The 50,134-nt window shown below is 61.6% G+C and carries 46 protein-coding genes and 1 pseudogene; 20 read left to right on the top strand and 27 right to left on the bottom strand.

Annotated features, from left to right (window positions below; translation table 11 throughout):
• Positions 1-194 precede the first annotated feature (194 nt).
• The 3 genes from QLG12_RS05705 to QLG12_RS05695 form a co-directional block, all read right to left on the bottom strand.
• The gene (locus QLG12_RS05705) at positions 195-2,159 is read right to left on the bottom strand and encodes a methyl-accepting chemotaxis protein (protein WP_282474101.1); all 1,965 of its coding nucleotides are present in this window, start codon (positions 2,157-2,159) and stop codon (positions 195-197) included.
• Between the two features lie 108 nt (positions 2,160-2,267).
• On the bottom strand, positions 2,268-3,668 hold the full coding sequence (locus QLG12_RS05700; RefSeq protein ID WP_197869199.1) for a PLP-dependent aminotransferase family protein: 1,401 nt from the start codon (positions 3,666-3,668) through the stop codon (positions 2,268-2,270).
• 195 nt (positions 3,669-3,863) lie between these two features.
• A complete protein-coding gene (locus tag QLG12_RS05695; protein ID WP_282474100.1) occupies positions 3,864-4,625 on the bottom strand; it encodes an SDR family oxidoreductase in 762 nt (253 codons plus the stop codon).
• Between the two features lie 228 nt (positions 4,626-4,853).
• Between QLG12_RS05695 and QLG12_RS05690 the strand changes: the two genes are divergently transcribed.
• Positions 4,854-5,858, top strand: a complete 1,005-nt coding sequence (locus QLG12_RS05690; protein ID WP_282474099.1) for an NADP-dependent oxidoreductase — start codon at positions 4,854-4,856, stop codon at positions 5,856-5,858.
• Between the two features lie 52 nt (positions 5,859-5,910).
• Here the strand turns inward: QLG12_RS05690 and pyrF are convergent, their stop codons facing one another.
• Positions 5,911-6,609, bottom strand: coding sequence for an orotidine-5'-phosphate decarboxylase (pyrF, locus tag QLG12_RS05685; RefSeq protein WP_007960372.1), 699 nt, complete (start codon positions 6,607-6,609; stop codon positions 5,911-5,913).
• Between the two features lie 295 nt (positions 6,610-6,904).
• Here pyrF and QLG12_RS05680 point away from each other — a divergent pair, with 295 nt between their 5' ends.
• The 3 genes from QLG12_RS05680 to QLG12_RS05670 all read left to right on the top strand — a co-directional run bounded on the left by QLG12_RS05680 (position 6,905) and on the right by QLG12_RS05670 (position 9,440).
• Positions 6,905-7,654, top strand: a complete 750-nt coding sequence (locus QLG12_RS05680) for a response regulator (protein WP_197869202.1) — start codon at positions 6,905-6,907, stop codon at positions 7,652-7,654.
• Positions 7,654-8,703: an ATP-binding protein gene (locus QLG12_RS05675; RefSeq protein WP_197869203.1), complete on the top strand. Its 1,050-nt coding sequence runs from the start codon at positions 7,654-7,656 to the stop codon at positions 8,701-8,703. The genes QLG12_RS05680 and QLG12_RS05675 overlap by 1 nt, the downstream gene beginning before the upstream one ends.
• A gap of 110 nt (positions 8,704-8,813) precedes the next feature.
• Entirely contained in the window at positions 8,814-9,440 is a 627-nt protein-coding gene (locus QLG12_RS05670) for an EF-hand domain-containing protein (RefSeq protein ID WP_197869204.1), read from the top strand.
• A gap of 598 nt (positions 9,441-10,038) precedes the next feature.
• Here QLG12_RS05670 and QLG12_RS05665 read toward each other — a convergent pair.
• The 9 genes from QLG12_RS05665 to QLG12_RS05625 form a co-directional block, all read right to left on the bottom strand.
• Positions 10,039-11,091 carry an AI-2E family transporter gene (locus QLG12_RS05665; protein WP_197869205.1) on the bottom strand — a complete coding sequence of 351 codons (1,053 nt, stop codon included), beginning with the start codon at positions 11,089-11,091 and terminating at the stop codon, positions 10,039-10,041.
• A 70-nt stretch (positions 11,092-11,161) separates the two neighbouring features.
• Positions 11,162-11,968 carry a DUF4892 domain-containing protein gene (locus tag QLG12_RS05660; RefSeq protein WP_064383534.1) on the bottom strand — a complete coding sequence of 269 codons (807 nt, stop codon included), beginning with the start codon at positions 11,966-11,968 and terminating at the stop codon, positions 11,162-11,164.
• 127 nt (positions 11,969-12,095) lie between these two features.
• Positions 12,096-12,950 carry an alpha/beta hydrolase gene (locus tag QLG12_RS05655; RefSeq protein WP_282474098.1) on the bottom strand — a complete coding sequence of 285 codons (855 nt, stop codon included), beginning with the start codon at positions 12,948-12,950 and terminating at the stop codon, positions 12,096-12,098.
• Positions 12,947-13,753 carry an alpha/beta hydrolase gene (locus tag QLG12_RS05650; protein ID WP_282474097.1) on the bottom strand — a complete coding sequence of 269 codons (807 nt, stop codon included), beginning with the start codon at positions 13,751-13,753 and terminating at the stop codon, positions 12,947-12,949. Before QLG12_RS05650 ends, QLG12_RS05655 begins: the two co-directional genes overlap by 4 nt.
• 118 nt (positions 13,754-13,871) lie before the next feature.
• Positions 13,872-14,315 (bottom strand): hotdog fold thioesterase, encoded by a 444-nt coding sequence (locus QLG12_RS05645; protein ID WP_007957810.1) that lies wholly within the window; start codon positions 14,313-14,315, stop codon positions 13,872-13,874.
• A gap of 31 nt (positions 14,316-14,346) precedes the next feature.
• On the bottom strand, positions 14,347-16,002 hold the full coding sequence (locus tag QLG12_RS05640) for an AMP-binding protein (RefSeq protein ID WP_282474096.1): 1,656 nt from the start codon (positions 16,000-16,002) through the stop codon (positions 14,347-14,349).
• 81 nt (positions 16,003-16,083) lie between these two features.
• Positions 16,084-16,536 carry a phosphohistidine phosphatase SixA gene (sixA, locus tag QLG12_RS05635; RefSeq protein WP_085655763.1) on the bottom strand — a complete coding sequence of 151 codons (453 nt, stop codon included), beginning with the start codon at positions 16,534-16,536 and terminating at the stop codon, positions 16,084-16,086.
• Complete coding sequence (locus tag QLG12_RS05630) at positions 16,533-16,880, bottom strand: DUF4389 domain-containing protein (RefSeq protein WP_011335474.1); 348 nt, start codon at positions 16,878-16,880, stop codon at positions 16,533-16,535. The genes sixA and QLG12_RS05630 overlap by 4 nt, the downstream gene beginning before the upstream one ends.
• An 18-nt stretch (positions 16,881-16,898) precedes the next feature.
• On the bottom strand, positions 16,899-17,924 hold the full coding sequence (locus QLG12_RS05625) for an NAD(P)H-dependent glycerol-3-phosphate dehydrogenase (protein ID WP_197869211.1): 1,026 nt from the start codon (positions 17,922-17,924) through the stop codon (positions 16,899-16,901).
• Between the two features lie 196 nt (positions 17,925-18,120).
• Here QLG12_RS05625 and QLG12_RS05620 point away from each other — a divergent pair, with 196 nt between their 5' ends.
• The 6 genes from QLG12_RS05620 to QLG12_RS05595 all read left to right on the top strand — a co-directional run bounded on the left by QLG12_RS05620 (position 18,121) and on the right by QLG12_RS05595 (position 25,640).
• Positions 18,121-20,244, top strand: coding sequence for a TonB-dependent receptor (locus tag QLG12_RS05620; protein ID WP_282474095.1), 2,124 nt, complete (start codon positions 18,121-18,123; stop codon positions 20,242-20,244).
• Positions 20,245-21,177, top strand: a complete 933-nt coding sequence (locus tag QLG12_RS05615) for an ABC transporter substrate-binding protein (protein ID WP_282474094.1) — start codon at positions 20,245-20,247, stop codon at positions 21,175-21,177.
• Positions 21,174-23,075 carry an ATP-binding protein gene (locus QLG12_RS05610; RefSeq protein WP_282474093.1) on the top strand — a complete coding sequence of 634 codons (1,902 nt, stop codon included), beginning with the start codon at positions 21,174-21,176 and terminating at the stop codon, positions 23,073-23,075. The genes QLG12_RS05615 and QLG12_RS05610 overlap by 4 nt, the downstream gene beginning before the upstream one ends.
• A 247-nt stretch (positions 23,076-23,322) precedes the next feature.
• Positions 23,323-23,838, top strand: a complete 516-nt coding sequence (gene fabA / locus QLG12_RS05605) for a 3-hydroxyacyl-[acyl-carrier-protein] dehydratase FabA (protein ID WP_003227150.1) — start codon at positions 23,323-23,325, stop codon at positions 23,836-23,838.
• Positions 23,839-23,849: 11 nt separating this feature from the next.
• Positions 23,850-25,070, top strand: a complete 1,221-nt coding sequence (gene fabB, locus QLG12_RS05600) for a beta-ketoacyl-ACP synthase I (protein WP_007957797.1) — start codon at positions 23,850-23,852, stop codon at positions 25,068-25,070.
• Positions 25,071-25,451: 381 nt separating this feature from the next.
• Positions 25,452-25,640 carry a hypothetical protein gene (locus tag QLG12_RS05595; protein WP_039772867.1) on the top strand — a complete coding sequence of 63 codons (189 nt, stop codon included), beginning with the start codon at positions 25,452-25,454 and terminating at the stop codon, positions 25,638-25,640.
• 97 nt (positions 25,641-25,737) lie between these two features.
• Here QLG12_RS05595 and QLG12_RS05590 read toward each other — a convergent pair whose 3' ends face one another.
• The 7 genes from QLG12_RS05590 to QLG12_RS05560 all read right to left on the bottom strand — a co-directional run bounded on the left by QLG12_RS05590 (position 25,738) and on the right by QLG12_RS05560 (position 34,165).
• Entirely contained in the window at positions 25,738-26,280 is a 543-nt protein-coding gene (locus QLG12_RS05590) for a DUF2058 domain-containing protein (RefSeq protein ID WP_011335479.1), read from the bottom strand.
• Between the two features lie 26 nt (positions 26,281-26,306).
• On the bottom strand, positions 26,307-27,140 hold the full coding sequence (gene mazG / locus QLG12_RS05585; RefSeq protein ID WP_197869231.1) for a nucleoside triphosphate pyrophosphohydrolase: 834 nt from the start codon (positions 27,138-27,140) through the stop codon (positions 26,307-26,309).
• 130 nt (positions 27,141-27,270) lie between these two features.
• Positions 27,271-29,514, bottom strand: a complete 2,244-nt coding sequence (relA, locus tag QLG12_RS05580; RefSeq protein WP_085745095.1) for a GTP diphosphokinase — start codon at positions 29,512-29,514, stop codon at positions 27,271-27,273.
• A gap of 88 nt (positions 29,515-29,602) precedes the next feature.
• Entirely contained in the window at positions 29,603-30,988 is a 1,386-nt protein-coding gene (rlmD, locus tag QLG12_RS05575; RefSeq protein ID WP_282474092.1) for a 23S rRNA (uracil(1939)-C(5))-methyltransferase RlmD, read from the bottom strand.
• The gene (gene cysM / locus QLG12_RS05570; RefSeq protein ID WP_197869232.1) at positions 30,988-31,890 is read right to left on the bottom strand and encodes a cysteine synthase CysM; all 903 of its coding nucleotides are present in this window, start codon (positions 31,888-31,890) and stop codon (positions 30,988-30,990) included. The genes rlmD and cysM overlap by 1 nt, the downstream gene beginning before the upstream one ends.
• A 141-nt stretch (positions 31,891-32,031) precedes the next feature.
• A complete protein-coding gene (locus tag QLG12_RS05565) occupies positions 32,032-33,456 on the bottom strand; it encodes a sensor histidine kinase (RefSeq protein WP_282474091.1) in 1,425 nt (474 codons plus the stop codon).
• Positions 33,443-34,165: a response regulator transcription factor gene (locus QLG12_RS05560; protein WP_197869217.1), complete on the bottom strand. Its 723-nt coding sequence runs from the start codon at positions 34,163-34,165 to the stop codon at positions 33,443-33,445. Before QLG12_RS05560 ends, QLG12_RS05565 begins: the two co-directional genes overlap by 14 nt.
• Before the next feature lie 216 nt (positions 34,166-34,381).
• Between QLG12_RS05560 and QLG12_RS05555 the strand changes: the two genes are divergently transcribed.
• Both QLG12_RS05555 and QLG12_RS05550 read left to right on the top strand, forming a co-directional pair.
• Entirely contained in the window at positions 34,382-37,135 is a 2,754-nt protein-coding gene (locus QLG12_RS05555; RefSeq protein WP_064383560.1) for a response regulator, read from the top strand.
• Positions 37,136-37,218: 83 nt separating this feature from the next.
• Positions 37,219-38,208: a 2-hydroxyacid dehydrogenase gene (locus QLG12_RS05550; protein WP_236194810.1), complete on the top strand. Its 990-nt coding sequence runs from the start codon at positions 37,219-37,221 to the stop codon at positions 38,206-38,208.
• 10 nt (positions 38,209-38,218) lie between these two features.
• Here QLG12_RS05550 and QLG12_RS05545 read toward each other — a convergent pair whose 3' ends face one another.
• Positions 38,219-38,659 (bottom strand): hypothetical protein, encoded by a 441-nt coding sequence (locus tag QLG12_RS05545; protein WP_197869220.1) that lies wholly within the window; start codon positions 38,657-38,659, stop codon positions 38,219-38,221.
• Positions 38,660-38,792: 133 nt separating this feature from the next.
• Between QLG12_RS05545 and QLG12_RS05540 the strand changes: the two genes are divergently transcribed.
• Both QLG12_RS05540 and QLG12_RS05535 read left to right on the top strand, forming a co-directional pair.
• Positions 38,793-39,227: a hypothetical protein gene (locus tag QLG12_RS05540; RefSeq protein WP_197869221.1), complete on the top strand. Its 435-nt coding sequence runs from the start codon at positions 38,793-38,795 to the stop codon at positions 39,225-39,227.
• Positions 39,227-39,631 carry an META domain-containing protein gene (locus QLG12_RS05535; protein WP_007957769.1) on the top strand — a complete coding sequence of 135 codons (405 nt, stop codon included), beginning with the start codon at positions 39,227-39,229 and terminating at the stop codon, positions 39,629-39,631. The genes QLG12_RS05540 and QLG12_RS05535 overlap by 1 nt, the downstream gene beginning before the upstream one ends.
• Positions 39,632-39,902: 271 nt before the next feature.
• Here the strand turns inward: QLG12_RS05535 and QLG12_RS05530 are convergent, their stop codons facing one another.
• A complete protein-coding gene (locus QLG12_RS05530; protein ID WP_197869222.1) occupies positions 39,903-40,370 on the bottom strand; it encodes a TlpA disulfide reductase family protein in 468 nt (155 codons plus the stop codon).
• 114 nt (positions 40,371-40,484) lie between these two features.
• On the opposite strand from QLG12_RS05530, the gene arsC reads away from it, so the two are divergent.
• The 3 genes from arsC to QLG12_RS05515 are packed head-to-tail and all read left to right on the top strand — an operon-like array spanning position 40,485 to position 41,858.
• The gene (gene arsC, locus QLG12_RS05525) at positions 40,485-40,838 is read left to right on the top strand and encodes an arsenate reductase (glutaredoxin) (RefSeq protein ID WP_197869223.1); all 354 of its coding nucleotides are present in this window, start codon (positions 40,485-40,487) and stop codon (positions 40,836-40,838) included.
• Complete coding sequence (gene wrbA, locus QLG12_RS05520; protein ID WP_011335490.1) at positions 40,835-41,431, top strand: NAD(P)H:quinone oxidoreductase; 597 nt, start codon at positions 40,835-40,837, stop codon at positions 41,429-41,431. The genes arsC and wrbA overlap by 4 nt, the downstream gene beginning before the upstream one ends.
• Position 41,432: 1 nt before the next feature.
• Entirely contained in the window at positions 41,433-41,858 is a 426-nt protein-coding gene (locus QLG12_RS05515; RefSeq protein WP_011335491.1) for a DUF2069 domain-containing protein, read from the top strand.
• Between the two features lie 79 nt (positions 41,859-41,937).
• Here the strand turns inward: QLG12_RS05515 and QLG12_RS05510 are convergent, their stop codons facing one another.
• Positions 41,938-42,612: a DNA-3-methyladenine glycosylase I gene (locus tag QLG12_RS05510; RefSeq protein ID WP_197869224.1), complete on the bottom strand. Its 675-nt coding sequence runs from the start codon at positions 42,610-42,612 to the stop codon at positions 41,938-41,940.
• Between the two features lie 68 nt (positions 42,613-42,680).
• A complete protein-coding gene (ttcA, locus tag QLG12_RS05505; RefSeq protein WP_011335493.1) occupies positions 42,681-43,505 on the bottom strand; it encodes a tRNA 2-thiocytidine(32) synthetase TtcA in 825 nt (274 codons plus the stop codon).
• Positions 43,506-43,794: 289 nt separating this feature from the next.
• Here ttcA and QLG12_RS05500 point away from each other — a divergent pair, with 289 nt between their 5' ends.
• Both QLG12_RS05500 and QLG12_RS05495 read left to right on the top strand, forming a co-directional pair.
• Positions 43,795-44,397 (top strand): Yip1 family protein, encoded by a 603-nt coding sequence (locus QLG12_RS05500; RefSeq protein ID WP_007957761.1) that lies wholly within the window; start codon positions 43,795-43,797, stop codon positions 44,395-44,397.
• A gap of 158 nt (positions 44,398-44,555) precedes the next feature.
• A complete protein-coding gene (locus QLG12_RS05495; protein WP_007957760.1) occupies positions 44,556-45,050 on the top strand; it encodes a SprT family zinc-dependent metalloprotease in 495 nt (164 codons plus the stop codon).
• A gap of 134 nt (positions 45,051-45,184) precedes the next feature.
• Here QLG12_RS05495 and QLG12_RS05490 read toward each other — a convergent pair whose 3' ends face one another.
• Together QLG12_RS05490 and QLG12_RS05485 are read right to left on the bottom strand one after the other, a co-directional pair.
• A complete protein-coding gene (locus QLG12_RS05490; protein ID WP_197869225.1) occupies positions 45,185-46,366 on the bottom strand; it encodes a CaiB/BaiF CoA-transferase family protein in 1,182 nt (393 codons plus the stop codon).
• 145 nt (positions 46,367-46,511) lie between these two features.
• Entirely contained in the window at positions 46,512-47,846 is a 1,335-nt protein-coding gene (locus tag QLG12_RS05485) for a dicarboxylate/amino acid:cation symporter (RefSeq protein WP_007957758.1), read from the bottom strand.
• 353 nt (positions 47,847-48,199) lie between these two features.
• On the opposite strand from QLG12_RS05485, the gene QLG12_RS05480 reads away from it, so the two are divergent.
• Positions 48,200-49,195, top strand: a complete 996-nt coding sequence (locus tag QLG12_RS05480; RefSeq protein ID WP_197869226.1) for an AraC family transcriptional regulator — start codon at positions 48,200-48,202, stop codon at positions 49,193-49,195.
• 196 nt (positions 49,196-49,391) lie between these two features.
• Here QLG12_RS05480 and QLG12_RS05475 read toward each other — a convergent pair.
• A pseudogene (locus tag QLG12_RS05475) lies at positions 49,392-50,134 on the bottom strand (hypothetical protein); the annotation flags it as partial.

The raw sequence follows: 50,134 nt of genomic DNA, 5'->3' as shown, positions 1-50,134 counted from the left end.
CCCCGGATGAATCCCGGAACGAAGGAACACCGAGCCAAAGCGAGGTGCCGAACGCAGGGGCCAAGCCTTTTGGTTCCTTTTTGGCGTTTGAAAAAGGGACTCGCCGTAAGGGCGAAACCGCCAGCGGCAGCACCCGCAGAAACGGATATGAACGCAATAAAACGGGAACCTGGTCGGCCCAAAGGCCGCCAAGGTCAAAGCCGAAAGTGCCCCACCATCCCCCGCAACTCACTCCCCAACTGCGCCAGCTCAACACTCGAAGCCGCATTCCCGCGCATGGCAATCGAAGACTGATCCGCACTCGCCCGAATACTCGTCACACTGCGATTGATCTCCTCGGCCACCGAACTCTGCTCCTCGGCCGCCGCCGCAATCTGCTGGTTCATCTGCTGAATCAACGAAACCGCCGCCGCAATGCTCCCCAACGCACTTTCGGTCTGCAACGCATCGCTCACCGCCAGCTTCACCAGTTCGCCACTGCTCTGAATCTGCTGCACCGACGAATGCGCCGACGAGCGCAAGGCGCTGACCAGCCGCTCGATTTCCTCGGTCGACTGCTGCGTGCGCCGTGCCAGCGCCCGCACTTCATCGGCGACCACCGCAAAGCCCCTGCCCTGCTCGCCCGCTCGCGCCGCTTCGATCGCGGCGTTGAGCGCCAGCAGATTGGTCTGCTCGGCAACACTCTTGATCACTTCCAGCACCGTGCCGATGTTCTGGATTTCCGCGCTCAGGCTTTCAATGCTCGAACTGGCCGAGGTCGCCGAGTCCGCCAGTTGCTCGATCCGCGCCATGCTCTGACGCACCACCTGCTGACCGCTTTCGACCTTGCCGTCAGCGGTCTGCGCTGCGAGCGCCGCTTCTTCGGCGTTGCGCGCCACATCATGAACGGTGGCGGTCATCTGGTTCATCGCCGTCGCCACCTGTTCGGTTTCCTCTTTCTGGCTGCTGACCTCAAGGTTGGTCTGCTCTGTCACCGCCGACAGCGATTGCGCCGAACTGGCCAACTGCTCGATCCCCGCCTGCAACCCGCTGACAATCGTGCTCAGGCCCGCTCCCATCTGCTGCATGGCCAGCATCAGTTGGCCGATTTCGTCGCGACGGGAGACCTCGATCGTTGCGCTCAGATCACCGGCCGCAATTTGTTGCGCCACTTGAATCACGCTGCGCAACGGTGCGACGATCAACCGGGTGATCACCCACGCCGCAATCAGCCCGACCAGCAACGCCAGCGCCGATGAGCCAATGATCAGCACCGAATTCTTTTTCAGTTCGCCCTGCATCGCGGCGTCTTGCGCGACATAGGCCTGTTGGACCCGCGCCACGACTTCGTCGGCCCGTTGGTGCAGCTGTTGATAGACGGTCTTTTCCTGGGCCAGCAATCCGGTGTACTCGGCCAGCTTGTCGCTGAAACCGGCAATGTGCCCGGACACTTCATTGAGCACCGTCAGGTAACCCTCATCCTTGACCGTGGATTTAAGCTGCTCGGCCTGGGTCTGAGCCTGGGCAGCCTGCTCGATATTGCCCTGACCGGCACTCTCGTCACCCTTGCGGCTCTGATCCAGGCGTACTCGCGCTTCGTTCATCGCCTGCAACATCAAACGTGAGACCTGACTGACCTGACCGGCCTGTTCGATGAATTGCGCCCCGTCCTTGCCCTCGCTGTCTTTCAGGGTGTATGCGCCGTCATCGGCAAGTCCTGCCTGCAACACATCGAGATTGTTGGCAACGCTGGACACCGACCAACTGGCCATTTCCAGCGCCAGGTCCTTGGCCTGGGACAACGAGACGAATTCATCGAACGCCTTGCGATAAGCACCCAATGATTGTTGGACGTCATTCATGACCGACTCATTGCCCGGCGACAAAATCTTGAGTTGGTCGGCCATGGCGATCAGACCGTCGACGCCTTCGTGCAAGGCATCGACGGTTTTCGGGTTGCCGTGCAGGGCGTAGTCCTGCTCCAGCAGGCGCACCTTGAGCAAGCCACTGTTGAGCGATGACATCTGCTTGAGGCCATCGAAGCGCTGACTGATGGTTTGCAGGGACCAGACGCCAATGGCGGCCACCAGCGCCGTCAGCAGCAACACCAGCACAAACCCGATACCCAGTTTTTTTGCCATACCGAGGTTGGCAAAACGTCCTTGCATGGCCGAAATCATTGCGCGTAGTCCCCTGCCATAGTCTGTTGTCGAAGATTCGCAATGGCCTTGAACCAGCACAAGTCTCTGGCGTCGGAATAATGGCAAAAAGCTACGCTCGCGTCGTTTTCAGAACGTTCGAGGTCGATCCATGGCTGTATCGCGGAAAAACTGCCGTGCCCGTGGATCACAGGCGTAAGCCACGTTGATCCGCTGCCAGTCGCAGGCTTCGCCACTGGGGCTGAACGACGTTGCGCAAGACAACCGCACACCGCATCGCAGAGCATGCCTGCGCAAGCGCGCCTCATCGGCCACTGGCGAACGTGCCCAGATGAACAGACCGCCGGTGGGCTTGCCGAACACCTCCCAGTCAGCATCTTCCAGCGCCTGAAGGGCAGCCGCACGATCGGTGGAAAGCCGCTGACGCTGACGCTGTACCAGTTTTCGATAGGCACCACTGGCCAGCAATCCGGCCAGAACCGCCTCGCAGAACCTCGAGGTGCCCATGCAACTGATCATCTTGACCCGCGCCATACGCTCGATCAGCTCGCCATCGGCCACCACGAAACCCACCCGCAGCGAGCTGCTCAGGGTCTTGGAAAAGCTGCCGACGTAAATCACCCGCCTCTCGTCATCCAGCGCTGCCAGTCGAGTACCGCTACCGTTGTGCAAGTCGGCGTAGACATCATCTTCGATCAGCCTAAGAGCGTAGATCCTGCTCAACTCCAGGATTCGTCGGGCGACCGCCGGCAACAGGCAACTGCCCGTGGGATTGTGGTGGTGACTGTTGATGAACAGCGCCGACGGCCGAAACTGCTGCAGCAATGTCTCGAGCGCTTCGACATCCGGCCCGCCCGCCGTGCGACGAACCTCCAGCATGCGCACGCCGTGCAGGCGCAGGAGATCGAACAGGGGCGCATAACCGGGGGTCTCGACCACGACGCAATCACCGGCCTTGAACAACGTACGCACGATCAGGTCCAGTCCGTGGCTGGCGCCAGCGGTGGTCATCACCTGTTCTTCGGCGGCATTGATATTAAGCAACCCCAGGCGTTTGACGATCTGTTCGCGCAACGCCGGCAGGCCCAGGGGCGTGCTGTAGTTGAACAGACTGGCCATGTCGGCGCGCGTCACCTCGCGGATCGCATAGCCAAGATCATCAGGCTCGCGCCAACTCTCGGGCAGGACGCCACTGCCCAGCGTCAAACCGCCGCGCCATCGGGTGGCTGGATCGCCCCCACTGCACTGCCCCTCACTGGCGGAGCCATCGATCGCCTTGCAACACTCCGGCAACGAAGCCGCCACAATGAAACCCGAGCCCTGGCGCGAGGCCAGAACGCCCTGCGTCACCAGCCGTTCGCAGGCCTCCATGACGCACGACTGGCTGAGCAGATTGCACCGGGCTATGTGTCGCACGGAGGGCAGGCGCGTCGTCGGCGGCACCTGCCCTTGCATGATCCAGTCGATCAACCCGTCAACAATCTGCTGTACGACCGGCACCATTGCCTGTCGGTCAATTCTCAATTCCATGAGCACGCAAACTCCTGTCCGTTTTTGCTGGCGGCAGTAAATCACAGCCACGTCCTTGAGACTGTGCGACAAAACCGCCAAAAACCTCCTTTCTCAATATTTGAAACACATTGTTTAGCGAATTCACGGAGCCGCCCCCGAGACGAAAAAAGCCCGCCGGCGGGCGGGCTCGTTCATGCATCAGCCAATGGCCTCTCAGAAGGCGGTCACGCCACCATCCACCGCCAGCGAATGGCCGGTGGTAAATGCCGCGCCATCACTGCACAGGTACAGCACGGCGCTGGCAATTTCCTCGACCGTGCCGATACGGCCGACCGGGTGCATCGCGTTGGCGAATTCGCCTTTCTTCGGATCCGCTTCATAGGCGCGACGGAACATGTCGGTGTCGATCACCGCCGGGCATACGGCATTGACGCGGATTTTCTTCTTGGCGTATTCGATGGCGGCGGACTTGGTCAGGCCGATCACCGCATGCTTGGAAGCCGCGTAGATGCTCATCTTCGGCGCAGCGCCCAATCCAGCCACCGACGCGGTGTTGACGATCGCCCCGCCGCCCTGCGCCAGCAGCAACGGCAGCTGGTACTTCATGCACAGCCAGACGCCCTTGACGTTGACGCCCATGATCGCGTCGAACTCGTCCATCGAGCCTTCGGCCAGTTTGCCCTTCTCGATTTCGATCCCGGCATTGTTGAAGGCATAGTCGAGACGGCCGTAGGTCTTGATTACCTCGTCCATCAGATTTTTCACTTCGCTTTCGACGGTCACGTTGCAGCGCACGAAGGTCGCTTCGCCACCGGCTGTACGAATCAGCGCCACGGTGCCCTCGCCCCCGGCCGCATCCAGATCGGCCACCACCACTTTCAGACCTTCGGCGGCGAATGCCTGGGCCGTCGCGCGGCCGATGCCGTTGGCCGCGCCGGTGACGACGGCTACCTGACCGGAAAACGTCATGCTCATTGTTAAGTCCTCGAATGCGGGGGGATTGATGAAGGCAGCATAGCCACAGGGGCCTGAGTGACGTCAGCACTATCAAAAGGCCGGTTAGGCTTGCATGAATCGCAGTGATGAAACCCATGGATCGACTATCACCGTACTGGATCGGCCTGCATTCGCCCCGTGAGCCAACCTTGCGGCATCGCTCATGAAGGTCTATCAACAAGGCTTCATTCAACTCGAGTGCCTGTCATGACCAACCAGACCAATCGCCAGTTCCTGCTCGCCAAACGCCCGGTGGGCGCCGCCACCCGCGAGACCTTCACCTATCAGGAAGTACCGGTCGGCGAGCCGGCGGCGGGGCAGATTCTGGTCAAGAACGAATACCTGTCCCTCGACCCGGCCATGCGCGGCTGGATGAACGAAGGCAAGTCCTACATTCCGCCGGTGGGTCTGGGCGAAGTCATGCGTGCGTTGGGCGTAGGCAAGGTCATCGCGTCAAACAATCCGGGGTTTGCCGTCGGCGACTACGTCAACGGTGCCCTGGGCGTGCAGGATTATTTCCTTGGCGAGCCAAGAGGTTTCTACAAGGTCGATCCGAAACTGGCACCGCTGCCGGTCTATCTGTCCGCATTGGGCATGACCGGCATGACCGCCTACTTCGCCCTGCTCGATGTCGGCGCACCGAAGCCCGGAGACACCGTGGTGTTGTCCGGTGCAGCGGGCGCGGTGGGCAGCATTGCCGGGCAGATTGCCAAGATCAAGGGTTGCCGGGTAGTCGGGATCGCCGGCGGCGCGGACAAGTGCAAGTTCCTGGTCGATGAACTGGGCTTCGACGGCGCCATCGACTACAAGAGCGAAGACGTGTTGGCCGGCCTTAAACGCGAATGCCCGAAAGGTGTGGACGTGTATTTCGACAACGTCGGCGGCGATATCCTCGACGCCGTGCTCAGCCGTATCAACCTGAAAGCACGCGTGGTGATCTGCGGCGCGATCAGCCAGTACAACAACAAGGAAGCGGTCAAAGGCCCGGCCAACTACCTGTCGCTGCTGGTCAACCGCGCGCGGATGGAAGGCTTCGTGGTGATGGATTACGCCGCGCAGTACGCCAGCGCCGCCCAGGAAATGGCCGGCTGGATGGCCAAGGGTCAGCTCAAGAGCAAGGAAGACATCGTCGAAGGCCTGGAAACCTTCCCGGAAACCCTGGGCAAACTGTTCAGCGGCGAGAACTTCGGCAAACTGGTGTTGAAAGTCTGAAAGCAAAGAAGGGAGCCATCGGGCTCCCTTCTTTGATGCTTCAGCTGATCGCTCAGGCCAGTTCGGCAACCACCGAGGCCAGGGCCTTGGCAGGGTCCGCCGCCTGGCTGATCGGACGGCCGATCACCAGATAGTCGGAACCGGCATCCAGCGCCTGACGCGGAGTCAGGATGCGACGCTGGTCGTCCTGCGCACTGCCCGCCGGACGAATTCCCGGGGTCACCAGTTGCAGCGACGGATGCGCGGTTTTCAGCGCAGTGGCTTCCAGCGCCGAGCACACCAGACCGTCCATCCCGGCCTTCTCGGCCAGTGCCGCCAGACGCAGCACCTGTTCCTGTGGCTCGATGTCCAGACCGATACCCGCCAGATCCTCACGCTCCATGCTGGTCAGCACGGTCACGCCGATCAGCAACGGTTGCGGGCCGCTGCGTTTGTCCAGCTCTTCACGGCAGGCCGCCATCATGCGCAGGCCGCCGGAGCAGTGAACGTTGACCATCCACACGCCCATCTCGGCCGCGGCCTTGACCGCCATCGCCGTGGTGTTGGGAATGTCATGGAATTTCAGGTCGAGGAATACTTCAAAACCCTTGTCACGCAGGGTGCCGACGATTTCCGCGGCGCAACTGGTGAACAGTTCCTTGCCCACTTTGACCCGGCACAGCTTCGGGTCCAACTGGTCGGCCAGCTTCAGTGCGGCGTCACGGGTGGGGAAATCCAGGGCGACGATGATAGGAGTCTGGCAGGCGGACATGGATGGGCTCTCAGGCAAGTCGAAATCGGCGCGCATTGTAGCGGAACCGGCGGCGGCGCGGCACCCGATGATCGGTAAATCGTTGCGCCAACCGTGATCAGCATAGCCTTGCAGGGTATTGTGTCGAACCCGATACACAACCGACACGCCGGCAACATGCGCCCGCGCTAGCCTCGCCAGCCGCAACAAGTCCTTACAGCAGCCCTTCCCGCCTCACGGCCGGACGCCTATGCTGAAACCACAACCTCGCAGCCTATCTTTGTGGTTGGCGGCCTACTGGCAGATGAACAGCCTCATGCACAACTCCCAAGTCTCCGTGAACGACGAGCAGAAAGATGACAAGCGCTGGAGCATCCGCGCGCTGATCGTCGACGATGACGTGCCGATCCGCGAACTGATGATCGACTACCTGGCCCGCTTCAACATTCACGCCAGCGGCGTCACCGACGGCGCGGCGATGCGCCAGGCGATGCAGGCCGAGCATTTCGACGTGGTGGTGCTCGACCTGATGCTGCCCGGCGAAGACGGCTTGTCGCTGTGCCGCTGGCTGCGCGCAGAGTCCGACATCCCGATCCTGATGCTCACCGCCCGCTGCGAACCCACCGACCGGATCATCGGCCTGGAACTGGGCGCCGATGACTACATGGCCAAACCGTTCGAGCCTCGGGAGCTGGTGGCGCGGATCCAGACAATTCTGCGTCGGGTGCGCGACGACCGCAGCGAACAGCGTGCGAATATTCGCTTCGACAACTGGCGCCTGAACAGCGTCCTGCGCCAGCTCATCGCTGACGATGGCTTGGTGGTGCCGCTGTCCAACGCCGAATTCCGCCTGCTCTGGGTGTTCATCGAGCGCCCGCGCCGGGTGCTCAGCCGCGAACAGTTGCTGGACGCCGCCCGTGGCCGCTCGATCGAAGCCTTCGACCGCAGCATCGACCTGCTGGTCTCGCGCCTGCGGCAAAAACTCGGCGACGACCCGAAAGCCCCACAGCTGATCAAGACCGTTCGCGGTGAAGGCTACCTGTTCGACGCGCGAGACATCGGCTGATGCGGGCGCGCTTCGACACGCTGTTCGGCCGCCTGTTTGGCGTGCTGTTGGTGGCGATCGTCCTGGCGCACTTGCTGGCTTTCGCCTGGTTCCACCATTACGGCCCGCCGCCCCCACCTCCGCCGCCGGAGTTTTCGCAAAACCTCGACGGCAAACAGCCGCCGCAGGATCCGCGCTACCCGCCCCGTCCGCCGCGACCGTGGTTCGGCGGGCCGATCGTGCCGCTGACCTTCCAGTTCATCTCGCTGATCATCGCCGCCTGGTACGGCGCCAAGCTGTTGACCCGGCCGATCCAGCGCCTGAGCGACGCCGCCGAGCGCCTGAGCGAAGACCTCGACAGCCCGCCACTGGACGAAACCGGCCCCCGGGAAGCACGGCAGGCTGCGTACACCTTCAACCTGATGCAGCAGCGCATCCGCGAACAGGTACAGCAACGGGCGCGGATGCTCGGCGCTGTCTCCCACGACCTGCGCACCCCGCTGTCACGGCTGAAACTGCGCCTGGAAAACATCAACGACGACAAGCTGCAGGGCCAGATGCGCCAGGATCTGGACGACATGATCGGTATGCTTGACGCCACACTCACCTACCTGCACGAACAACGCACCAGCGAAGCCTTGCAGTTGATGGACGTGCAAGCGCTGGTCGAATCGCTGTGCGAAAACGCCCAGGATCAAGGCGCCGACGTTCAGGTCAGCGGCCATTGCGCACCCTTGCAGGTGCAGCCGATGGCACTGCGCTCCTGCATCAACAACTTGATGGACAACGCCCTGCGCTATGCCGGCCAAGCGCACATCGAACTGCAAGACCAGCGCGAACAACTGCTGATCCGCGTCATCGACCACGGCCCGGGCATCGCGGCGGACAAGCGCGAAGCCGTGTTCGAACCGTTCTTCCGCCTTGAAGGCTCACGCAACCGCAACTCCGGCGGCGTCGGCCTGGGCATGACCATCGCCCGGGAAGCCGCGCAACGCCTGGGCGGACAACTGACCCTGGCAGAAACACCCGGCGGCGGCCTGACCGCCGTGATTCAACTGCCTCGCCACTGAGCCTGACTGTGTACCGGCCGGTACAAACCTCACATACCCACGACACCTTGCGACTGGAGGCTGCATAAGCCGGTACACCCACCGGTTTTCCAGTCCAAGGAGTGAGCCCGATGATCGGTAGCGTCAGCAACTACACGAGCTATACCAGCACCAGCAGCACCTCCACCCAAAACGCCCGCAGCCAGCAACTGCAAAAGGAACTGTTCGCCAAGCTCGACAGCAACGGCGACGGCGCGGTGGATCAGGACGAACTGGGCAGCGCCCTGACCAGCGCCGGCAGCACCGCCGACAGCAGCAAAATCTTCTCGGTCCTGGACAAAAACGAAGACGGCGTCGTCAGCCAGGACGAACTCGCCGCCAGCCTCACCCCACCGCCTCCGCCCCCTCAAGCCACCAGCGACGAACTGTTCAGCCAGCTCGATGCCGACGGCGACGGCAGCGTCACCGCCAGCGAGTTGAGCAGTGCGTTGCAAGCCAGCGACAGCACCTCATCGAACAACACCGACAACGCCGCCGCCCTGCTCAAAGTGCTGGACAGCGACAGCAGTGGAGGCGTCAGCAGCGATGAACTGAAAGCTGCACTGCATGCAGGTCGTGAGCGCCCGGATGACGAACGGACCGCCAGCAATACTCAAACCACTACCGAGGCGCTGAACCGGATGATTGCCAATCTGAGCAAGCAGTACTCGCTCGAAAGCACCGCGTCGGTGGGCAAGTATTTGAATGTGGCGACTTGAGATTGGGTGAGGATTTGAGGGACGACTGAGGTTGGCTGGGTGAGTGGTTTGCTTTGACTTGGCGGTGTGTCATCAAAGCGCCCCTCACCCTAGCACTCTCCCAAAGGGAGAGGGAACTGAAGGAGGTGTTTGGATGAGGTACGCCGACGTGAGATACCGAGGTGAACTCAGGTTTAAAGCACATACAACCCCACTCCTGCTTTGGCTTTGGCTTTGGCTTTGGCTTTGGCTTCCCACCACTCAAGACGATGAGCGTTAGCTCGAGTAAAGCTTTTGACGTGCCGGCCCCTTCGGAAGGCTGAGTGGAGGGATTTATCCGGGGGTGGGCGCGTAGCGCCGTTTGGCGGAGCCAAACACATCGAGAGGAGGTGCAGCGAAGCAAACCGGAGGCGATGCCCCCGGATGAATCCCGGAGCGAAGGAACGCGGAGCCTCAGCGAGGCGCCGAACGCCGGGGCCAAGCCTTTTGCTTACTTTTCGGCGTTTGGAAAAGTGAGCCGCTGTAAGAGCGGAACCGCCAGCCGCAACACCCGAAGAAACGGATATTCACCCAAAACAACCCAGAGCCTGGTCGGCCCGAAGGCCGCCAATACCCAGCGTTAACGCCGATCCTCAACCCGAGCCTGACTCTTGCTCCAATCCGTCAACAAACTATAAGCAACAGCCAAAAGCGTAGGCCCGATAAACAACCCGATAAACCCAAACGCAATCAACCCGCCAAACACCCCGAGCAACACAATCACCAACGGCAGATTCCCGCCCCGGCTGATCAGATACGGCTTGAGCACGTTATCCACGCCACTGATGATGAACGTCCCCCAGATCCCGAGAAACACCGCCATCCCGTACTCGCCCTTCCAGGCCAGCCACGCCGTGGCCGGAATCCACACCAGCGGCGGCCCCATCGGAATCAGACTGAGCAGGAACGTCACGATCCCCAGCACCAGCGCCCCCGGCACCCCGGCAATCAGGAAACCGATCAGCGCCAGCACCGCCTGCGCCGCCGCCGTACCAATCACCCCGTTGACCACCCGCTGCACCGTACCGGCCACCAGATCGATGTAGTACCCGGCCCGGTCACCGATCAGGCGTTCCAGCAGACTGTGCACGAACGCCGCCAGTCGCGGCCCGTCACGGTAGAAAAAGAACACGAAGACAATGCTCAGGGTCAGCTCGAGAATCCCGCTGCCGATCTGCGCACTGCGCGCCAGCAACCAGTTGCCGACCTGCCCCAGATAAGGTTTGACCGTCACCATCAGCGCCGCGCCCTGCTGATCGATGCTGTTCCAGATCCCGACAAGACGCTCACCCACCAACGGCACGCCGCCCAGCCAACTCGGCGCCTCAGGCAATCCGTCGACCTGCACATCCTTGATAAACGCCGTGGCATCACGCACGTGATCGGCCAGATTGAACCCCAGCCACACCAGCGGCCCCGCCACCAGCAACATCCAGCCCATGGTCAGGACCAGCGCCGCGAGGGATTCCCGGCCATTGAGCCAGCGGGTCAGCAAGCGCATCAGCGGCCAACTGGCAAACGCCAGCACCGCGCCCCAGAACAGCGCCGACCAGAACGGCGCCATCACCCAGAAACTGGCACCAAACAGCACCAGCAACAGGATCTGCACCAGCAGACGATCATTATTGGGCATGTGAAATCTCGAAAAAAATCAGTCAGGCAAAGAGTAGGCGAACACGCCGAGCGTGTCCGCCAAAGACACCTTATCGCAACAGATCGATGCGCAGACCTTCGCCGTCGACACTGCCGGTTTCCATTCGCGCGGCGCGCACGCCCTGCCCGATCAGCGCCTGCCGCCAGGCCTCGGCCTTGGGCCCGGACACCGTCACCCGCAACGTGGTGTCGAGGTTCAAGCCACGGGACAGCAAGCGCAACCATGTGTCATCCGGATCGCCGGCCAGTTTTGGAAAATCCAGTTCGCCGGTGCTTTTCAGTTCCCGCAGCAGCGTGGCCGAGGTCGGCAGCAGTTCACCGAGCGGTGCCAGTGCTTCAAACTGTTCAACGTGCAGATAAGCTTTGCGATTGCCGCGGGTGATGCTGTACAGCGCCACCAGCGTGTTGTCGCGCGGGGCCGCGAGCCTCAGCAGCAGATAGGCCTGCTGCTCGTCGGCACCGTACAGCTTGGCGTTGCCGAACACCTCGTTGGCCCACAGGCTGCTCTCGCCGCAATCCCGGGCCTGGCACCAGAACAACAGCTGGGCGTCCTGCTTTTGCAGGGCTTCGCGAGCGAGGGTGAAAGCTTCGGTGGCGGAATGTTCCGGCGGCAATTCATAGGTCACCGAGGTGGTTTGCCCCCGGGCGCTGACCTGGCCGTCGAAACGCAACTGGCCGCTGATCTTGCGGATCGAGCCGAGCGGGTAGATCCGCTCCAGCTCCACGGCGGGGCGATAGTCGACGATCTGTGCATCGGCCACACGCGGCACGATCGGCAGGTCCTGACTGCCCGGCAGGTCGGCAGCGAATAGAAAGGGACTGAAACAGCACAGCGCCAGCAGACTGATAGATCGCATGGACAGGCTCATCGCAGGGGCATGGCCTGGGTGCCTTGAGGGCAGTTCGAAGTCGCAGCGGTGTAGAAATCCATCTTGGTTGTCTCCCATTTCAACCTGCCCAGCCTCGACAGTTGCCGGGAGCAAGTCAAGGAATGGCGAAGAACCGATTGAAACAGTCTGCGACAAGGTCGGCCCCGGCCTCATCGTTCAGGTGCAGATGGTGCCCGCCCGGCAGCTGTTCCCGGTCAAAGGGTAGACGCTCCAGCAGCTCCGGATGTTTGGCCAGCATGCCGTCGGCGGCGACCACCAAATGTGCGGGACAGGCAATGCGCTGGACGAAAGCCATGGCCTGCTCCTGGGTCAGGCGCAGCGGCGATGGCAGGGTCAGGCGGTTGTCGGTGCGCCAGGTGTAGCCGCCGGGCACCGGCATCAGACCGCGCTGGGCCAGCAGTTCGGCGGCTTCGCGACTGACCGCCACCAGCCCTTTCATCCGCGCCTCGATGGCCCGGTCGAGGGTGCTGTACATCGGTTTGCGCTTTTCCCGAAGGTCGAGTTGCGCCTGCAGGGCCATGCCCATGCGCTCGGCGGCGTTCTCGCCTTTGTCGGTAGGAGGAATTACACCGTCGATCAACGCCAGATGGGTGATGCGTTCGGGCAACGACCCGGCCAGCACCAGCGATACGATCGCGCCCATGGAGTGCCCGAGCAGGCCGAAACGTTTCCAGCCCAGCTGTTCGGCGACCTGCAGCACGTCATGGGCGTAATCCCACAGTGCGTAACCGGCGCCGTTCGGCCGGTGCCCGGAATGCCCGTGACCGGCCATGTCCAGCGCCACGATGCGCAAACCTTTAAGCTTCGGCGCCAGGCGCGCAAAGCTGTTGGCGTTGTCCAGCCAGCCGTGCAGGGCGATCACCGGCAACCCGTCTTCCGGGCCGAACAGGTGCGCCGCCAGTTCGATATGCGGCAGGCTCAGGCGCACTTCTTCGACGGCCGGGTTCATGCGCAGTCCTTGTCTTGTCGGTGTTCCCAGCGATTGAACAGGTTTTTCAGTAATTGCGCGGTGTCCTGCGGACGCTCAAGCGGAAACATATGGCCGCCAGGCACAGTCAGCGACTCGCCTTGAGGCAGACGGCCGACGAACCGGGTGTGATGGTTCATCACCACGCGGCTCTTGTGCCCGCGCACCACCGCCAGCGGTACTTTCAATTGCCGGGTATGCGCAGGACTGGTGTGCGGCACGCCGCGATAGATGCTGATCTCGGTTGCAGGATCGAAGCGCAGGCGCAGTTTGTCGCCGACCTTGTGCAGACCGTGCTGCAGGTAGGCATCGAAACATTCCGGATCAAAGCTGCGGAACAACGTCTTGCCGGCAAAATAACCACGGGCGCTGTCCAGGTCGGCAAATTCTTCGCGCCGCCCGAGCGTGCGGCCAGCCGGGGTCAGTTTGTCGATGAAACCAAAGCGCTTGGCGGCGCGGATCACCCATTGATCGGTGCGGGTCAGCACCGGCGAATCGAGCATCACCACGCCCCGATACAGTTCAGGGCAACGCAATGCGGCGTGCAAATGCAGCATGCCGCCGAAGGAATGGCCAACACCCCACACGGGTTCATCTTGTTGTTGCAGGTGATGGATGAGTTCGTCGACCAGGTGGTACCAGTTGTCACCCGCCGGGAAACGCGGGTCATGGGCGTGTTGTTCCAGATGCGCGACCCGGTACTCGGGCGCCAGCGCCGCGAACAGTTTGCCGTAGGTACCCGAAGGGAAACCGTTGGCGTGGGCGAAGAAGATCGGTTGCGGCATACCGGCAAATCCATGAGCGGAAAACAGGCGTTGATTGTCCGTAAGACCGCGTCCCACAGCAATGACCGTAACTGCCAGGAATGATGACAGTCCGGTCAGGGCTATGACGCTCGCGCCATCAACGTGCCGGCGGTTGTTCTCCCAGCGGCACCACCGCCATGGTCAGGCGCGATACACAACTGGCCTTGCCTTCATCGCTGGTCAGGCGAATGTCCCAGACGTGGGTGGTACGGCCGATGTGGATCGGTTTGGCCACCGCCGTGACCCGCCCGCTGCGCAGGCCGCGCAAGTGGTTGGCGTTGATTTCCAGGCCCACGCAATAGAACTTGCTGGCGTCGATGCACAGGTAGCTGGCCATCGAGCCGACGGTTTCCGCCAGCACCACCGAGGCGCCGCCGTGCAGCAGGCCGTAAGGCTGATGGGTGCGATGGTCGATGACCATGCTGGCCGTCAGCGATTCCTCGTCGAAGGACTCGAAGCGAATGTCCAGCACTTCGCCGATGGTGTTTTTCTGGATTGCGTTCAGCTGCTCGATGTTCGGAGTGGTGCGCCACAAGGTCATCGCAGGCTTCCTTTGTTGTTTTGATCGACGCTCAATCCTGCCACAGCACCGCCTCGCTGCGCTCGCTCCATTCTTCGAAACGTGCCCCGTAGGTGTCCTCGATGATGTTGCGTTTGATTTTCAGGGTCGGCGTGAGGAACCCGTTCTCCACCGCCCAGCTGTCCTTGACCACCACCAGCCGGCGCAAACGCTCGTGTTTGTCGAGCACGGCGTTGACCTCCTCCAGCAGTTTTTCCAGGCTCGAATGCAGCGGCGCGCGGGGCTCTTCCCGGCCCACGGCGGAAAGAACGCACAACCCCAGCGGCGCACTCAGGCCATCGCCGACCACGCAGACCTGTTCGATCCGCGAATGCACCGCCAGCCGGTTTTCGATCGGCGCCGGGGCGACGTATTTGCCCTTGCTGGTCTTGAAGATTTCCTTGAGCCGCCCGGTCAGGCGCAAACGTCCTTGAGCGTCCTGCTCGCCCTTGTCGCCGGTGCGCAGGAAACCGTCTTCGGTGAGGGTCTCGGCGGTTTTCTGCGGCTCCTTGAAATAGCCGAGCATGTTCGCCTGGCTGCGCACCTGCACTTCACCGGACTCATCGATGCGCACTTCCACGTCAGGACACGGCCGGCCGATCCAGCCTTCCTTGTATTGCCCCGGCAGACAGATGTGCGAATACCCGCAGCTTTCGGTCATGCCGTAGACCTCCAGCACGTCGAGCCCGAGTTTCTGATACCAGCGCAACAGGGTCAGCGGCACCGGCGCCGCGCCAGACAGCGCTACGCGCAAAGCATCCAGCCCCAACCCCGCCAACACCTTGTGACCGACCCGCTTGCCGATAAAGGGCAGACCGAGCAGGAAATCCAGACGTTTCGCCGGGATCTTGCTGTAGACACCCATCTGGAACTTGGTCCAGATCCGCGGCACCCCGAACATCGCCGTCGGCCGCGCTCGCTTGAGATCGGCGAGGAAGGTGTCGAGGCTCTCGGCGAAAAACACTGTCTGCCCGGTGTAGATCGACGCCAGTTCGACGAACATCCGCTCGGCCACATGGCACAGCGGCAAATACGACAGCAGCCGGTCGTTCTCATTGAGGCCGAACAGCTGCGTACCGCGCGTCGTCGCAAACCCGAGGTTGGCGAAATTGTGCATGACGCCCTTGGGCTGGCCGGTGGTGCCGGAGGTGTAAATGATGGTCGCCAGTTGCTCGGCGGCGGGACGTGGGTCGTCCTGGATCGGTGAGCTGCGCTGCAGGTCGTCCCAATTGAAATCGAACGTACCCGGCGGATGCAGCGGCAGGCTGACGGTGGTCAGGCCCGCCGGCACGCCTGGCGACATACCCGGCCAGTCATCGAGCTTGCCGATGAACGCCAGCACGCTTTCCGAGTGGGTCAGCACCTGATTCACGGATTCGGCGGTGAGGTTCGGATAGAGCGGCACCGAAACGTGCCCGGCCATCCAGATCGCCAGATCAGCGATGATCCAGTGTGCGCAGTTTTTCGAGATCAGGGCGATGTGGCTGCCTGGCGGCAATTCCCGGGATAGCAGCCAGTGCGCCGCGCAGCGAGCCTGATGGCCGACGTCGGCCCAGGTCAGTGTCTCGACCTGCCCGCCGCCGATCGGCTGCACCAGAAAACGCTGACGCGGGTGCCGGGCCTCGCGTTCGTAAAACACGTCCAGCGGCAAACGGAAGGCGGAAGACATTCGACTCGCTCCTGTTTTTTGGTCTGGAGCAAGCGTAGTCAACCAAGCAAGTGCTTGGTTGACTATTTCATACAAAAAATTTCAGGGATGTTTAAGGCTGTTGAGCGTCATCGAGCCGATCAGCAACTCGCTGTGTTCGAGCTCGGCCAGCCCGGCGGTGCTGACCTTTTCCGGCGGATAGCCCGCACCGTGTTGCAGGTAGCTGAGCAGATTGCCCACCAGCGGATTGTGGCTGACCAGCAGCACGTTGCTCACCGACACCAGTTGCTCGGCCACGCGGTCCGGGTCAACTTCCGGGGTCAGCCACTCGACCGTGCGGATCTCCGGCTCGAAACCCAAGGCCTCGCGCACCAGTTGTGCCGTCTGCTGGGCCCGCAGGTACGGGCTGGCGTAGATGGCGGTCAGCGGCTGGCCGATCAAACGGGCCGCGCTGCTCAACACTTCCTGGCGACCGTGGGCGGTCAGCTCCCGCTCGGAATCTGGCCGCGAGCCGTAGGGCTCGGCCTCACCGTGACGCAATACCCAGAGTTTCATAGCTTGGGTTCCTCATCCCGAACCGGATGCGGTGCCGGCGCGACGACGTGTGGCGCCTCACCTTCCGGCGTACGCGGCGCAGGCCAGTCGGCGAACGGCCACGGTTTCTGGTCGCTGTGGAAGCTGCCGAAACGGCCGATCTGCGCCAGAAACTGGCTCAGGCTGTCGCCGAAATTCATCAGGCTGGCGCTCGGCGCGCCATAGATCAAACGATAGATCAACTGCACCAGCACCACCGCGCCGAGGATGAACTGCGCTACCTGCCAGACCAGGATGTAAACAATCATCCACAACACCCGCAGGAGGATGGATTCATATTTGGCTTCGGTTTTCGGATCGTTCATGGCCTGCTCCCTGCTGAATCAGTTGAAACCACTGGTGGAAATAAAGTCGACATCGGTTTTCGGTTCGGCACGCATCAGCAGACCGATCACCTGCTCAAGCGTGCGCCCTTCGAACAGGATTGCATGCAGTCCGGCGACCAGCGGCATGTAGACGCCAACCTCTTGGGCCTTGGCCTTGAGCACTTTCAGGGTGTTCACCCCTTCGGCCACCTCACCCAGGCGCGACACCGCTTCGTCGAGGCTCAAGCCCTGACCGAGGGCAAAACCGACCTGGTAGTTGCGGCTTTTCGGCGACGAGCAAGTGACGATCAGGTCGCCGACACCGGCCAGACCGAGGAAGGTCATCGGGTTGGCGCCCTGATTCACCGCAAACCGGGTCATCTCGGCCAGGGCGCGAGTGATCAGCATGCTCTTGGTGTTCTCGCCCATCTCCAGCGCCACCGCCATGCCGGCGATGATCGCGTAGACGTTTTTCAGTGCGCCGCCCAGCTCGACGCCGAAACGGTCGGCGCTGGCGTAGACGCGGAAAGTGCGGCCATGCAATGCGGCCTGCACGGCTTTGCAGAGTTCTTCATCTTCGCTGGCGACCACGGTGGCGGTCAGCGCGTGTTCGGCGATCTCCCGCGCAAGGTTCGGCCCGGACAGCACGCCGATGCGCGCCTGCGGGGCGATTTCTTCGAGAATCTGGCTCATCAGTTTGAAGGTCTGCGCTTCGATGCCTTTGGTCAGGCTGACCAGCATCTTGCCGCTCAGGCGTTCGGCATGTGCCGCCAGCACCGTGCGCAGTGCGCTGGACGGCAACGCCACAAAACACAAATCGCAGGCGTCGAGGGTTTCCTGCAGGTCGGTGACCGCGGTCACGCCCGGCAGAATCTTGATGCCTTTGAGGTAACGCGGGTTTTCGCGATTGACCCGGATGGCCTCGGCCTGCTCGGGGTCACGCATCCACTGCCGGACTTGATGGCCGTTCTCGGCCAACAGATTGGCCACGGCGGTACCGAAACTTCCGCCTCCCAGGACCGCAATCGGGCGCTGTTCAGTCATATGTAATCCGTTAATCCATACCAGTGGCGATGCCGGCATTATACGGAGCGTCCCCTTCTCGGACAGCCCCGGCGTCAATTACCCGCACTTGTAGGAAGAAGACCAATAAAACCGAGGAAAATGCCTGCAACGTGACTGGAAAAGTCGTCGACCTCGGTTAACATGCGCGCCAATTCTTTGCTTTCAAGGCTGCGTCGTGTTTTCTGGCCCCCCTTCCCCGCGTTCGTCCTTGCTGCTGGCGCTGCTGTTCAGCCCGGTGCTGCTGGCGGACGACCTGTTTGTCGACAGTGAGGCCTTGCCGCAAATCCTGACCGCCACGCGGTTGAAACAGTCGCCGGCGGAAGTCCCCGGCAGCATGACCGTGCTCGACAACGAACTGATCAGCGCCAGTGGCGCCCGGGACATCAGTGAACTGCTGCGACTGGTGCCGGGGATGATGGTCGGCAACATCAGCGGCAATCAGGCCGTGGTGAATTATCACGGAACCAACGCCACTGAAGCCCGGCGCATGCAAGTGCTGATCGACGGCCGCTCGGTGTACCGCGCCGGTCTGGCCACGGTGGACTGGAGCGACATTCCGGTGGCCATGGAAGACATCGAGCGCATCGAAGTCTTTCGCGGCCCGAACACCGTCAGCTACGGCGCCAACGCGCTGATGGCGGTGGTCAACATCATCACCCGCAACCCGGCGGACAGCCACGGCACACGGCTGAAGCTGACGCGCGGCCAACGCGGCATCAACGACTTCTACGCCAGCCAGAGTACCGGCTGGAATGGCGGCGATCTGCGTCTGTCACTGTCCGGCCAGGAAGACGACGGCTTCGACAGCGATCGCACTGGCGCCGATTACCGCGACAACCGCCGCTTGAACCGCTTCAGTCTCGCGGTCAGCCAGACCCTGAGCGACAACCAGAGCCTGGACTGGCAGGTCAACGCCAAGGACGGGACCAATCAGCGGCCTTACACCTACCGCCCGGTGTTCTCCGGAATTACCGCTGCCGGGAACAATTCCGACGTGGTTGCCAAGGACTACGCCGGTTCGGTGCGCTGGAACCTGGACCTCAATCCCGATCACAGCCTTTACGTGCAAGGCTCGGCGCAACACTGGGATCGCCAGCAGACCTGGCGCGCCTGTGACGCCGAAGTGTCGTTTAGCCCGCAGCTGACGGAGCTGTGGCAGCTCAACCCGAACTACACCGAACGCCTGGCGCGCAACATGACGCTGTTCACCGGCCCCGGCGCACCCGCCGGTACACCGCAGGAAATGACCCTGGCCAATCAGGTGCTGGACCAGTGGCGCAACGGTGCGCGCCAGACCCTGTGCGGCGACATCGACCAGAGTGCCCGGGAATCGCGCTACGACCTGGAGTTGCAGGACACCCTCAGCCTGTCCGATAGCCTGCGTCTGGTCAGCGGCCTGAACTATCGTTACGACCGGGCCGATTCCGAGACCTATTTCAACGGCACGCTGGACGACACCACCTGGCGCGCCTTCGGCCAGCTCGAATGGCGCGCCAGCGAACACTGGCTGCTACAGGGCGGCGCCATGTTCGAAGACACGCAATTGATCGGCAGCTCACTGACGCCCCGGTTTGCGGTCAACTACCTGTTCAACCCGCGCCACAGCCTGCGCGCGGTGTACTCGGAAGCCATCCGTTCGCCGGACATGTTCGAGAACAACGTCAACTGGAGTTATCAGGTGACCAACCTGCGGCCCGCCGCCTATGGCCAGTCTTCGGCCCGCTACTTCGTCAAGACCCGGGGCCCCGGCGATCTCGACCAGGAGCACATGCGCTCGCGGGAACTGGGCTACAACGGCTTCTTCCCGGAGTGGGGCCTGGCGCTGGACGTGAAGCTGTTCTACGACGAAATCACCGGGATGATCAGCGAGCCGCTGCGCAACAATCAGTACATCGCCAGCAACGCCAACAATTCGCGCTTTCGCGGCACCGAGACGCAACTGGACTGGCGCCTGAGTGCGGCCGACCGCTTGCGCCTGACCTACGCGTTCGTCGACGCCGAGGCAAGCAATCCGCTGGATCAGCAATTCACCGCACGCAACAGCGGCTCGGCGGGTTGGCTGCGCGATTGGGGCCACGGCTGGAACAGTGCCCTTTTCTATTACGGTGACAACGCGCTCAACGGTTACCGCTTCGAGCGGGTCGATACGCGGATTGCCAAACACATCGCCCTGGGCAAGGCCCAACTGCAACTGGCCGGGGTGCTGCAGCAACGCCTCGATCATGAGCCGACCACCTTTGTCGACAACAATTACGACGAACGCCGCGTGGTGTATTTCAGCGCCGAGCTGGAGTTCTAGATGCGTTACGCCATGTCACGGAAGATGCCAACGCTCGGCCAATGGCTGGCCGGGCTGTGTCTGTTCCTGACAGCATGGCTGCATGGTGTGGCGGTGCAGGCGGCCGACATTCTGCTGACCGGCGCCGAAGAAAGCCCCGGCGTGCAGTCCTTCGTCCAGGCCCTGAGCGAACTGCGCCCCACCGACCGCGTGCATTTCCAGCCGCTGGCCAGCCTGCCGGCGCCGGGCAAGTTGCCGTCGAGCCTGCGCCTGATCCTGCTCGATCTGCCGAGTCTCGACTGGCGCATGCAGGAAAGCCAGGGGCCCGCGACTCTGGTCCTGCGTATCAGCCGTTTGCAGGCCCGGCAACGCTTCGGCGAAGCACACCCCCCCCACTTGAGTCTGCTGTGGGCCGATCCACCGCTGAGTCGTCAGTTGCAATTGATCCGGCGGATTCTGCCCCAGGCCGCACGCGTCGGCGTGCTGTTCGACCAGCACAGTGAGTTTCTGCTAAAGGAGCTGCAATCGGCCGCCCAGCCGCTGAGTCTGCAAATCGTCCCGCAACGCTGGGACAACACCCACGACAGCCGCCCCTTGCAGACCGTGCTGAAAAACAGCGACGTCTTGCTGGGCCTCGACGATCCCGATCTTTACAACCCGAAAACCGCAAAAAACCTGTTGCTCAGCAGTTACTCTCGGCAACTGGCGCTGGTTGGGCCGAATATCGCGTTCGTCCGTGCCGGTAGCCTGGCCAGTACTTACAGCGATCAGAACGACTGGCTGGCCGTGCTCGACGAATTGCTCGACCGGCCCCCGGCCACCTGGCCGCGCACGCTCTACCCCGGGCGTTTTAAAGTCTCAAGTAATGCGCAGGTGGCTCGTTCCTTAGGGATAGAACCGATCAATGAGGCGTCTGTCGCCGCAGAACTGGCCGAAGGAGAGCGCCGCCCATGATTTTCCGCCGTTGGGACATCAACACCCGCACCCAGTTGATCAGCCTGGGCCCTGCGCTGTTGCTGACCTTGCTGCTGATCAGCTTTTTCACCTTCGTGCGCATTCAGGATTTGCGTCAGGAGCTGAACCACACCGGCCAACTGATCGCCAACCAACTCGCACCAGCCACCGAGTACGGGGTGATTTCCGGCAACAACGAAGTACTGGAAAGCCTGCTCAAGGCCACATTGGCCACGCCGAACGTGCGGTTCCTGGAAGTGCAGGACAGCGCCAACCGGATTCTGGCGTACGTTGAACAACCGGCGGATGCGCACAACCGCCCGCATCAGGTCGAGGTGTTCCAGGCGCCGGTACGGCTGCAACGCATCGCCTTGCACAACGATTTCTTTCAGGACGGCAAGAGCAGCCCCGGCGTGGCCAGCGAGGACTATCTGGGACGGGTGATCGTCGGTCTGTCGAATGACGCGTTCAGTCAGCGCCAACAGGAAATTTTGCTCAAGGCCGGGATTCTCGCGTTGTTCGCCCTGCTCTTCACCTTTGTTCTGGCGCGGCGACTGGCCGGGAGTCTGTCGCAGCCGATCCGAGACATCGGCAATGCGGTCAAGGCGATTCAGGACGGCGATTACAAGACCCCACTGCCAATTGTCGACGACACCGAACTGGGCGCCCTGTCCCAGCACATCAACAACCTGGCCCAGGCGCTGGAGCAGGCCAGCCGCGAGCAGCATCAGGCGATGGCGCAACTGATCCAGACCCGCGAAGAGGCGGAGAAAGCCAACAACGCGAAATCGGATTTCCTGGCGATGATGAGCCATGAGCTGCGCACCCCGATGAACGGCGTGCTGGGCATGCTGCAGTTGCTGGAAACCACCGACATGACCGAAGAGCAGGTCGAGTATGCGGCGCTGGCTTCCGAGTCCACCGAGCATTTGCTCAAGGTGATCAACGACATTCTGGATTTCTCGCGCATCGAGCGTTCGGAACTGGAGCTGGAGCACATTCCGTTCAACCTCGCCGACCTGATCGGCGCCTGCGCCCATTCCTTCCAGCACAGCGCGGCGCAACGCGGGCTGGCCCTGCAACTGCGGATCCCCGATGACATGCACGACTTGCAGGTACAGGGCGATCCGACGCGGATCCGGCAGATTCTGGTCAACCTGGTGGGCAATGCCTTGAAGTTCACCGAGCAGGGGCGCGTCAGCATCGAGGCGCAATGGCAATCGCTGGATCACGAATTGCTGTGGTTCACCTGCGCGGTGCGTGACAGCGGCATCGGCATTTCGTCAGAGAGCCTGGAACTGATGTTCAACGCGTTCCAGCAGGCTGACAGCTCGATTTCCCGTCGATATGGCGGCACCGGTCTGGGCCTGCCGATTGCCCGCACGCTCGCCGAACGGATGGGCGGCACCTTGCGCGCCCAGAGTGAAGAAGGTCGCGGCTCGGTGTTCACCCTGGAAATACCACTGGCCCTATATAAGCAGGCGCTGCCCGCGCTTGCCGCACCGCGCACATTGAACGGTGCAAGTCACGGCGAAGGCCGAAATGTGCTGCTGGTCGAGGACAACCCGGTCAACCAGACGGTGATCGAAGCGATGTTGCGCAGCCTGGGCTTTACCGTCAGCGTCGCCGCCGATGGCGTGCAGGCGGTGCGCAGTGCCGGGGACAGCCGTTTCGAAGCGATCCTGATGGATTGCCGCTTGCCGCTGATCGACGGTTACGAAGCGACCCGGCAGATCCGGCAGCTGCCCGGCTGCGGCCAGGTGCCGATCATCGCCCTGACCGCCAATGCTTTACAGGGCGACCGGGAAAACTGCCTCGCGGCGGGCATGAACGATTACCTGGCCAAGCCATTCAAACGCAATGATCTGCAGCAGATTCTGCAGCGATGGGTGCAGTAACGGGGCCCTTTCGAGCATCTGCGACTGGCGTGAAAAGCGAAAGTGCGGCAGTCTTAGGCACCCGAACGAGCCTCAAAAGGGGCTTGATTAAAAATTTCAGTGCACAAGTGTACATTCATGTCCTTGGTGCTGTGACTTTCACCACAACGCAATAGTCTATGAGTAGGCTGCCGGTTCGAGGCATGAACGCGTCGATCGGCCGGGAAGATTTGCCCCACCTGCCGCATGGGATTATTGAGGAGCTCGCATGACCAAACAAAACGCCTTTACTCGGGAAGACCTGCTGCGCTGCAGTCGCGGTGAGCTGTTCGGCCCAGGTAACGCGCAACTGCCCGCCCCGAACATGCTGATGGTGGATCGCATCACCCTGATCAGCGAAGAAGGCGGCAAGTACGGCAAAGGTGAATTGGTCGCCGAGCTGGATATCAACCCTGACCTGTGGTTCTTCGCGTGCCACTTCGAAGGCGATCCGGTGATGCCGGGCTGCCTGGGTCTGGACGCCATGTGGCAATTGGTCGGCTTCTTCCTGGGCTGGCAAGGCCTGCCGGGCCGTGGCCGTGCGCTGGGTTCGGGCGAAGTGAAATTCTTCGGCCAGGTCCTGCCGACCGCCAAGAAAGTCACCTACAACATTCATATCAAGCGCGTCCTCAAGGGCAAGCTGAACCTGGCCATCGCCGACGGTTCGGTGACTGTCGACGGTCGCGAAATCTACACCGCCGAAGGCCTTCGCGTCGGCGTGTTCACCTCCACTGACAACTTCTAAGGGTTATTCGCATGCGCCGCGTCGTTATCACTGGTCTGGGCATCGTTTCGTGCCTGGGCAATGACAAAGAGACCGTCTCCGCTAACCTGCGTGCAAGCCGCCCTGGCATCCGGTTCAACCCGGAATACGCCGAAATGGGTCTGCGTAGCCAGGTTTCCGGCTCCATCGACCTCAACCTTGAAGAGCTGATCGATCGCAAGATCTATCGCTTCGTCGGCCACGCAGCGGCTTACGCCTACCTGGCCATGAAAGACGCCATCGCCGACTCCGGTCTGACCGAAGAGCAAGTGTCCAACCCGCGTACCGGCCTGATCGCAGGTTCCGGCGGCGCGTCGACCCTGAACCAGATGGAAGCGCTGGACATCCTGCGCGAGAAAGGCGTCAAGCGCGTCGGCCCATACCGTGTAACGCGGACCATGAGCAGCACCGTTTCGGCCTGCCTGGCCACGCCGTTCAAGATCAAGGGCCTGAACTACTCCATCGCTTCTGCCTGCGCCACCAGTGCTCACTGCATCGGTACCGCCATGGAACAGATCCAGATGGGCAAGCAGGACATCGTGTTCGCCGGCGGCGGTGAAGAGGAGCACTGGAGCCAGTCGTTCCTGTTCGACGCCATGGGCGCTCTGTCCAGCAAGCGTAACGATACCCCTGAACAAGCCTCCCGCGCCTACGACGCGGACCGTGACGGTTTCGTCATCGCTGGCGGTGGCGGCATGGTGGTGGTCGAGGAGCTGGAACACGCTCTGGCCCGTGGCGCGAAAATCTACGCGGAAATCGTTGGCTACGGCGCAACGTCCGACGGCTACGACATGGTGGCCCCGAGCGGCGAAGGCGCGATCCGCTGCATGCAGCAGGCGCTGTCCACCGTCGATACCCCGATCGACTACCTGAACACCCACGGCACTTCGACTCCGGTCGGCGACGTCGCGGAAATGAAAGGTGTGCGTGAAGTGTTCGGCGACAAGGCCCCGGCCATCAGCTCCACCAAGAGCCTGTCGGGTCACTCCCTGGGCGCCGCCGGCGTTCACGAAGCGATCTACTGCATGCTGATGATGGAAGGCAACTTCATCGCCGGTTCGGCCAACATCGACGAACTGGACCCTGAAGTGGCCGATCTGCCGGTACTGACCAAGACCCGCGAGAACGCCACCATCAACACCGTGATGAGCAACAGCTTCGGCTTCGGTGGCACCAACGCCACCCTCGTGCTGAAGCGTTGGGAAGGCAAGTAATTCCCTCCCGCTGAGCCACACATGAAAACGCCCCGACTGGTTCGGGGCGTTTTTTTTTCGCCTTGAGAAAGGCGCTTATCCCTGTGGGAGCTGGCTCGCCAGCGATGACGTCGGCACTGCAAACAGCCATGCCAACTGACACTCCGCAATCGCTGGCAAGCCAGCTCCCACAGGGGTCTTGGGGCGTCTGAAGATGAAACGTTTGTCATGCAACTTACCGCCCTGCGACTGAATGTCGCGGTTTCTGCGGGCTCCAGCGCTGTTGCAGATTTCGCAAGAATACATTGCACGAATCGGACGTTTACTTAGCAGGCTAACAAAATCTATAACAGAGTCCTGCACACGCCTTGCTGCAGATAACTTGAGATTTGGAGCTAGCAGATGACTGTAAAAGTAACTGAACGCGACGATTCACACATGTCCCATGAAGGCGTAGCCGCCGGCGTACGGATCTGGGATGTGCATCAACAAGACTTGCTGGTCGGCATGTTCCACAACGAGATCGACGCCCACAACTACAAGGCCGAACTGGAACTGCAGGAACAGCAGCGGGATCGGAAATCCGCCTGAAGCAAAACCACAGCATTGATAACGACAAACCCCGCCATGAGCGGGGTTTGTCGTTGTTGGGTGCTTCAGGGCCGCTTCGCAGCCCGGCAAGACCCGATTACCACATCAGATCATCAGGGATCACATAGGCCGCGTACGGATCGTCCTCGGCATTAACCTCTTCGACCTTCTCGTTGAGCTGCACGATGCGCTGTGGATCGCGCTCCTGGATCTTCAGGGCCGCCTCACGAGGAATCACTTCGTAGCCGCCGGCATGGTGCACGATCGCCAGCGAGCCGCTGCTGAGCTTGTTGCGCATCAGCGTGTTGACGGAGATGCGCTTGACCTTCTTGTCGTCGACGAAGTTGTAGTAGTCCTCGGTGGTCAGCTTTGGCAGACGCGAGACTTCGATCAACTGCTTGACCTGCGCAGCGCGGGCCTTGGCCTCGGCCTTCTCCTGCTGCTGACGGTTCAGCTCCTGGTCGCGCTTGACCTTCTCGGCCATGGCTTCCTGGGCAGCACGCTGCTGGGAGTCGTCCAGTTCGATCTGGCCTTTGTGGGCCAGGCGCTGTTGTTTCTGTTTGTCTTTGCTGACCTGTTTGGCCTGCTTTTGGTTGACCAGTCCTGCCTTGAGCAACTGGTCGCGAAGGGAAAGGCTCATTGATGCTTACTCACTTGGGCAACGGCTCAGCCACAGCTGGGCGAATTCTTTTCCTGACGTTTGGCTTCGCCCCACAGGGCGTCCAACTCTTCGAGGGTGCAATCTTCCATGGGTCGGTGGGTATCGCGCAATGCCTGTTCGATAAAACGGAAACGTCGTTCGAACTTGGCGTTGGCGCCACGCAACGCGGTTTCCGGATCGACCTTCAGGTGCCGGGCCAGATTGACCACCGAAAACAACAGATCGCCGATCTCGTCAGCCACCGCTTGCGGGTCATTTTCGGACATGGCTTCGAGCACTTCATCGAGTTCTTCACGCACTTTGTCCAGCACCGGCAAGGCATCCGGCCAGTCAAAACCGACCTGCCCTGCGCGCTTCTGCAACTTGGCCGAGCGGGACAGTGCCGGCAACGCAGCCGGCACATCGTCGAGCAGTGACAGCTGCTGCGGCTCGGCGGATTGCTCGGCGCGTTCTTCGGCCTTGATCTCCTCCCAGCGCTGCTTGACCTGCTCCTCGTTCAGACGCGGCACGTCCAGCGGCGCATACAGATCGCCAGTGGGGAACACGTGCGGATGGCGACGGATCAGCTTGCGAGTGATGCTGTCGACCACCCCGGCAAATTCGAACCGCCCCTCCTCCCGCGCCAGCTGGCTGTAATACACCACCTGAAACAGCAGATCGCCCAACTCGCCCTGCAAATGGTCGAAGTCGCCGCGCTCGATGGCGTCGGCGACTTCGTAGGCCTCTTCAAGGGTGTGCGGGACGATGGTCGCGTAAGTCTGCTTGATGTCCCACGGGCAACCGTACTGCGGGTCGCGCAGACGGTTCATCAGGTGCAGCAGGTCTTCAAGGCTGTACATCATTTATCTGTCTCACCACAAAACCTTGTGGGAGCTGGCTTGCCAGCGATGCAGGCACCTCGGAGTTCAGGAGAATCGAGGTGATGCAATCGCTGGCAAGCCAGCTCCCACAGTTGATCGGGGTTGCTCTTCAAGGCGTACGGTTACGCCGCGTTTCGATGATGTTCGGCAACTGGGAAATCCGCCCCAGCAACCGCCCCAACGCGTCCAGACCCGGAATCTCGATGGTCAGGGACATCAGCGCGGTGTTGTCCTCCTTGTTAGAGCGGGTGTTGACCGCCAGCACGTTGATCCGCTCGTTGAGCAGCACCTGCGAAACGTCACGCAGCAGACCGGAACGGTCGTAGGCACGAATGACGATGTCCACCGGATAGGTGAGCACCGGCACCGGGCCCCAGCTGACCTGGATGATCCGCTCCGGCTCGCGCCCGGCCAGTTGCAGCACCGAGGCGCAGTCCTGACGGTGAATGCTCACGCCACGGCCCTGGGTGATGTAACCGACGATCGCATCGCCCGGCAACGGCTGGCAGCAGCCGGCCATCTGGGTCATCAGATTGCCGACGCCCTGGATCTGAATGTCGCCGCGCTTGCCCGGTTTGTAGCCGGTGGCCTTGCGCGGGATCAGTTCCAGCTGTTCGTTGCCGCGTTCCGGCTCGACCAGCTGTTGCGCCAGGTTGACCAGCTGCGCCAGACGCAGGTCGCCGGCCCCGAGAGCGGCGAACATGTCTTCGGCGGTTTTCATGTTGGCCTTGTCGGCCAGCTTGTCGAAATCCACCGCCGGTAGGCCGAGGCGACTGAGTTCGCGTTCGAGCAGGGTCTTGCCCGCCGCGACGTTCTGATCGCGCGCCTGCAACTTGAACCAGTGCACGATCTTCGCCCGCGCCCGGGACGTGGTGACGTAGCCCAGGTTAGGGTTCAGCCAGTCACGGCTCGGCGTGCCGTGCTTGCTGGTGATGATCTCGACCTGCTCGCCGGTCTGCAGGCTGTAGTTGAGCGGAACGATGCGCCCGTTGATCTTCGCGCCACGGCAGTTATGACCGATTTCGGTGTGCACGCGGTAGGCGAAATCCAGCGGCGTCGCGCCCTTCGGCAAGTCGATGGCGTGACCGTCCGGGGTGAAGATGTAGACCCGGTCCGGCTCGATATCGACCCGCAGCTGTTCGGCCAGACCACCGATGTCGCCCAGCTCTTCGTGCCACTCGAGGACCTGACGCAGCCAGGAGATTTTCTCTTCGTAGTGGTTCGAGCCGGACTTGACGTCGGTGCCCTTGTAGCGCCAGTGCGCGCAGACGCCGAGCTCGGCCTCTTCGTGCATCGAATGGGTCCGGATCTGGACTTCCAGCACCTTGCCTTCCGGGCCGATCACCGCTGTGTGCAGCGAGCGGTAGCCGTTCTCTTTCGGGTTGGCGATGTAGTCGTCGAACTCTTTCGGGATATGCCGCCACAGGGTGTGGACGATGCCGAGCGCGGTGTAGCAGTCGCGCATTTCCGGCACCAGCACGCGCACCGCACGCACGTCATAGATCTGGCTGAATTCCAGACCCTTGCGCTGCATTTTGCGCCAGATCGAATAGATGTGTTTGGCCCGACCGCTGATGTCGGCTTCGACGCCGGTGGCCTGCAGTTCGTCCTTGAGCTGGGTCATCACATCGGCGATGAAACGCTCACGATCGAGCCGCCGCTCATGCAGCAGCTTGGCGATCTGTTTGTATTGATCGGGTTCCAGGTAACGGAAGGACAAGTCCTCCAGTTCCCATTTGATATGGCCGATGCCGAGTCGATGCGCGAGCGGCGCATAGATGTCGAACACTTCCCGGGCGACCCGGTTACGCTTTTCGTCGTCGGCGGTTTTCACCGCGCGGATCGCGCAGGTGCGTTCGGCGAGCTTGATCAGCGCGACACGCACGTCGTCGACCATCGCCACCAGCATCTTGCGCAGGTTTTCCACCTGGCCCTGGGTGCCGAGCACCATCGACTGGCGGGGGCTGAGGCTGGCACTGATTGCCGCCATGCGCAGCACGCCGTCGATCAGCTTGGCGACCACCGGGCCGAAGCGCTGGCTGACCGCCGCGAGTTCGATCTGGCCTTCGCGTACGCCGCGATACAGAACCGCGGCAACCAGCGAGTCCTGATCGAGCTTGAGGTCGGCGAGAATCTCGGCGATCTCGAGGCCGGTGCTGAAACTGCCACTGCCTTCGGACCAGAGATTCTTCGCCGCATTGGACTGTTGCTCGGCCTGGCGAGCGTACTCGCAGGCCTCTTTCAAGGCTTCGCGATCCAGTGCCAGATCGACACTGACCGCATGATCGAGCCAAGCCTCGAGATTGATACTGCCGTCAGTGTTGATCGGCTGGTGTGCTCTCACCTGTACCATCTTGCTTTACCTTCCCTACGACGCAGATTCAATGCGTCAAATCACTGACCGTCAATGCCCGTTCGCGCTCGCGGGGCCAAGGCGAGCGCTACGGACGACCAGTCGGATCAGACGAGCCATCCTGGCTCGCTTCAAATAACGCCATGGCCTCGACATGTGCCGTCTGAGGAAACATATCGAGAATCCCGGCACGTTTTAACCGGTAGCCCTGCTTGATCAATTCGACCGTATCGCGCGCCAGAGTTGCAGGGTTGCACGACACGTACACCAACCGTTTGGCGCCCAAGGCCGCCAGCTTGCGCACCACCTCGAAAGCACCGTCGCGCGGTGGGTCCAAGAGTACCGCAGAAAAGCCGTTTCCGATCCACTCGGCATCGGTCAAAGGCTGGGATAAATCGGCCTGAAAAAACTTTGTGTTATGCAAATTGTTGCTGGCAGCATTGGCCGCCGCGCGATCGACCATGGTCTGCACGCCTTCGACCGCCACCACTTCACGCGCAGCTTTTGCCAGCGGCAAGGCAAAGTTGCCGAGACCGCAGAACAGGTCGAGCACGCGCTCATCCGCTGTCGGTTTCAACCACTCCAGCGCCTGGGCGACCATGGCCTCGTTGACCCCGGCGTTGACCTGGATGAAATCCCCCGGCCGATAAGCCAGTTGCAGATCCCATTGCTCCAGGCGGTAACCGAGCGACTGTGCATCCTCTACCGGCTGCGGCTCGCCTTCGCCATGCAGCCAGAGCTGCGCTTCATGGAACGCGCAGAAATCCTTGAGGATCGTCAGGTCGGCCTCGGACAGCGGCGCCATGTGACGCAGCAGAACGGCGAGCGACGAGCCACTGAACAATTCGACATGCCCCAGCGCCTGAGGCTTGCTCAAGCGACGCAGCATCTCCGGCAAGCGGGTCATGATCGGCTGCAAGGGCTGTACCAGCACCGGGCATTCGCTGATCGCGACGATGTCCTGGCTGCCGGCGGCACGGAAACCGACTTCAAGCTTTTTGGCCTTACTGTCCCAGCGCACGGCGATCCGGGCGCGGCGACGATAGCCGAATTCGGGACCGGTCAACGGCGCGGCCCACTCCTCGGGCTCGGCACCGGCGACTCGCGACAACTGCTCGGCGAGCATGCGCTGTTTCAGGGCAAGCTGTTCGTTGTGGGGCAAATGCTGGACGCTGCAACCGCCGCAACGGCCGGCATGCTGGCACGGTGCGGGGCGACGCAATTCACTGGCGCTGAACACACGCTCGGTGCGCGCCTCGACCACTTTGCCGTGGGCGCCGAGCACCCGCGCTTCGACCTCCTCACCCGCCAGAGCGCCGAGGACGAACCAGGTCTTGCCTTCAAAAAACGCGATGCCGCGACCGTCATTGGCAAGGCGCTCGATGCTCAGGCGCTGCTTTTTGCCGGTCGGGATTTGCGGGGCCTTGCTGCCGCCGGTGGGCTGGAAGCGCAGGCCTCTCTCGTGCTTGGCCATCAGTTGGGCGCGTCGAAAATGCCGGTCGACAAGTAACGGTCGCCACGGTCGCAGATAATCGCAACGATCACCGCGTTTTCAACTTCTCTGGACAGGCGCAGCATCGCTGCCACCGCACCGCCCGAGGACACGCCGCAGAAGATGCCTTCTTCGCGGGCCAGACGCCGGGTAACGTTTTCGGCCTCGCTTTGCGCCATGTCGACGATGCGGTCGACGCGGTCGGCCTGATAGATCTTCGGCAGGTATTCCTGCGGCCAGCGGCGGATGCCGGGAATGGCCGAGCCTTCCATCGGTTGCAGACCGACGATCTGCACCTTGTCGTTCTGCTCCTTGAGGTAACGCGACACGCCCATGATGGTGCCGGTGGTACCCATGGAGCTGACGAAATGGGTGATGGAGCCCTGGGTCTGACGCCAGATTTCCGGGCCGGTGGTGGTGTAGTGCGCTTCAGGATTGTCGCCGTTGGCGAACTGATCCAGCACCTTGCCACGGCCTTCGGCTTCCATCCGCTGGGCGAGATCGCGAGCGCCTTCCATGCCCTCTTCCTGGCTGACCAGAATCAGCTCTGCGCCGTAAGCGGTCATCGCCGCTTTACGCTCGGCGCTGGAGTTGTCCGGCATGATCAGGATCATCTTGTAACCCTTGATCGCGGCGGCCATCGCCAGGGCGATCCCGGTGTTGCCCGAGGTCGCTTCGATCAGCGTATCGCCTTCGTGGATCTGCCCGCGCAACTCGGCACGGGTGATCATCGACAGCGCCGGACGATCCTTGACCGAACCCGCCGGGTTGTTCCCTTCGAGCTTGAGCAAAAGGGTGTTGCTGGTGACACCGGGTAGGCGCTGCAAACGCACCAGCGGCGTGTTGCCGACGCAATCGGCGATGGTTGGGTACTGCAAGGTCATGGCGTTTTTCGCAATCCGGACAGCGGGGGCGCCTATCATACCGGCAAACCTGCGCAGGCCATATCACGCAAAGTGTGGTGCTTATGGTTTCTTGGAATAAGCAGTAAAAGTCGCGCCAGTGGTGAGACTCTCCTGTGCCGCTCACACAATCCGCGGGCGGCTCATGTCCACTGTGGGAGCTGGCTTGCCAGCGAAGACGTCGGGAGCGACAGCACTGTCATCCGCCACCAAGCGCAGATTCAAGCGCAATCCCGACGGGCCATTCTCGGCCCACAATGTTCCGCCCTGGCGTTGCACCGCGTTCCTCGCGATGCTCAGTCCCAAACCAAATCCACCGTCCCCCGGCCGCGAACCATCGAGTCGGGTGAACGGCGAAAAGATCCGCTCAAGATCCGCCTCGGCCACGCCGCCGCCCTCGTCCTCCAGCCACAGGTGCCAGTAATCGCCATCCCGCCGACCGTCGAGCCGCACAATGCCGCCCGGTGGCGAATGACGAATGGCGTTGCGCAGAATGTTTTCCAGGGCCTGGGCCAGGGTGTTGAGATTGCCGCGCACCCAGCAGGACGCTTCAATGCCGCACTGCAACTGCTCGGCCGGCCAGCAGCTTTCGTAGCAGGCGTTTTCCGTGAGCATTTCCCACAGCGCCTGAATCTGGATCGCTTCGTCCGGCAACGGTGCGCGTTCAGTATCGAGCCAGGCCAGTTGCAGGGTGTCCTCCACCAGTCGCTGCATCACGTCGACTTCGCGACCGATGCGTTCGCGCAACGGTTGCAGCTGCTGCTCGCTTTCGCTGGCAACTCGCAGCCGGCTCAGGGGTGTGCGCAGTTCGTGGGACAGGTCGCGCAGCAGTTGCTGTTGCAGGGCCACGGTGGATTGCAGGCGTTCGGACATCGAGTCGAAGGCGCGGGCCAGTTCGCCGAGTTCATCGGGGCGCTGGGTGATGCCGCTCGACAACCGCACATTCAATTGATCGGCACGCCAGGCATTGGCCTGCTCGCGCAGATTGTTCAGCGGCACCACCAGCAGGCGATACAGGCCGACGCACAGCAGCAAGGTGAACAGACCTGGAATCACCCCGTTGGTGATGACCCGCCAGAACACCCGGTATTTCCCCGGCAGGAATCGCTCGGGCAACTCGATCACCAGACTGCCGGCAGTCGGGTCACTGGGGAACGGTACGCGCAGCCACGGCCGACCCTCTTTGTGAATCGGCCAGTCGAGGCCGCGCAAGAAGGTCAGGTGCTGGAGCTCTTGAGCGTTGAACGGCTGGCTGCCCAGCGACTGCAGATGGCCGCCGATCACGCCGACCCAGCCGGCCTCGCGCAGCTCCATGCTTTGCAACCAGCTGTCGATGCCATCGCGCTCACCCTGCTGCCAGGCGCGCTCGGCCTCGGCGGCATACCGGCTCAACGTGCGACGGGCGTCATCGGAGAGGAACTGATTGCGCTGCTCCATGTACCGGCCCCAGGACCAGCTCAGCCAGATCATCAGCAGACAGAACGCCACCAGCAGGCAGGCGAGCTTCCAGAACAGCGAGTGCCGGCCCGGCACGTCAGACACTTTCATCGACGGCACTCAGAACGTAACCCTTGCCCCACACCGTGCGCACTTCGCGCTCGGTGTAGCCGACCGACTTGAGTTTGCGGCGAATCTGGCTGATGTGCATATCAAGGCTGCGATCGTGGGCCGCATAACCGCGCTGAAGAACATGCTGATAAAGGAAGGCCTTGCTCAGCACTTCCTCGTCGTTGCGGTTGAGGGTTTCCAGCAGGCGGTACTCGCTGCGGGTCAGGCCGGCGGGCTGATCGAGGTAAAACACCTCGCACTGCTCGTCGTCGAAACGCAGCCCGCCGACGGGCAGCACCGGGGTGACGGCCGTCGGGCGACGATCAAGGGCAACCCGGCGCAGGATCGCTTCAATGCGCACATGCAGCTCGGCCATGCTGAAGGGTTTGGGCAAATAGTCATCGGCGCCAAGGCGGAACCCGCTGATGCGGTCGGCCTCGGCACCGAGGGCCGACATCAGCAACACAGGGGTGGAATGGCTCTCACGCAGCTGGGTGAGGACATTCAGTCCATCGAGCCCCGGCAACAGAATGTCCATCAACACCACATCGAACGGCTGGCGCCGGGCGATACTCAAGCCTTCGCTGCCGTTCTGGCACCAGGTGACCTGAAAGCCGCTGCGGCCCAGATGTTCATGGACATAGGCACCGAGGACAGGGTCGTCTTCGATGGAAAGAATGCGGGGTTGGCCAATGGAGACAGGAGTCATGACTATCTGCAAATAATTCTCAGTTGGGCGATTATTCAAGATTGCCCCGCGCCCGGCAACCCAAGCTTGACCTGTCGGACAGATGACAGGTGCCCAAGCGAAGAACAACGACATCATTTTTCCCGACAACGTCCCTGAGCAAATCGCTACACTGCGCCGATACCGCGTGCCGGACGCACGTGTGAGTCAACAATCAGCGGGATGCAGGAGAAAGGCGTGCTCAAGAAACTGGGAATCAAAGGTCGCGTGTTGCTGCTGACCCTGTTGCCGACCAGCCTGATGGCACTGGTGCTGGGTGGGTATTTCACCTGGACGCAGCAGTCCGACCTGCAAGCCCAATTGATGCAGCGCGGCGAAATGATCGCCGAGCAACTGGCCCCGCTGGTAGCACCGGCCATGGGCCACGGCGATGCCGAATTGCTCGAGCGCATCGCCACCCAGTCCCTCGAACAACCGGACGTGCGCGCCGTGACCTTCCTCGCGCCCGATCGCTCGCCCCTCGCCCACGCCGGTCCGACCATGCTCAATCAGGCGCCGAGCGGCGACAGCGCGCATTTGCTGCGACGCAGCGGCAACGACGCCACCCGCTATCTGCTGCCGGTCTTCGGCAAACACCGCAACCTCGCCGGCGAGCTGATCCCGCAAGAGTCCGACCGTTTACTCGGTTGGGTGGAACTGGAGCTGTCGCACAACGGTATGTTGTTGCGCGGCTATCGGAGCCTGTTCGCCAGTCTGTTGCTGATTGGCGCGGGGCTGGCCGGCGCTGCCTTGCTGGCCTTGCGCATGGGCCGCACGATCAACCGCCCGCTGAGCCAGATCAAACAGGCCGTCGCGCAGCTCAAGGACGGTCACCTGGAAACCCGCCTGCCGCCATTGGGCAGTCAGGAGCTGGATGAACTGGCGTCCGGCATCAACCGCATGGCCGGCACCCTGCAAAACGCCCGGGAAGAATTGCAGCACAGCGTCGATCAGGCTACCGAAGACGTGCGCCAGAACCTGGAAACCATCGAGATCCAGAACATCGAACTGGACCTGGCCCGCAAGGAAGCGCTGGAAGCGAGCCGGATCAAATCCGAATTCCTCGCCAACATGAGCCACGAGATCCGCACACCGCTCAACGGCATTCTCGGGTTCACCCACCTGTTGCAGAAAAGCGAGCTGACCCCGCGCCAGCTCGACTACCTGGGCACCATCGAAAAGTCCGCCGACAGCCTGCTGGGGATCATCAACGAGATCCTCGATTTCTCCAAGATCGAGGCCGGCAAACTGGTGCTCGACCATATTCCGTTCAACCTGCGCGACCTGTTGCAGGACACCCTGACCATCCTCGCCCCCGCTGCCCACGCCAAGCAGCTGGAACTGGTGAGTCTGGTGTACCGCGACACGCCGCTGTCGCTGGTCGGCGATCCGCTGCGACTCAAGCAGATCCTGACGAATCTGGTGAGCAACGCGATCAAGTTCACCCGCGAAGGCACCATCGTTGCTCGCGCCATGCTCGAAGAAGAAAACGATGACAGCGTGCAGTTGCGCATCAGCATTCAGGACACCGGTATCGGCCTGTCGAACCAGGACGTGCGCGCGTTGTTCCAGGCCTTCAGCCAGGCCGACAACTCGCTGTCGCGCCAACCCGGCGGCACCGGTCTGGGGCTGGTGATTTCCAAGCGTCTGATCGAACAGATGGGCGGCGAAATCGGCGTCGACAGCACGCCGGGTGAAGGCTCGGAATTCTGGATCAGCCTGAACCTGCCCAAGACCCGCGACGATGCCGAAGACCTGCCCGCCGCGCCATTGCTCGGGCGCCGGGTGGCGGTGCTGGAAAATCACGAGCTGGCGCGTCAGGCACTGCAGCATCAACTGGAAGACTGCGGCCTCGACGTCACGCCGTTCAATACCCTGGAAAGCCTGACCAACGGCGTCACAGGCGCCCATCAGACCGATCAGGCCATCGATCTGGCCGTGCTCGGCATCACCAGTAACGACATGCCGCCGGAACGCCTGAACCAGCATATCTGGGACCTTGAGCACCTCGGTTGCCGGGTGCTGGTGTTGTGCCCGACCACCGAGCTGACGCTGTATCACCTTTCGGTGCCCAACCCTCACAGCCAGCTGCAATCGAAACCGGCCTGCACTCGCAAACTCCGTCGGGCGCTGTCGGACATGGTCAACCCGCGCCAGTCGCGCAGCGAACCGGGCGAACCGCTGTCGAGCCGCGCGCCGAAAGTGCTGTGTGTCGATGACAACCCGGCCAACCTGTTGCTGGTGCAGACCCTGCTCGAAGACATGGGCGCCAAGGTGCTGGCCGTGGAAAGCGGTTACGCCGCGGTCAAGGCGGTACAAAGCGAAAGCTTCGATCTGGTGCTGATGGATGTGCAGATGCCCGGCATGGACGGACGCCAGAGCACCGAAACCATTCGCCAGTGGGAAAGCGAGCGCCATTGCACACCGCTGCCGATCGTCGCCCTCACCGCCCACGCCATGGCCAATGAAAAACGCGCGCTGCTGCAAAGCGGCATGGACGACTACCTGACCAAGCCGATCAGCGAGCGGCAACTGGCGCAGGTCGTGCTGAAGTGGACGGGTCTTGCACTGCGCAATCAGGCGCCGGACCGAGGCGGTGAAAGCCTGCTGGGCAATCAGGAACTGCCGATTCTCGATCACGAAGAAGGTTTGCGCCTGGCTGCCGGCAAGGCGGATCTGGCGGCGGACATGCTGGCGATGCTGCTGGCCTCGCTCGAAGCCGACCGGGAAGCCATCCGCACCGCCCGCGACCATCAGGATCAGAACGCTCTGCTTGAACGGGTGCACCGCCTGCATGGCGCCACTCGTTACTGCGGTGTACCGCAATTGCGCGCCGCCTGCCAGCGCAGCGAAACCCTGCTCAAGCAGGACGATCCCAAGGCCTCGACCGCGCTGGACGAGCTGGACCGGGCGATCAATCGTCTGGCAGCCCAGGCGAAGATCAGCGCCTGATCCACGGCAATACCGATCAACGCCGACGCGGCTACAGTTGTCGCGGGTGAATTGCGCCCGCGTCGATGCTCCAGGAGGATTTCATGCGCACGATCGTTTTCAGTAGCCAGACCTACGACCGCGACAGTTTCCTCGCCGCCGACTGCCCGGCCGGAATCGAACTGCACTTCCAGCCGGCCCGGCTCAGTCTGGATACCGCAGCGCTGGCCGAGCATCACGAAGTGGTTTGCGCATTTATCAACGATGACCTCAGCGCCCCGGTGCTCGAACGTCTGGTGGCCGGCGGGACACGCCTGATCGCCCTGCGTTCGGCGGGTTACAACCATGTAGACCTGGCCGTCGCCAAACGCCTCGGGCTGGCCGTCGTGCGGGTACCGGCCTACTCGCCCCATGCGGTGGCCGAGCACGCGGTTGCGTTGATCCTCGCCCTCAACCGACGCCTGCACCGTGCCTACAACCGTACCCGCGAAGGTGATTTCAGCCTGCACGGGCTCACCGGTTTCGATCTGGTGGGCAAAACGGTCGGCGTCGTCGGCACCGGGCAGATCGGCGCGACCTTCGCCAAAATCATGCACGGCTTCGGCTGCGAACTGCTGGCCTACGACCCTTACCCGAATCCCGCCGTCGAAGCGTTGGGCGCCCGCTACCTGAGCCTGCCGGACCTGCTGTCGCAAGCACGGATCATCAGCCTGCACTGCCCGCTCAACGAACAGAGCAGACACCTGATCAACCGCGATTCGCTGGCGCACATGCAACCGGGGGCGATGCTGATCAACACCGGGCGTGGCGGTCTGGTGGACACGCCGGCGCTGATCGACGCCCTGAAGGACGGCCAGCTCGGTTATCTGGGACTGGATGTGTATGAAGAGGAGGCGCAGCTGTTCTTCGAAGACCGTTCCGACCTGCCGCTACAGGACGACGTGCTGGCGCGGCTACTGACGTTCCCCAATGTGATCGTCACCGCGCATCAGGCGTTCCTGACCCATGAGGCGCTGGGCGCGATTGCCGCGACCACCCTGCACAACATTGCGACCTGGGCGGCGGGCACGCCGCAGAACCAGGTCGAAGGCTGAACGAACGGACTCAGACCGGAGGCGGCGTCGGCGTAATCGCCACGCACAGGATCAACAGCGCCAGCCAGCCGAACCCCAGCAAACGTTGTTTGAGGGAGTGCCCGCTGCGCAGCAGGAACCAGACAAACACCAGCGGCATCAGAAACGCCATGATCTTCAGCCAGCCTTCCACCGGGCGCGAGCCGTCCGGGTTCAGCACCGGCTCGACAGGCTGCGAACGACGGCGTCGCCCCGCAGCGGCGGGCATGATCTTCGGCCGCTCGGGGGCCGGCGGCGGAACGTAGGCCTCGGGCACTGCCTTGTTGCGCGGCAGGCTACCGAAGGAAATTGTCGACGTGCCCTTTTCGGCTTGAGGCGCCTGCGCCTCTGCCAGCGGGGCTCCGCAATGAATGCACGCCGTGGCTTCGGAGCTGATGCTCCGCTTGCATTCATAACATTCGATCAGCGCCATGTTCCGTTCCTTGAAAATGAAGGCGGCAGTTTGCCACGACTGCGGTGTCGATTTGAACCGGATCGAAGGTCGCACGCGCGCATCATTCTGCAATCAAGCCCGTGCTAGCATGTCGCGCATATTTGGAGGACCCATGGTCGAACACGATTTCCGCTACACCCTGATGAACCCGCAACACACCCTCACCGAATGCCGCGCCCTGGTTCCGGGCCGCTATCAGGTTACCGGCAACGGTGGCTCGATCCGCATTGGCGACGTGCTCGTCGTGACCCTTAAAGGCAGCAAGGATTTGTCCATGCGCCTGACCGTCGACACCGTCCGCCACCTGATCAATCCGCCGGGTCAATGGACCGCAATGACCACCGGTCCGGTGTTCGGTGAACTGGCGATCCACACCTGGCAGGTCAACTGCGATAGCTGCGCCAAGGAGCTGAGCTTCGAATTCGCCGTGGACGCCAAGCTCGGCAAGCCTGCGGAAAAACCGGCCGCCACGGCACGTATTGCGGAGCTGGGCTGGAAAGCCATCGGCGACAAACATCTGTGCCCGAAATGCCAGGAGCCGGCGTGATGAAACACCTGGCCCTGACCGCCGCTGTCGGCGCCGGCCTGATGGGTTGCGCCGCGGAGCCTGTGCAACTGCAACAAAACCGCAGCTACATTCTGGAATGGATCGGCGAGCGTCCGCTGATGGACTACAGCCACCTGACCGTGACCCTCGGCGATGATGGCCGGGCCTATGGCAATGGCGGCTGCAACCACTGGTTCGCGCCGTACACCCTGGAAGGCGACAAGCTGAGCTTCGGCAAGATCGGCAAGACCCGCAAACTCTGCGCACCGGCGCTGATGGAGCAGGAGCAACGCTTCCTCCAGGCCCTGGAGCATGTGGAGCGCTGGGACATCTCGCCGATCGAGCAGATGCGCTTCTGGCCGGCTGAAGGCAAGCCGTTGCGCTGGTGGCTGGAAGAGGGTTGATCTTTTAGATCGCCAAGCCCCTCACCCTAACCCTCTCCCACTGGGAGAGGGGACTGATTGGGGGATATTCCAGAAATACACCGACCTGACCCGGCCTTGGCGAATCCAAAATTGATTTGATTTGGCTTCGCCGAATCCATAATCGACTGGTTCTTTCAGGTCGACGTATAACGCCAGACAACTCGGTCGGCTCCCTCTCCCTCCGGGCGGTCCGACGTTTCGGGAGGGCTGGGCGGGCGGCGTTCCGATGAGGCCTGTTCTTCGAGGCGGCCTACTTGGTCGCCTGCAATGCCTCAAGCTTCGCCATCACCCCCGCCGCCGTCTGCTCGCCCATCAGCTGTTCCCTCACTTTGCCCTTGTTGTCGATGATGTAAGTCACCGGCAAGGCTTCACTGCGCGGCAGTTCGAACAGTTCCGCCGGATCCTGCGCCAGCACGGTGAACTTGATGCCCAGTTTTTCGCTGGCGCTCTTCAGCTCTTCCCCCTGCACGTTGTCGAAGTTGACCCCGAACACACCGATTTTCTTGCCCTTGAGTTCTTCGGCCAGGTGATTGAGTTCCGGGATTTCCGTGCGGCACGGGCCGCACCATTCGGCCCAGTAGTTGAGCACGACCCATTGTTTGTCGAGGCGCTCGGACGCCACTTTCTGTCCGTTCTGATCGATGCCGTAGTCGTTACCGCAGCCCCCCAGCATCAACGCCCCGATGATCGTCAATGCCGCTGCCAGTGCCCGTGTCATGTCGTGTTCCTTGTGAAAAATTGAATGCGCCTGCGACCCATCGCCTCCCAAGGTTCTGGATTGCGCGCTGCACAGTTAGAATAGCCGCCACTCTACGCAAGAAGCGACCCGCCCATGACCGATCTGACGCTTTATCACAACCCGCGCTGCTCGAAATCCCGCGGTGCGCTCGAACTGCTCGAAGCCCGTGGCCTGACGCCAAACGTGGTGCGCTACCTCGAAACCCCGCTGGACGCCGCGCAGATCAAGGCCTTGCTCGGCAAGCTGGGCATCAGCGCCCGGCAACTGCTGCGCACCGGCGAAGACGAGTACAAGACCTTGAATCTGGCCGATGCCAGTCTCACCGAGAAACAATTGATCGAAGCGATCGCGGCGCATCCGAAGTTGATGGAGCGACCGATTCTCGAAGCCGGCGACAAAGCCGTCATCGGCCGTCCACCGGAGCAGGTCCTGGAGCTGCTGCCGTGAGTGCGCCGTACATTCTGGTTCTGTATTACAGCCGCAGCGGTTCGACCAACGAGATGGCCCGGCAGATTGCCCGTGGCGTCGAGCAGGCCGGCCTCGAAGCGCGCCTGCGCACCGTGCCGGCGATCTCCACCGAGTGCGAAGCCGTGGCACCGGACATTCCGGATGAAGGCGCGCTGTACGCCACTTTGGATGACCTGAAGAATTGCGCCGGCCTGGCCCTCGGCAGCCCGACCCGTTTCGGCAACATGGCCGCGCCGCTCAAGTACTTCCTCGATGGAACCAGCAACCTGTGGCTGACCGGCGCGCTGGTCGGCAAACCGGCCGGGGTGTTCACCTCCACCGCCAGCCTGCACGGCGGTCAGGAAACCACCCTGCTGTCGATGATGCTGCCGCTGCTGCACCACGGCATGCTGATCACCGGCCTGCCCTACAGCGAATCGGCGCTGCTGGAAACTCAGGGTGGCGGCACGCCGTACGGCGCCAGCCATCACGCCGGGGCAGACGGCAAAAGCGGCCTCGATCAGCACGAAGTGGCGCTGTGCCGCGCTCTTGGTGCACGCCTGGCCAATACGGCCCGGAAACTGGGGAACTGAGATGGCCAGAAAGCCGAAAGTCCTGCCCGCCGTCGAATGGCTGGAACCACGAGTGCGGGCGATGCGGGTGATCAGTCTGCTGTGCTTTTTCGGCCTTGCCGGACTGCTCGCCGCGTATTACCTGGTGTTCGCCGACCTGCACGGCGCGCGGCCGTGGGTGATTCTGCTGATCGAGCTGATCCCGTGGATCGTGCTCGCACCGGGCATGATCATGGGTAGCGCACGCGGGCATTCGTGGATGTGCTTTGTGGTGAATCTGTATTTCATCAAGGGCGCGCTGGCGGCGTATGACCCGAGCCGGCAGCTGTTTGGCGTGCTGGAGATGATTGCCAGCCTGGCGGTGTTCTGCTCGGCGCTGCTGTATGTGCGGTGGCGGTATCAGCTGAATCGCAAACTGGCGGGCGAAGGCGAAGTCTCCGTCGCCTGACAGACCGCTATCGCTGGCAAGCCAGCTCCCACAGGTTTCGGGATCGTTCCCACGCAGAGTGGGAACGATCACTCTGAGCTCAATGATTGACGGTGTACGCCAGCATCATCGAGATCTGGCTCATCGGCCGACCACCGCTTTCTTCATGCCACTGGTTGAACGCATTCTGCACCGTCGCCAGATCCCGCAGACTGGTCGGCACCTTGTCGACGATCTTCTGTGCATTCAACGCCGCGACCACGTCGTAGCTCGGCACAAACGTATCCTTGCCGACCATCCGCAAGAACCGTGGCGCCGACAAGCCGCCCAATTGATGACCGTGCTTTTTCAGATAGGTCCACAAACCGACGATGTCGGTCACCGGCCAGTCGGCCAGCAACGCGCCGAAGCTGCCCTTCTCTTTCTCGACGTCCAGAATGAACTGCGCATTGCGCGGCACGCTTTTGAGTTTGCCCAGGTGACGGATGATCCGCGCATCCTGCATCAATCGCTCAAGGTGTTCGGCGCTCATGAGCACGACCTTTTCCGGGTCGAATTTGAAGAACACTTCTTCGAAGGCCGGCCACTTGGCGTCCACCAGACTGTGCTTGAGCCCGGCACGAAATACCCGCAGGGCCATGGTCGAGAGATAACGGTCGTCGCTGATCTTGCGCAGTTGCGCCGGGGTCTTGGGAACGGGCAGATGGGCTTCCAGTTCAGCCGCCGAACCGAAGCGGTTCAGACAGTATTCGTGCAGCCACTTGTAGTCGCGCATGCCCTCTCCTAAAAAATGAATTGAAAACGGCGCCCGCGAGCGCCGTTTCTTTCGAGCGATCAGATCACTTACAGGTTCACCACATTGACGAAACGCGAAGCCGCCGTCTCGTCGATCTTCAGGCTGGTGAAGTCAAACAGGTTACGGTCAGCCAGTTGCGACGGGATCACGTTCTGCAGGCTGCGGAAGATGCTTTCGGTGCGGCCCGGGGTCTTGCGTTCCCAGTCCTGGAGCATTTCCTTGACCACCTGGCGTTGCAGGTTTTCCTGGGAACCGCAGAGGTTGCACGGAATGATCGGGAATTGCTTGAAGTCCGAGTAGGCCTGGATGTCTTTCTCGTTGCAGTAGGCCAGCGGACGGATCACCACGTTGCGCCCGTCATCGGCGCGCAGCTTCGGCGGCATGGCCTTGAGGCTGCCGTTGAAGAACATGTTGAGGAAGAACGTCTCGACGATGTCGTCGCGATGATGACCGAGGGCCATTTTGGTCGCGCCGATTTCGTCAGCGAAGGTGTACAGCGTGCCGCGACGCAGGCGCGAGCACAGCGAGCAGGTGGTCTTGCCTTCCGGGATCAGCTCCTTGACCACCGAGTAGGTGTCCTTCTCAACGATGTGGTACTCGATGCCCAGCTCTTTCAGGTAGGCCGGCAGCACGTGCTCGGGGAAACCCGGCTGCTTCTGGTCCATGTTCACGGCGACGATCTCGAACTTGATCGGTGCAACCTTCTGCAGGTGCATCAGCACGTCGAGCATGGTGTAGCTGTCCTTGCCCCCGGACAGGCAGACCATGACCTTGTCGCCGTCTTCGATCATGTTGAAGTCGGTGACGGCTTCGCCGGCCAGGCGGCGCAGGCGCTTTTGCAGTTTGTTCTGGTTGACCGTAAGAGTGCCCATGACGCGAAATCCGTGAGGTGTGACGAAAGGCGGGCATTTTACGCAAAAACACTTGGCTTGTGGCCACAGGTTGTCGCCCCCTCAAATGCCCGTTTGCACAGACCCCGACGCGATTACCCCGAAGGTTTACAGCGCGATTTGCTCTAAGCCCCTACCACCTGTGCGGTTAAGACCTTTCTATACTGCGACATAAGGTCGCACACAATCTGAAGACCTGTATTTGCTCGGCCGCATTGGCCCGTAGGCGCTCCGCTGGGGGGCGATGGCAATAACGAGAGGAGTGACTGGCATGATCCATCACGTAGTGGGACTTTTTACCCACCCCGATCAGGAATGGAAGGAAATCCGTGGCGACCAGGAAGAAAGCATCAGCCACATGTACCTGACGCACACGCTGATTCTGGCGGCGATCCCCGCTGTTTCGGCATTTATCGGCACGACTCAGGTCGGCTGGGTGATCGGCAACCGCGCACCGGTGATGCTCACCGTCGAAAGCGCGTTGTGGATGACGATCATGTCTTACCTGGCGATGCTCGGCGGGGTCGCGGTCATGGGTGCCTTCGTGCACTGGATGGCCCGCACTTATGACGCCAACCCGAGCCTGGCCCGTTGCGTGGCATTTGCCACCTACACCGCGACACCGTTGTTCGTCGGCGGGCTGGCGGCGCTTTATCCGCACATGTGGCTGGGGATGATCGTCGGCACGGCGGCCATCTGCTACACCGTGTATCTGTTGTATGTGGGGCTGCCGACCTTCATGAACATTCCGTCCGACGAGGGTTTCCTGTTTTCCAGCTCGGTGCTGGCGGTGGGTCTGGTGGTGCTGGTCGCCATCATGGCGTTTACCGTGATTGTCTGGGGACTGGGCGTGGGGCCCGTCTACACCAATTAGCGACCGGTTCGTCTCGAGAAGAACAAGATCCGCCAACACAGGCCGCCGCAAGGCGGCCTTCTCATGCCTGGAATAAACGTCGCGACCATTCGGCAGTTTGGCGATACGCAACGCCGAAAGGTTGCGGCATACTCCAAATCTCTGGAGATCCATCAAGCATGCCCGAGCAACTCAATACCCGCGTCGAAGACTGTTTCCAACTCGCTGAATCCTTTTTCAAACGTCCCTTCAAACGCCCCGTGGTGAGCCTCAAGCTGCGCGGGCAAAAAGCCGGGGTCGCGCATCTGCACGAGAACCTGCTGCGCTTCAATCCGCAGCTGTACCGGGAAAACACTGAACATTTCCTCAAGCAGACCGTGGCCCACGAAGTCGCGCACCTGATCGCCCATCAACTGTTCGGCGACCGCATCCAGCCCCACGGCGAGGAGTGGCAACTGATCATGCGCGGCGTCTATGAATTGCCGCCGGATCGCTGCCATACCTATGAAGTCAAACGGCGTAGCGTGACCCGCTACATCTATAAATGCCCGTGTGCGGATAGCGATTTTCCGTTTTCGGCGCAGCGCCATAGTCTGGTCCGGCAGGGGCGGCGTTATCTGTGCCGGCGCTGCCGCAACACATTGGTGTTCAGTGGTGAAATGCGGGTGGAATAGGCAGATTTATGTTGGCCTGATTGGCCCCATCGCTGGCAAGCCAGCTCCCACAGGTTTCAGTGTCGGCCACATCATGGTGTTCCAACAGAAATCCTGTGGGAGCTGGCTTGCCAGCGATGAGGCCGGTACAAACACTAAAGAATGACCTTGGCCCGCCGCAGCTCTTCAATTTTCGAAGAACTGAAGCCCAATTCCCCCAATACCTGATCCGTATGCTGCCCCAGCGCCGCCCCGACATGCCGCGGTGCCGGTAACGCCTCGGAAAACTTCAGCGGACACGCGATCTGCGCCTGCACCGAGCCATCTCCACGCGGCACCTGCGTCACCAGTTCCCGCGCCTGCAATTGCGGATGCTGCACCGCCTCGCCCAGGTTCAACACCGGCTCGACACAGGCATCGATCCCGGCGAACAGCTCGCACAGTTCGGCAAAGTCATGCTTCTCGAACTCGACCTTCAAGGCGTCCTTGAGCGCCCGCTGCTGCTCGGGTTTGGGCGATAAACCCTGCGCCGCCAGTTCCGGCCGGCCCAGCGCCGCACACAGTTGCTGCATGAAGGCCGGCTCCAGACTGCCCACCGACATCCAGCGCCCGTCGCGGGAGCGGTAGTAATCGTAGAAGCTGCCGCCATTGAGCATCTGATCTTCCCAGCCCGGCTCCTCGCCGCAGGCCAGATACCCGGCGCCGGCCATGGCGTTCAGGCTGAACGCGCAGTCAGTCATGCTCACGTCCAGATGCGTGCCCTGCCCGGTCTGCTGACGGGAAATCACCGCTGCCAACAGGCCGATCACCCCGTGCAGCGAGCCGCCCGCCACATCCGCTACCTGCATGCCCAACGGCAACGGCCCGTTGTCGGCGCGACCGGTGTAGCTGGAGAGCCCGGCCAGCGCCAGGTAGTTGATGTCGTGGCCGGCGCGGTCCTTGTACGGCCCGGTCTGGCCGTATCCGGTGATCGACACATAAATCAGCTTCGGATTGATCGCCTTCAGCGCCTCGTAACCCAGCCCCAGCCGCTCCATCACTCCGGGTCGGAATTGCTCCAGCACGATGTCGTAGTCCGCCAGCAACTGCTTGACCAGCTCCAGCGCCTCGGGCTGCTTGAGGTCCAGCGCCAGGCTGCGCTTGTTGCGATTGAGATAGGCATGACTGGCCGAGACGCCTTGATCGTGAGGCGGCAACACCCGCACCAGATCGAGACGGGTCGGCGACTCGATGCGCAGCACTTCGGCGCCCATATCCGCCAGCAGCAGCGAGGCGAACGGCCCCGGCAGCAGGGTCGAGAAATCCAGAATCTTCAGTGAGGCCAACGGTGCAGACATGGGCAATCTCCATCAACGATGCATGCAGCCTAGGCAGCCCTCGGCGATGGGGCAATTACCGGATGCATCAGTTGCGCTGACCGTTGCGCTCAAACAGCAGGCAAGAAAAAACCCGCCGAGGCGGGTTTTTCCATTCAAGCGATGCTTACTTCACATTGCTCGGGGTCGGGCCTTCGGCCACGCCCAGGTCATCTTCAGGACGGGTATCGGCGATACCGCGACCGCCCGAGGCCAGCTCGGCGTCCAGCACGTCGGTGTCCAGCTCCTTGACCCACTTGGCCACAACGATGGTGGCAACGGCGTTGCCGACCAGGTTGGTCAGGGCGCGGGCTTCGGACATGAAGCGGTCGATACCCAGGATCAGCGCCAGACCGGCCACCGGCAGGTGACCTACCGCCGACAGGGTGGCCGCCAGCACGATGAAGCCCGAACCGGTCACACCGGCTGCGCCTTTGGAGGACAGCAGCAACACCACCAGCAGGGTGATCTGGTGAGTGATGTCCATGTGGGTGTCGGTCGCCTGAGCGATGAACACGGCCGCCATGGTCAGGTAGATTGCGGTGCCGTCGAGGTTGAACGAGTAGCCGGTCGGGATCACCAGACCCACCACCGATTTCTTCGCGCCCAGACGCTCCATCTTGATCAGCATGCGTGGCAGTACCGATTCCGAAGAGGAAGTACCCAGTACGATCAGCAGCTCTTCACGGATGTAACGGATCATCTTCAGCACACTGAAACCGTGCATGCGAGCGATACCGCCGAGCACGATCAGGATGAACGCCAGGCAAGTGATGTAGAAGCAGATCATCAGTTGACCCAGCTGCACCAGCGAGCCGACACCGTAGGCACCGATGGTGAACGCCATCGCACCGAAGGCACCGATTGGCGCGAGCTTCATGATCATGTTGATGATGTTGAACATCACGTGGGCGAAGCGATCGATGAAGTCCAGGATCGGCTTGCCGTAGGCACCCAGGCGGTGCAGGGCGAAACCGAAGATCACCGAGAACATCAGCACTTGCAGGATGTCACCGGTGGCGAACGCGCCGACGATGGTGGTCGGGATCACGTTGAGCAGGAAGCCGACAACGCTCTGGTCTGCGCCTTGAGCAACATAGGTCGCGACTTTCGAGGCGTCGAGGGTGCTGACGTCGATGTGCATGCCGTTGCCCGGTTGCACGATGTTGACCACGATCAGGCCGACCAGCAGGGCGATGGTCGAAACGATTTCAAAGTACAGAAGTGCGTAACCGCCGGTCTTGCCGACCGATTTCATGTTCTGCATGCCGGCGATACCGCTGACCACGGTGCAGAAGATGATCGGGGCGATGATCATTTTGATCAGTTTGATGAACCCGTCACCCAGCGGCTTTACGGCCACGCCGAACTGCGGGTAGTAGTGGCCGAGCGCAATACCGATACAGATTGCGACGATCACCTGGAAATACAGGGATTTGTACAGTGGCTGACGAGTCGTCATTGCAAAGTTCCTCAAGAGTCCCGCGCGGCAACATCCATCTGTTGAACGCGACACCTGAATTGCGAACCCTCCTGCACTGGAGGGATTTGTTGTGTCGAACGGCGCTGTTCCGGACCGGCTCGGCGCACGCTTCTGTCGCTCTTATCGCAAACGGCGTGCCACTTTGGTGCAAATCGCTGCAAGCCTTTTGATATCAGGGGATGCGGGCTTTTCCGTGTCACCGTTCGGTTACTCAAGTGTGGCGGATTTCCGCCAACTCGCCCGACCTCGTCCTACAATTTGGCGGAAATCCGCCTTGTTACCGATTAAAGGCAACCGCTAACATCGGTCGCCAGAGGAAGGATCTGCCGCTTATGCGCGAACGCACCATCGCCAGTCATTTTGCCCGCGCCGCCCTCGGTGGCGCGCGGCGCTCAGGTTACGACTATTCGGACCTGCTGCAGCAACTGGGCATCAGCCCCGAACTGCTCGACGAGCCGCGCGCACGGATCGCCCCGGAGCAATTCACCCAACTGATCCAGAACCTGTGGCTGGCCCTGGACGACGAATACCTGGGTTTTGGCAACGCACCGAGCAAGCCCGGCAGCTTCGCCATGATGTGCCACGCCATCATTCATTGCCGCAGCCTGGAGAAGGCTCTGCAACGCGGCTTATTGTTTTATAGCCTATTCCCCGAAGCCCCGCGCCTGACCCTGACCCATGAAGACGAATGGGTGCGCCTGAGCCTCGACGATGCGCAATTGTGGGACCCGGATCACTTTCTCAGCGAGAGCCTGCTAGTGATCTGGCATCGCCTCGGCAGCTGGCTGATCGGCCAGCGGATTCGGCTGGAACAGGCCAGTTTCAGCTACCCGAAACCGGCGCACGGGGCGGAATACGATCTGCTGTTTTCATGCCCGCTGGAATTTTCCGCAACGCAAAGCAGCCTGGTGTTTCACAGTCGCTATCTGCACATGCCGCTGTTGCAGGACGAACGCACCCTCAAGCATTTCCTCGAACGCTCCCCCGCCGATTTGCTGTCCCGCCCGGACGACGGCAACAGCCTGAGCAGTCGGCTACGGCGCTTGCTCAGCCACGACAGCGCACGCTGGCCGGACCTCGAAGCGGTGGCCGCGCACCTGCACATCAGCCCGCAAACCCTGCGCCGGCATTTGCGCGAAGAAGGCACCAGTTTTCAGGAATTGAAGGATCAGTTGCGCCGGGACATCGCGATTTATCACCTAGGGCGCGCGGATCTGTCGTTGCAACAGATCGCCGAACAACTCGGTTTCTCCGAGCCGTCGGCTTTTCATCGGGCGTTCAAGAAGTGGACGGGGCTAACGCCGGGGGCTTATCGGGCGCAGGCGTGAGTATCAATACAAGCCGATGGGCCAAAGCTCCAAGCGTTGATTATTCGTCTGTCGGAAACGAAAACGGCCGCGAGGACCGTTTCCGATTGTTCGCTGATCATCAAGTAGTCATCGAACCCCTAAAACATCGACATAATGCCCTGATGTCCTGAGATCTGTTTCCGTGGAAAATACATGCGTCCCCATTTCTTTACACCTAAGACCAATAAATATTATCTATAAAGAAATCCCCCCCTGAATCCATAGGACTAACAATATCAAAGTGCGTGATAAAACGTCCCGCGATCGCCGTATAGATAAAAGGAACTTCAACATATGTCTTGGGAGCTTGTTTTGTTTCAATGACACCAATGGCGTCGTAAAAAGTAATCGAGCCTCCCAACGGCGCATAGTAAGCAAATTTTATTGTTTTGATTGCCCCAGGAAGCTCAAATCGATATTCATTTCTGCCAAACAACGCCAAAGCCACACGACCCCAATGGCTGTAAAGATCTTGAACTGGTAAAAAAAGATATGGACTCGTCCCATATCCAGACAGCCAAACAAACTGCATTCCGCTTCTGAAAGAAACCTTCCTATTCAATTTAAATAGTTGAAGAGATTCAGATTCAAAGTTTTCTTGACCAGAGACCAGGGTAACAACAGTCAGTGTGTACTCTTTTGAATACGTCTGACTCGAGTGATACAGCGACTCGACGACAAATCGATGCGCACCCAGCGCGGCCGTGACGGTTTTCGAATAGTCGCCCTTCGCATCAGCCGTCACCGTGCCCAACGACTTTGCACTCGCACCGCTGCCATCCCACAACTCACCCTGCTGGCCAGGACTCAGCTTGCCGCTGATCACCAGCGTGGTCGCCGTGGCGAATCCTGCGTTCGCAACGAGCGCACCGATGGCGGTGTTTTCGTTCACCTTGTCGATGGTCGGCACAACGACGG

Source organism: Pseudomonas sp. V88_4 (assembly GCF_029967985.1).
GTDB classification, from domain to species: Bacteria; Pseudomonadota; Gammaproteobacteria; order Pseudomonadales; family Pseudomonadaceae; genus Aquipseudomonas; species Aquipseudomonas glycinae.
This window is presented reverse-complemented; position numbering and strand designations above follow the sequence as displayed.

Coding starts and splice junctions, on each gene's coding strand:
- cysM (WP_197869232.1), bottom strand. CDS start 31,890: ATGACCTTGCAGTACCCAACCATCGCCGATTGCGTCGGCAACACGCCG.
- QLG12_RS05560 (WP_197869217.1), bottom strand. CDS start 34,165: ATGACTCCTGTCTCCATTGGCCAACCCCGCATTCTTTCCATCGAAGAC.
- QLG12_RS05675 (WP_197869203.1), top strand. CDS start 7,654: ATGCGGGCGCGCTTCGACACGCTGTTCGGCCGCCTGTTTGGCGTGCTG.
- mazG (WP_197869231.1), bottom strand. CDS start 27,140: ATGTACAGCCTTGAAGACCTGCTGCACCTGATGAACCGTCTGCGCGAC.
- QLG12_RS05495 (WP_007957760.1), top strand. CDS start 44,556: ATGCCCGAGCAACTCAATACCCGCGTCGAAGACTGTTTCCAACTCGCT.
- QLG12_RS05490 (WP_197869225.1), bottom strand. CDS start 46,366: ATGTCTGCACCGTTGGCCTCACTGAAGATTCTGGATTTCTCGACCCTG.
- rlmD (WP_282474092.1), bottom strand. CDS start 30,988: ATGGCCAAGCACGAGAGAGGCCTGCGCTTCCAGCCCACCGGCGGCAGC.
- sixA (WP_085655763.1), bottom strand. CDS start 16,536: ATGAAACTCTGGGTATTGCGTCACGGTGAGGCCGAGCCCTACGGCTCG.
- QLG12_RS05535 (WP_007957769.1), top strand. CDS start 39,227: ATGAAACACCTGGCCCTGACCGCCGCTGTCGGCGCCGGCCTGATGGGT.
- relA (WP_085745095.1), bottom strand. CDS start 29,514: ATGGTACAGGTGAGAGCACACCAGCCGATCAACACTGACGGCAGTATC.
- QLG12_RS05480 (WP_197869226.1), top strand. CDS start 48,200: ATGCGCGAACGCACCATCGCCAGTCATTTTGCCCGCGCCGCCCTCGGT.
- fabB (WP_007957797.1), top strand. CDS start 23,850: ATGCGCCGCGTCGTTATCACTGGTCTGGGCATCGTTTCGTGCCTGGGC.
- QLG12_RS05625 (WP_197869211.1), bottom strand. CDS start 17,924: ATGACTGAACAGCGCCCGATTGCGGTCCTGGGAGGCGGAAGTTTCGGT.
- QLG12_RS05510 (WP_197869224.1), bottom strand. CDS start 42,612: ATGCGCGACTACAAGTGGCTGCACGAATACTGTCTGAACCGCTTCGGT.
- QLG12_RS05540 (WP_197869221.1), top strand. CDS start 38,793: ATGGTCGAACACGATTTCCGCTACACCCTGATGAACCCGCAACACACC.
- QLG12_RS05660 (WP_064383534.1), bottom strand. CDS start 11,968: ATGCGATCTATCAGTCTGCTGGCGCTGTGCTGTTTCAGTCCCTTTCTA.
- QLG12_RS05700 (WP_197869199.1), bottom strand. CDS start 3,668: ATGGAATTGAGAATTGACCGACAGGCAATGGTGCCGGTCGTACAGCAG.
- QLG12_RS05485 (WP_007957758.1), bottom strand. CDS start 47,846: ATGACGACTCGTCAGCCACTGTACAAATCCCTGTATTTCCAGGTGATC.
- QLG12_RS05645 (WP_007957810.1), bottom strand. CDS start 14,315: ATGACCTTGTGGCGCACCACTCCGAACATCGAGCAGCTGAACGCAATC.
- pyrF (WP_007960372.1), bottom strand. CDS start 6,609: ATGTCCGCCTGCCAGACTCCTATCATCGTCGCCCTGGATTTCCCCACC.
- QLG12_RS05640 (WP_282474096.1), bottom strand. CDS start 16,002: ATGTCTTCCGCCTTCCGTTTGCCGCTGGACGTGTTTTACGAACGCGAG.
- QLG12_RS05655 (WP_282474098.1), bottom strand. CDS start 12,950: ATGAACCCGGCCGTCGAAGAAGTGCGCCTGAGCCTGCCGCATATCGAA.
- QLG12_RS05590 (WP_011335479.1), bottom strand. CDS start 26,280: ATGAGCCTTTCCCTTCGCGACCAGTTGCTCAAGGCAGGACTGGTCAAC.
- QLG12_RS05705 (WP_282474101.1), bottom strand. CDS start 2,159: ATGATTTCGGCCATGCAAGGACGTTTTGCCAACCTCGGTATGGCAAAA.
- QLG12_RS05550 (WP_236194810.1), top strand. CDS start 37,219: ATGCGCACGATCGTTTTCAGTAGCCAGACCTACGACCGCGACAGTTTC.
- QLG12_RS05690 (WP_282474099.1), top strand. CDS start 4,854: ATGACCAACCAGACCAATCGCCAGTTCCTGCTCGCCAAACGCCCGGTG.
- QLG12_RS05500 (WP_007957761.1), top strand. CDS start 43,795: ATGATCCATCACGTAGTGGGACTTTTTACCCACCCCGATCAGGAATGG.
- QLG12_RS05615 (WP_282474094.1), top strand. CDS start 20,245: ATGCGTTACGCCATGTCACGGAAGATGCCAACGCTCGGCCAATGGCTG.
- QLG12_RS05665 (WP_197869205.1), bottom strand. CDS start 11,091: ATGCCCAATAATGATCGTCTGCTGGTGCAGATCCTGTTGCTGGTGCTG.
- QLG12_RS05695 (WP_282474100.1), bottom strand. CDS start 4,625: ATGAGCATGACGTTTTCCGGTCAGGTAGCCGTCGTCACCGGCGCGGCC.
- QLG12_RS05630 (WP_011335474.1), bottom strand. CDS start 16,880: ATGAACGATCCGAAAACCGAAGCCAAATATGAATCCATCCTCCTGCGG.
- QLG12_RS05565 (WP_282474091.1), bottom strand. CDS start 33,456: ATGAAAGTGTCTGACGTGCCGGGCCGGCACTCGCTGTTCTGGAAGCTC.
- ttcA (WP_011335493.1), bottom strand. CDS start 43,505: ATGGGCACTCTTACGGTCAACCAGAACAAACTGCAAAAGCGCCTGCGC.
- QLG12_RS05545 (WP_197869220.1), bottom strand. CDS start 38,659: ATGGCGCTGATCGAATGTTATGAATGCAAGCGGAGCATCAGCTCCGAA.
- QLG12_RS05650 (WP_282474097.1), bottom strand. CDS start 13,753: ATGCCGCAACCGATCTTCTTCGCCCACGCCAACGGTTTCCCTTCGGGT.
- QLG12_RS05515 (WP_011335491.1), top strand. CDS start 41,433: ATGGCCAGAAAGCCGAAAGTCCTGCCCGCCGTCGAATGGCTGGAACCA.
- QLG12_RS05670 (WP_197869204.1), top strand. CDS start 8,814: ATGATCGGTAGCGTCAGCAACTACACGAGCTATACCAGCACCAGCAGC.
- fabA (WP_003227150.1), top strand. CDS start 23,323: ATGACCAAACAAAACGCCTTTACTCGGGAAGACCTGCTGCGCTGCAGT.
- QLG12_RS05530 (WP_197869222.1), bottom strand. CDS start 40,370: ATGACACGGGCACTGGCAGCGGCATTGACGATCATCGGGGCGTTGATG.
- arsC (WP_197869223.1), top strand. CDS start 40,485: ATGACCGATCTGACGCTTTATCACAACCCGCGCTGCTCGAAATCCCGC.
- QLG12_RS05610 (WP_282474093.1), top strand. CDS start 21,174: ATGATTTTCCGCCGTTGGGACATCAACACCCGCACCCAGTTGATCAGC.
- QLG12_RS05680 (WP_197869202.1), top strand. CDS start 6,905: ATGCACAACTCCCAAGTCTCCGTGAACGACGAGCAGAAAGATGACAAG.
- QLG12_RS05595 (WP_039772867.1), top strand. CDS start 25,452: ATGACTGTAAAAGTAACTGAACGCGACGATTCACACATGTCCCATGAA.